Source organism: Paenibacillus sp. FSL K6-2862 (assembly GCF_038005125.1).
Lineage (GTDB): Bacteria > Bacillota > Bacilli > Paenibacillales > Paenibacillaceae > Paenibacillus > Paenibacillus illinoisensis_A.
Window position 1 is genome coordinate 1,063,529 of sequence record NZ_JBBOSN010000001.1, and the last position, 57,671, is coordinate 1,121,199.

Genomic DNA, 57,671 nt, shown 5'->3' on the forward strand with positions numbered 1-57,671 from the left:
AGTATGTTCTATTAAAGATGGATTGCAAAAGAGAGAGAATATATTTTTTATTTTAAAATATGAAAGCGCTTTACAATGTGGATGTGCACAGAAATGTAATTGTTAATTTGCAATACAAGCAACCTATTATGAAGGGAGAATGATCCAATCATGCAACGTGTATACAAGTTATGGAATAAGCTGACCACGATGATGCTCGTATTTGTGCTTTTGGCTGTCAGCATGGGCAGCGGAAATGCACTGGGGGCAGCAAGTTCATCAACAACTTCGAATACAACCCGGGTGTCTGTACATGACCCTTCCATTTATTATGATTCGTCCACAAACAAGTACTACATTTACGGATCTCATCTGGCTCAAGCCAGCAGCACGGATCTCCGAAACTGGTCTTACGAGGGAACGCAGGGGTATGCCAACAGTACCTTGTATGCACCCTCTACCTTCGAAGGGTATTATTACATCAAAAATAAAAACAGTAACCTGTACCTGGATGTCGCCGATGGCTCATCTGCCGATGGGACAGGCATTCGGCAGTGGTCCTATAATGGTTCCGACGCGCAAAAGTTCAGAATTATGCATTACGGCAACGGGGATTACTATCTCCTTACCGCCAACTCGGCCTATAAAAGTGCGATCGACGTAAATAGCGGCTCGGCTGCCGATGGAGCTCTCATTGAGCAGTGGGCCTATTGGGGCGGTACAATGCAGTTGTTCCGGATCCAGCAAAATGCAGATGGTTCCGTTGCTTTCTTGACCAAGGCATCCGGATATACTAGTGCACTGGATGTGGCGAGCGGCAGCACAACGGCTGGTGCCAACATTCAGCAGTGGAATTACTGGGGTGGAGAGATGCAGAAATGGGAGCTGGTCAAGGCAGGCGGCACCGGAAATGCATCCCGCAGCTCGGGAGCTGCCTTGACATCCGCCTTGGCTGTTTCCTATGCATGGGCTGGATATAATGACCAAGACAGCTCTGGTGGTCATGCGGTATGGGCGCCTGCATCGCCAATCTACAATGCTTCATACACATGGGCGGACGGTTCTAAGGGAGCCTATATGCTGTATTACTCCACGTCTTCTACCTATATTCGCTCAGCTATCGGATTCGGCGTATCCAAATCCGTGAAGGGGCCGTACGAATACATCGATACGATTATCTACTCTGGATTCACAAATGGGAGCAATCCAATTACGACCACGTCCTCACTTGGAACCAAAACCGTAAACACATGGTATCAGCATACCAACATTCCTGAGCTAATCGACAAAGGCAGTCTGTCCGGCACGCGGAGCGGTTGGTTCTTGAGCAATGGAGGCTTTAACAATACCCTGTTCCCGAATGCCATCGACCCTACCTTAACTTACGACAATTCCGGAAAGTTGTGGATGAGCTACGGGTCCTGGTCAGGAGGAATTTATATTCTGCAAATTAATCCGGATACCGGACAGCCCATCTATCCGGGATCGGATAACGGCAATACCGACCGTTATTTTGGCAAGCGCATAGCCGGAAGTTACGGCAAAACAGGAGAAGCTCCCTATATTGTGTATGACAAGGATGCAGGATATTACTACCTGTATGTAACCTACGGCGGACTGGCGAATGAAGGTGGTTACCATATCCGCTTGTACCGTTCTACGACAATCGACGGAACTTATACCGACGCTGCGGGCAATCAGGCCGTATATGCCTCTGCTTCAGTCGACCAGTCGACTCGTGGCATCAAGCTGTTTGGTAACTATGCATTCTCCGGCATACCGCTCGGTTACAAATCAGGCGGGCATAACTCCGCTTTTCTAGATACGGATGGTGCAAGATATTTGATCTACCACACCCGGTTTAATAATGGAACCGAGTATCATGAGGTTCGTGCGCATCAGCAATTCCTGAACGCTGACAAATGGCCGGTGACGGCTGTATACGAATTTTTGGGAAGCAGCATCTCGTCCACAGGTTATAGCGCAAGCGACATGGCGGGAACGTATCAGTTCGTCAACATGGGGCTGGATGCTTCCATCAGCGGTGTGGGCATGCTGCCTACCCAAAGCGTGACGCTGAATTCCAATGGTACGATAACCGGTGCAGTAACCGGTACGTGGTCCAATACTGCCGGTACGTATTACTGCACGATGGTTATTAATGGGGTGACCTACAAGGGCATATTCTTCAAACAGAAAAATGAGTCGGCCAGTCATAATGAAGTCATGACCTTCTCGTTGATCGGGTCCAACAATCAATCGATCTGGGGATCCAAATAGGATCACCAGCCCATTAGTCGATATAACCTCGGACACATTTAAGATTCATTAAAGGTTTGTCCTCTACGATGGTTCCTATAAGCCTCAGGTGCTTAACAGAAACCTAGAAGGAGGATTTACCATTTGAATAATCTACTACAAAAAGTTGCAGTAACGGCACTGTCCGTGACGATGGTGACGTCGTCATTCGGCCTGATTGCTAGCCCTAACGCAGCGTATGCCGCAGAGGATACAGCGGCGAAAACAAACAGCACAGGCGTTACACAAGCATACGAATCATTATTCCAGACGGATAATGTCATTGATATCAACGTTACGATTGATGATGCGGATTGGGAGAGCATGCTTGAAAGTCCGCTGGATAAGGACTATAAGAAGGTCAGTGTGGAAGTGGATGGCACCAAGCTGGATAATGTCGGTTTTTCCACCAAAGGCAATCTGACATTGAAGGCCGTGGCATCCATGGAAGATTCGGACCGTTACAGCTTCAGACTGAAGTTTGATAAATATGACAAAACGCAAACCCTGCTTGGCCTCGATAAAATGGTATTGAACAACAACTACGCGGATCCATCGTACATGCGTGAAGTTCTTCACTATGAAGCGCTGCGTAGTATTGGTATGGATGTACCAATGACGAACTACGTCAACCTGTATGTCAACGGCGAATTGGTTGGTTTCTATACAGGTGTTGAAGCGGTGGATGACAGCTACCTGGAGCGCAACTACGGTGAAGATTACGAAGACGGTGTTCTCTATGATACTGACGAGAGAAGTTATCTTCAATATGAAGAGGGCAGCGACTATAGCACACTCACAGAAGATTTGGGTACGGACGAGAATAAAACCAAACTCAAAAGCTTCATCAAAACGCTGAATGACATGCCTGAAGGAGAAAAAGGTGATATCGAGAGCGTGCTCGACGTTGATTCCGCACTTCAATATATCGCGGGGAACATGGTCTTCGGCAACTATGACAGCTATAACGGTGACAAAGGGCATAACTACATGCTCTACAGCGATGCCGATGGCAAGTTCACGGTTGTGCCTTGGGACTTTAACATGTCCTTCAATGGATATTCGGGTGGAGGCGGACGTGGAACAACGACAACCGGATCAACTACGACCAATACCAACGCAACGAACGTATCCGTGGACGAGCCTGTACTCGGCATAAGCATGGAAAATGTACCGATGATTAACAACCTGCTTGCCGTGCCGGAGTATAAGGAAAAATACTTGAACTATGTCAACGAGTTGACGGATTACCTGGAAGGCATCCAAGACCGTATTACAGAACTTGCTGATGTCATCCGTCCTTATGTAGAAGCAGATCCAACCAAATTCTACACAACCGAACAGTTCGAATCCAACATCGCTTACTCTGCAAACGCTGATGCAGCAGGCAGTATGGGTGGAACACCACCGGAAGGGTTCGAAGGCATGACTCCGCCAGAGGGCATGGAGGGAATGAAACCTCCGGAAGGTTTTGAAGGAACACCTCCAGATGGAACGACACCACCTTCGCAGCCGGATGGCACAAGTGGAACAGAACCAACAGATGCAGCCGCGAGCACAGGAAATACACAGACACGTCCCGGTGGTAACTTCGGCGGTGGTGGAGGCATGGGCTCCATGGCAGCAGGATCGCTGACGACGTTTGCCTTGAACCGACTTGCGAACTTGCAAGAGCAGCTCGGACGCGAAGTGACACCGCTGCCTGAGACCATAGAAGATGCAGGCTCGGAAACTTCTTCTGAAACGGGAGCAACAGACCAAACCATTTCCGTTATATTGGATGGCCAAGCCATTTCGTTCCCGGATCAGGATCCGCTGGAGCAGAGCGGCCGGGTGATGGTACCTGTCAATGCCATTCTTGAAGCGATGGGTGCAGAGGTAACTTGGGACAAAACGGCGAAGACGGTAACTGCTGTTCTGAACGACCAGACACTCGTACTCCAGATTGGAAGCAGCACGGCAACGGTTAATGGGGAGACGATAGATATCGATGCACCGGCCATTATCCTAAGCAGCCGTACACTGGTCCCTGTACGCTTCATCTCTGAAGGATTGGGACTGACTGTCGATTGGGATCAAACGGCAGCACAAGTAAGTCTTACATCCCAATAATCTAGAATGGAACAAGAGACTCGATGAGCACATCGGGTCTCTTTTTGTTTTCCTTTTTTCCATATGTTTCGTTCCATACTCCCTAATCATAAGCGACCTTGTGTTCTTCTGTTTAATTGAATATATGAATCCAGACATATCTAATTGTTATGTTCTGGACGTCTAAATTTCCAGACAGAAGGACATTCGCACACGATTACGGAAAACACGGAAATGTTTTGGTTTTTTCAATGAAAAATTGTGATAAATATCACTGAAAACTTATAAATAATGTGAATATGTCTACCGATAACTCTATATGTGATAATCGAAATCGATTCGAAATCGGTTCGATATCACCTCAATTAAATAGGGAAATGGGTGGCTCAACACATGCGAAGCATGAGCATCGGTACCAAAATCAGTTTGATCGTTATCAGCATATTTATCGTGTTTTCCTCAGCCGTAGCGGTAAGCGTAATTCTGGAAATGAGACAGGGAATTACGACATTTGCAACGGAAAAGGCGAAGCGGGATTTGGAGATGGCGGACCGAATCATTACATACAAACACCCTGGCGACTGGGCCATCAAGGATGGCGAGCTGTACAAAGGCGAGACAGCAATGGAGGGCAACTTCGAACTTGTAGATGAAATCGGTGAGGCATCTGGAGATACCGTCACCATTTTTAGCGGGGAAGAGCGCGTGGCAACCAATGTGATGATGGATGGAGAGCGTGCTGTCGGGACAAAAGTATCGGAACAGGTCGCCCAGGCAGTTTTGCAGCAGGGAGAGAAATTCTACGGTGAGGCCGTTGTCGTTGGACAGAATGTACAGACGGCATATCAACCGATCAAGGATGCAACCGGGGAAATCATCGGGATTCTCTATGTAGGGGCATCTCAATCGCTGATTGATGTCATTATTTCTTCATTTCTAAAGACCTTTCTGATCGTATTCTTGCTCGCGATGGGGGTAGCAATTACAGCCATTATTCTGTATGTCCGCCGAGTGAAATTAAGGATCGAACGGGTGTCTATGGCCATCAAGCGTGCAGGCACGGGGGACTTCACTCAACCGGTCGTCGATCACGTCAACGACGAGATTGGCATGCTGGGTGCCGGATACAACGAGATGAGAAGCAGCTTGCAACTAATTATTCAGGGTGGCCTTCAAGCGGGGGAGAAAGCTAAACATTCGACCGGAATTCTCTTGACCATTGCCGAACGGACGGCACGGGAATCGGAACAGATTGCTTCGTCGGTGGAACAGGTCGCGAGAGGGGCAGAGAGCCAGACCATCAGTACCGAAGAGAACCTGCAGGCCATGGAAGAGGTAGCCATTGGAGTGCAGCGGATGGCAGACAAGGCCTCCAGCATCTCGGAATCTGCCCTGTACTCCCGGAGGCAGGCGGAAACCGGAGGGGAAGCAGTGCAGCTGACGGTTCAGCAAATGTCGACGATCGAATCTTCCGTTACAACAACGGATGAAGTCATTCGTACGCTGGAAGTGAAGTCTGCACAGATTAGCCAGATGGTTACGACCATTCATGAGATCGCGAATCAAACCAATCTTCTCGCTCTTAATGCATCCATTGAAGCGGCCAGAGCAGGGGAGCATGGCAGAGGCTTTGCCGTCGTGTCTACCGAGGTCCGCAAATTGGCTGAACAGGCCGGGGACTCTTCTAGCCGCATTGAGGAACTGGTCAAAGCCATGGAGCAGGACATGCTGCTGTCCCTATCAGCCATGTCTCGAGTGAAGCATGAAGTGCAGGAAGGGCTGCGTTTGACCCGTGAAACGGAACAAAACTTCAGCCTGATCCGGGACACAAACTTAAGGATCGCAACAGAAATTGAGGACATGGCAGCGACAAGTGAGGAGATGTCTGCCGGTGTAGAACAGATCGTTGCTTCCGTGCACGAGATTGCACGCCATGCACAGACGGCCGGTGCCAATTCTCAGCAGGCTGCCGGTTCTGTTCATGAACAGCTCAAGTCGGTGGAACAGATTAAGGCGTCTGCCGCTGTGCTGTCCGATGTTTCCTCAGAGCTTCAGACATCGCTCAGCCCGTTTAAGATCTAACATCTGTTACAATGGTGGAAAAAGGAGGAATAAGTATGGCTCCCGATAAAACAAAACTTTTCCCCAACGAGAATATCCGCACCGTTTGTTATATTCAAAATTTGCCGCCTCGCCCCAATGTGGACATCGGTGACTATACCTACTATAGCGACAATAATAATCCGCCTGAACATTTCTATGACCGAATTCTGCATCATTATGATTTTCTTGGGGATCGGCTGGTGATCGGCAAGTTTTGTGCGATTGCAGAAGGTGTGGCCTTCATTATGAATGGTGCAAACCACCGGATGGAGGGCATGACGACCTATCCTTTCAATATTTTCGGTGGAGGATGGGAGAGAGTGACGCCAACTCTGGATCAGCTGCCATTGAAGGGCGATACCGTACTGGGTAATGACGTATGGCTTGGGCAAAATGTAACGATCATGCCTGGCGTCACGATCGGAGACGGTGCCATCGTGGCGTCTAATTCGACGGTAACACGGAACATCCAGCCTTATGTCATTGTTGGTGGCAACCCGGCCAAGCCGATTAAAAAACGCTTTGACGACAAAACGATTGAGCTGCTGCTGGAACTGAAATGGTGGGATCAGGATGAAGAGTGGCTGGATACCCATTTGGAACAATTGGTTTCCACATATGATCTGCAGACATTGAAGAAACTTTTAGATAGCAGATAGGATTGGTTTTCAAAAAAACGAAGCAACAGCTGGTTCCTGACGGAGCCAGCTGTTTTTATTTGGTCAACATATGCCTATCCCCTTTGGCCTAGCTGTAAGAAATAATGTCTCGACATTGAGGAAAGAGATGGAATGTTTCATGTGATATATCTCATAGAATATCGTTAAGTAAGCGCTTCCAAATACCAATATGATTTCACGGAGGGGTTCAGGATGCGAGTCAAGAGTGCTGCAAAACCGCTCATCGCCCTGTTATTGTCGGCTGCTCTATTGGCCGGATGCCAAAGTGTTCAGCCACCGTCGGTAAGTGAACCGCAAGGAACGGTAGATCCACCTGCTGCAACGACCCAAAATGAACCGGCCCCGCAAACCAATAAGGAGACTCCACGCAACGAGACGCTGTATGTCAATGGACTGCAATGGGGACCCCCCACCAATTTCAATCTGCTCAGCGGTAATCCCGCCTTCCCTGTGAATTACGGAAACTCCAGGGAATTTCTGTACGAGACCTTGTTTATGGTGAACCAGCTGGATGGAGCACTTGAGCCGCTGCTCGGCAAGTCATACGAATGGACGGATGACACGACACTGCGGATTGAGCTGAACGCAGATGCGAAGTGGAGTGACGGAACGGCTTTTACCGCAGATGATGTGGTGTACACTTATGAATTGGGCAAGAAATACGACATTAACTGGAGTAGTTTCTGGACCTATATTCAGGAAGTGAAAGCTGATGGGGCACAAGCCGTGGAGATCAAGCTAAACCCTGATAATCCCAACAAACTGACCGTGCTGGATAGCATTGAATTAATCCCGATGCTGCCGAAGCATATCTGGGAAGAGATTGAGAAGAAAAATAATAATGATCTGACAGCGATCCGCAAAGAAATCAACGATAATCCGGTGGGCACCGGAGCTTACAAACTGCACTTCTACAATGATCAGAAAATTACCATTATTCGCGACGACAACTACTGGGGTCAAAAGCTGTTCGGCAAGCTGCCGGCACCGAAGTATATCACCCATGTAATCTACAAGGATAATGCGGCAGGGGATCTGGCTTTCAAGAGTGGGCAAGTGGACGTCTCCCAACAGTTTATCCCGCAGGTGTGGAAAATGTGGGAAGGCGGCGCTCCAGTCAAAACCTATCTGAAAGATGCTCCTTATTATCTCCCTGGTTCCATGCCAAGCATCTTCTTCAATCTCTCCAAAGCCGGACTGGATAACGCAGATGTCCGCCGGGCCATTGCTATGAGCATCAACTATGACAAGATCTCCGAACTGGCAATGAGCGGTTATTCTGCACCGATGCAGCCTTCGCTGACCTTGAACTCGGATGCCGAGTCCAAATATATTGATCAGAATGCAATCAAGTCTCTGCAATGGACCACTGATGTGGAAGGGGCCAATGCGCTGCTTGATTCGATTGGGGCTGCCAAAGGCAAAGATGGCATTCGTGTACTGAATGGTACCCGTCTCGGACCGTTTGAAATTGAGTGTCCATACGGCTGGTCTGACTGGAATGCGGCGCTGGAGATTGTTGCACAGAGCGCCAAAGCAATCGGCATTGAGATTCGAACCAAATTCCCGGAATCCCCGGTATGGACCAATGATCTGCAGACCGGCAAATTTGATATTATCATGAACACACCTGCGGGCGGTGTGAGTCCGAGCCAGCCGTGGAACCGTGCCATGACCATCATGTATTCGAAAGGCGTTGCACCACTCGGCGAGATGGCATTCTGGAACTGGGGACGTTACCAGAATGACCGTGCAGACGCAATCATTGAAGAGATTCCTTCCGTATCCGATGAGGCGAAACTGAAATCCCTATACACCGAACTGAATACGATCTGGCTCAAAGACATCCCGTCCATTCCACTAATGTACAGACCGTGGGTGTTTGATACCGTGAATGAGTCTGTTTGGAAAGGCTTCCCGTCCGAAGGGGACGGCACCAACATTCCGCCGCAAATTTCCATGGATGGCTCAGGCATCAAGGCACTTTACCAAATTCATAATTAGGTGATGCAAGAAGGTTCTCACCTTAGTACAGATATGGCCTTATCCGTAAAATTCGGGGGGTGCTGGATCCAATGAATGCCTACGCCAGATATGTAGCGAAAAAAGTGTTCTGGTATGGCCTGACCCTGATCATCGCCGTCGGATTGAATTTTATTCTGCCAAGACTGATTGAAGGCAACCCGGTGAGCATGATCGCTTCCAAAATGACTGCAGGCATGACTGATTCGGATTCCATCAAGCGGGTGTATGAGACATTTACCGTTGAATTTGGTATTGATCAGCCCTTGTGGACCCAGTTTGGCATTTATCTGAAAAATCTCTTCACAGGCAATCTCGGCACGTCTTTCGGATTATATCCGAAGTCTGTAACGGACATTCTGGCCTCCGCCGTCCCTTGGACGGTGGGGCTTCAGCTCCCAGCTATCCTGCTGGGCTGGTTGATCGGCAATTTGCTCGGTGCCATCGCGGCGTACCGGAAAGGTGTTTTTGATAAAGTGCTTTTTCCTGTAGCGCTGTTTATCAATTCCATTCCTTTTTTCACTCTGGCTATTATTATGCTGTATGTCTTTGCTTTAACACTGAAATGGTTTCCGCTGTCCGGTGGATACGACTTCCAGATGGTGCCTCAGCTAAGCTTCGACTTTATCATGTCGGTCATACGCCACCATACCTTGCCGTTCCTGTCCATTGTGCTCGTGACCATTGGAGGTCAGGCGATTGGCATGCGGGAGATGTCCATCTATGAGCTGAATTCGGACTATGTGCTGTACAGCAAACTGCTTGGAATTCGGGACGGCCGCATTGCCCGCTATGTGTTCCGCAACGCCATGCTGCCGCAGATCACGGGACTGGCGCTCTCCATTGGCACCATGGTTGGCGGATCACTGATCTGTGAAATTGTGTTCAGTTATCCGGGCATAGGCACCTGGCTGTTCACGGCCATACGTCAGCTCGATTATCCGCTCATTACAGGATGTACACTGCTGATTGCCATCGCCGTGCTGCTGGCCAATTTCACGATTGATGTAATCTATGGCTTCATTGATCCGCGCATTAAGGCTGCTCAAATGGAGGAACAATGACATGAAGCATTCGATCTCTATTTTGCTGAAGTCGCCCAAGTTTATGATCGGTGCGGTGACTTTTGTAGGCATGCTGCTGCTTGTTACCATCTATCCGCTCATAAATCGCAGTGATCCGCTGGAGATGATTGCGATGGCGTTTCAGCCTCCGGGGGATGGATTGCTGCTGGGATCAGACAACTTTGGGCGTGATATCTTTCTGGAATTGATGTATGGCATCCAGACATCGATACGGGTGGGGCTGATAGCGGGCGTTTTTGCAACAGTCATTGGTCTGATTATGGGCTTGGTATCCGGATATATCGGAGGCATGCTGGACAATTTCCTGACAGCCGTTACGAATATTTTCATCGTGATTCCCTCGTTTATCATTTTGATTCTGATCTCGGTCAGTATCGATTCCCGCAGTTCGCTCGTAACGGCCATTATTATTGGCATCACGAGCTGGCCGTGGACAGCCAGGGCGGTACGTGCACAGACCACATCCCTGCGGAGCCGGGATCATGTGCATATTGCAAAAATTTCGGGACACAGCACGCCGCGTATTATCATCCATGAGATTCTGCCGTATATCGCTTCTTATGTTGTCATGGCCTTTGTGCTCCAGACCGCCTCGGGTATTCTGTCCGAAGCCTCCATCTCGATGCTGGGGCTCGGTCCGTATAACACGATATCACTCGGCATTCTGATGAACTGGGCACTGGTATTTGAAGCTCCGGTAGCAGGAGCATGGTGGGCATTCATTCCTGCGGCAATGGCCATTGCCGTCATTACGTTCTCGCTCTATCTGATGAATACAGGCATGGACGAAATCTTTAATCCGAAAATAAGGAGCTAAGACCATGGACCAACCTATACTTCAGGTCAGCGGCCTCAAAACCTATTACCGTACCCGGCTCAAAGAGAATGTTTATGCGGTTGACGGGGTGGAGTTTGGACTGAAAGAAGGGCAGACGCTGGGCATTGCGGGGGAGTCCGGCTGCGGTAAGTCAACACTGGCACTCAGCCTGATGGGCTTCTATTTCCCGCCCTTGCATTATGGCAGTGGTTCAATCCGGATCAATGGCACGGACATCATGCAGCTGAACAAGGAGCAGCTGCGCTCCCGCATTCTCGGTAAGGAAATTGCCTATATTCCGCAGGCTGCGATGAATGCACTTAATCCAACGCTGCGCATTATCCGTTTCATCGAGGATATTATGAAGGAACATCGTCCGGAGATGAAGCGTCAGGAAGTGCGGAGGATGGCAGCCGAGCGCTTCCAATCGCTGAATCTGTCCCCGGATGTACTGGATATGTATCCGAATGAACTGTCCGGTGGCATGAAGCAGCGAACAGTCATTGCTATCTCAACCATTTTGAATCCCAAAGTGCTCATTGCGGATGAACCCACATCCGCTCTGGATGTGACTTCACAGAAGGCGGTCATCCGTCTACTGAAGGATTTGCTGAAACGCGAAGTGATCAAGTCCTTGGTGTTTATAACCCATGAACTGCCGCTTCTGTATCACGTCACGGATGAGATTATGGTCATGTATGCCGGCGAAATTGTGGAACGGGGAACGGCGGACCAGATGATCTTCGATCCACTGCATCCATATACCCGTAAGCTGATGGGGTCCATCATTGTGCCAGAAGAAGGGATGAAGGAACATAAGCTTGCAGCGATACCTGGCGCTCCGCCGAATCTCAAGCATGTGCCTGAAGGCTGTAGATTCGCAGAGCGCTGCACGCTGGTTACGGATGAATGTCGTCAGGGGAAGATTGAGAATATCCAAGTGCAAGAACGGATCTATCGCTGCCTGCTGACACCGGCAATCCTGGAGCAGATCAGGAAAGAGGAGCAGCTTGATTCATGACTCCCGGAAGGAGTGAACTCGCATGGCGATGGGCAAGGTACTGATCAGCGGCCGTCATCTGACGAAGGTATACGGTACAGGCAACCGTAAAAAGGCGGCGGTAGACGATGTCAGCTTTGATTTTCACGAAGGCGAGATTATTTCGATTGTTGGCGAGAGCGGCAGTGGCAAGACCACGCTTGCGAAGATGATTATGGGCCTGCTTAAGGAAACGAGTGGGACCATCGAATATAACGGAAAACCGAGGCAGCTGGGGCGATACCGTGAACGCAAAGCCTATTGGAAGGATATTCAGGCCATTTTCCAGGATCCGTTCTCCTCGTTCAATGTCTTTCACCGGGTAGAGAAGCTGCTGGTCGATTGCATCAAGCTGCAAGGTGTGAAGCTCAGCCAGGATGAGGCGTACATCAAAATGAAAGAAGCTTGTTCTTTCGTGAACCTGAAGTTTGAGGAGTTGTACAACAAATATCCATTCGAGCTGTCCGGCGGGCAGATGCAGCGATTAATGATTGCGAGGATCTTCATGCTGCATCCGAAAGTGCTGATCGCCGATGAGCCCACCTCCATGGTGGATGCCTGCTCGCGTTCCACGATCCTTGATATGCTGCTCAAGCTGCGTGATGAGAACCGGATGACGATTGTGTTTATTACCCATGACGTGGGTCTTGCTTATTATGTTAGCGATACGATCTGCATTATGGAACACGGGCGGATGGTGGAGGCTGGAAAAGCGGAGGAGGTCATTCACCGTGCAGAGCATCCTTATACAAGGCAGTTGATTAACGATGTGCCCAAGATTCATTCGCCCTGGGTACTGGATTAACATAAATCAAGCCCTGGACCGTTTATATGCGGAGCAGGGCTTTTTGTTGTCCAATATGAAAGGGTTCGTTAGCGAGTTGGTGATGATGGAGTGTGTTCAGACTCTGCTGAAGGGGCTGTTGAATGGGTGTGATCCTTTGCGTTATCCTGGTTGGTCTTCTTATCAGAATAATAGTTAAGAATGTCATCAACCGTAGAAAATGTCGCATTTGCATTATAATTATTGTTGTTCGTTTGAATAAAAACCTTCTTTCCGGTACTGTTGTTCGCTGTTTTTAATTTAAAGCTTTCTTCATCATTAATCCGGCTGTAAATACAGGAACTTTCCCTGCGGGAAGCTGAACTTCCTTGCCGGTTCTACGGCTTCTGCCCATGCGTGCTTCGCGTGCTTGCACTTCGAACTTTCCGAATCCGACAAGCTGAACTTCTTGACCTTCTTTTAAAGCTTCCAAAATCGAATCGAGTACGACGGTTACGGCCTTTTCTGCGTTCTTTTTGGAGAATCCGCCAGCTTTGGCAACTTCGGTAATCAATTGTTCCTTATCCATCATAATCCCTCGCTTTGTATGATTGTGGCGTTCGGGTCGATCCGATGATCTGAATATCTGAATAGAGCAGGAAGGGAAGGCAAACAAAAAGCTGCCTGTAAAGGCAGCTTGAATATAATTAGATGACTGTAACGTTCTCAGCTTGTGGTCCCCGGTTACCTTGGGTTACTTCGAATTGAACGCGTTGTCCTTCATCCAATGTTTTGAAACCGTCGCTTTGGATTGCGCTGAAATGAACGAAAACGTCATTTCCTTCTTCAATTTCGATAAAACCGAACCCTTTGTCCGCGTTGAACCATTTCACTGTACCTGTTTGCATGTGATTCCTCCAAAAAATAAGTTTTTAAGCGACCATTTTGATGAGTGTTAATGAAAAATTAACGCTGATCAGGTGCATTTAAACCACAGACTTGATGTCCGCTAATGTATCGATTAATATGATAATACCATGTCCGCTAATATAAGTCAAGATTTGGAGGTTTTTTCTAATGGATAAGGTATCTGGTATGCCGGTGCATGGGGAAATGCTTGTTCAGGAATTCATACATATGCTTACCATTCAGGCTAAATTGACTCCCAAAACATTAAGGGAATACGCGAGTGATCTGAAGCATTTTCTTGAATGGTGCAAAGGAAGTAAAGCATTTGGAGAAAAGGATACCAGAATTGAAAACATAAATACATCCACGTTAATGAGCTACCGTGATTATTCTCAGAACGTTTTGCAGCTGAAGCCAGCTACGATTAACCGCAGACTGATTACACTGAAGCGCTTATTCAAATGGGCTGCAGAAGAGTCCAAAATTAGCAGTGATCCTTCCAAACCTTTGAAATTCATTCCCGAAGACAAGGTGAGCCCTCGCCGAATGACACCCATAGAAGAAGAAGCGTTTCTCTCCGCGGTAGAACAGGGGAATTCCCTGCGGGATCAGACCATCTTGATCTTGATGTTTCATACGGGGCTGCGGACGATGGAGGTATGCAATCTGGAGCCAGTCGATATCGAACTGGGCAAGCGAAGCGGGCAGCTTACGGTGCGGGCCGATAAACGAAACGGACAACGAAGAATTCCGTTAAATACGGTGTGTGTTGCGATGTTGAGAAAGTATATGGAAGGTCTGAGTCCAGGTAGCCCTTACCTGTTCCCTTCGGAGAAGACTAACGATCGTTTGACCGAGAGGGCGCTTCGCCATTTGATTAAAAAAGTAATGACCGTAGCCGGATTGGAAGGACTAAGTTCACATGATCTGCGTCATCGGTTTGGCTATGCCATGGCTGAGCGTGTTCCACTGCATCGTTTGGCTGAAATGATGGGGCATACGAATCCAGACCGAACGATGATCTATGTAAAAGGGTTAAATGCCAATCCCGTAGAGCAGGAGAAGGAATCTCGCCATTTGGATTAGATCAAAAGATATATTAAGAGGTCGATGCAAACGTAATTAAGATTGCATTGATCCTGGACTTCATACGAATGATAGCCCTGATCCGCTGATATGCGGGTCAGGGCTTATTGATGATCTGTGCACCACTTTCAAGCCATCTGCGCGTTCCATCATCATCTAATCGTTTCTCCATTGTTATGATTGCATATGTTCCATCATGCTTTTCCCAAAACTGTATGGCTTTCGAATGATCAGGATCCAGAAGCAGGGCAGGCATGAAATCTCCATTCTCAAGCAAGGATCTTCGGGCTTCACTGTAATAGACATGAATGAAAGAGGAGTGCTCTTTGCGGGGAATCTGGTGTTTAACATGTTCCAAATCATAATACAGCTTCCACTTGCTTAGGTTTTCCTTATCATCATCCTGACCCATAACTTTATGGATTGCCTCTAACCCCCCGCACCACGAACGTGTTAATTTATTCCTTAAGTCCTGGGAATAATCTTCCCACATTAATGTTTCCCTAGGGGGATGAAGCTGATCAGATCGAATGGTTTCGGTAATGGCTCCGCTACAAAGCAATACGGCGCCAATCCCAGTGGTTAACAATCCGGCTTGTAATCTGTTCATTTGAGATCATGTTCCTTTCTCGAATTTTTCGGAACAATTTAACTATAATTTACCATAAATTCAAAAAGGATATGATATAAATATAATTCTTTTCCTTTCGAAAAGTAAGCGGTTACACAAATGAGATAATATTGTATAGTATGATGGCAACCTTGGATCGAAACGACATATACATGAGGCATCTTGCATTATTTCAAAGAGCTGGGGGAGGAATTCGGACGTGTACCGGGTATTGCTGGTGGATGATGAAGAAGACGTACGCGAAGGATTAGTCATAGAGGTGGATTGGGAGGCCCTGGACCTGCGAATCGTCGGTTTGGCAGAGAATGGCCGTGAAGCGCTGGAGATGGCCGAGAGGGTTGAGCCCGATATCGTGGTAACCGATATCAGCATGCCGTTTATGGATGGACTGGAACTTGCGCGAAGGCTGCGGGAACGCAACCCACTCGTGAAGGTTGTCATTTTGACTGGGTATGATGAATTCGATTATGCCAGGCAGGCGGTCTCACTGAGTGTGGATGAATATTTGTTGAAGCCGTTCTCAGCCGGGCATCTGACCGAACTGCTTACACGTCTGCGAGCCCAGATGGCATCTGAGGTGGCAGAACGCGAAGACGTTCAGCAGCTGCGGGATCATTATTATACAAGCTTGCCGCTGGTGCAGGCCGATCTGATGGCTACGCTGCTGCATCGGCAGAAATCGCCGGCGTACATTCATGACAAAGCCAAACAGTGCGGTCTGGACCTAAACGGTGAGCGGTATGGGGTATCCGTTCTGACGCTGCACATGGAGGGTGACGGGAAGAAGAATGGCCATCAAGTGGGAGCGAATACTCAGGCATCGGTTAGGGCAGACAACGTATCGGAGAAAAAGGATGCCCACGGTTCCGGGGGATCACTGCGTCACTCCGAGGATGCGGAACTGAAGCAGTTCGCTGCACTTAACATTGCCGAAGAGGTATGGAAGGAACACGGGGCAGGACATGCTTTTATGCACCAGGAAGCCATTGTTCTGCTTTTTATTGATCGCTGGGGTCAGGGCGAAGGGGAGAAACGTCAGCAGCAGGCCCTTGAGAGTGTCATCCGCAGCATTAATCACTATTTGCGAATCCCGGCCACGGTGGGATCTGGATCCATGGTCGAAACCCTCTCGGATGTGAAACATGCTTACGAGGATGCATTATTGGCGCTCGACTATAGACTGGTCCCGGGGACGGATTCGCTTATCTATATTGCAGACGTGGAGCGGCAGACTGCAGGCAAGCTGCGTTTTGACGAGCTGAAGCAGCAGACGCTGACCCGTACGCTCAAGGCAGGAACCAGAACGGAGCTTGAAGATGCACTGGAAATCATTTTCCGGGAAATTACGGTGGAGCATGGTCGGGGGGACATCCAGCTGTACCTGATTGAAGTGTTGACGACGGTATGGAAGGCAGCACAGGCATCTGGTGAGGACATGGAGGATATCTTCGGTTCCGGTTTCCAATTGTATGCGGATATGTTCCGATTGCCGGGACTGTCTGAGGCACAAGACAAAGTGAGGGAAGTCTGCGTGCTCGTACAGCACCGGATTGCCAGCGGGCGCCAGCATGTATACAAGGATATTGTGGAGCAGGCGCTGAGTTTTACGAAGGAACATTATGCCGATCCCGATCTGTCCATACAGAAGGTATGCGGATATCTGCATATCAGTTCAGGTTATTTTTGCAGCATTTTCAAAAAAGAAGTGCAGCTTACCTTCCTGCAATATCTAATGCAGATCCGTATGGAGGCGGCCAAGGAACTGCTTCGCTCCACAGAGCTGAAGTCGTTTGAGATCGCGGAACGGGTAGGCTTCGCCGAACCGAATTATTTCAGTTTTTGCTTCAAGAAACATATCGGCGTCTCGCCCAAAGAATATCGCAAGCAGTTCGCGCTGACAACGCGTGAAGGTGCAGAACGATGAGAACGTTAGCCGGATGGATGGGACAGTTATGGCTCCGGCTGCGTTTCCGTCTTCGATCCTCGAAGGTCAGCAGTATTCGGTCTATTATCACGTGGTCCTTTTCCATCTTCATTGTACTTGTGCTCACCATTATGGCCCTGCTTCTGCATGACAAATTCACACAGGCTGCCGAACGAAGCGCCGAACTGACAACGAGGCAGATCGTCGATCAGGTCAGCTACAACCTGGAGGACTACGTCCGGAGCATGTCGCATCTGTACCGAGCTATCGAGGAGCATATGCTGCGGGACGGAACCTGGGAAGGGGAACAGGTGGACAAACAGCTGGATACACTGCTCAGCAGCAGGGAGGACATTATCTCCATTACACTGCTCGACTCCAAGGGCGAACTGCTCAAGAACAGACCTTCGGCCGAGCTAAAATCAAGCGCCCATGTGACACAGCAAGGGTGGTTTCAATCTGCGCTCAGAGTGCCGGACCACCTTAGCTTTTCACTGCCTCATATTCAGAACATGTACTCAGGCCCCTATAAGTGGGTCGTATCGATGAGCAAAGGCATTACTGTACGGCAAAATGGTCAGGATCGACAGGTCATTCTGCTGGTGGATATTAATTTCAAACAGATGGATGAATTGAGCCGCCGGGTCAGTCTGGGGCAGCGGGGATATGTCTACATCATCGACGAGAGCGCAGGCAATATTGTTTATCATCCGCAGCAGCAGCTGATGTATATGGGACTCAAAAGCGAAAATATCGAACAGGCCCTGGTGGCTACAGGCAGTTATGAAGATGAAGCGGATGGACAGAAAAGACTGAATACCGTGAAGTCTGTAGCCAATATCGGATGGAAAATTGTCGGTGTGGCCTACCTGGATGAAATCATGACAACCCGGCAGGAGGTCAATGGCTATCTTGTCCGGGTACTGCTGGTTGTGTTAATACTCGTTATTCTCGTGTCCATGCTGCTCTCTTCCAGTTTGACACGTCCGATCCGGCGGATGGAGCGGAAGATGAAAGCCGTGGAGAGAGGGGACTTCAACGTGGAGCTGCCCATTCAGGGACCCCTTGAAGTGGAGCGGTTATCCCGGCGGTTTAATCTGATGGTGTACAAGATTCGTACGCTGATGAATGAGATCATCCATGAACAGGAACAGAAACGACGTCTCGAACTGGAAGCTTTGCAGGCCCAGATTAATCCTCATTTTCTCTACAATACATTAAATTCTGTCGTGCGCATGGTGGGCATGAGTCGTAATGAAGAGGTGATCACCATGATCACATCGCTATCACGCCTATTTCGCATAAGTCTCAGCCAAGGGAAAACCATTATTACCGTACGTGAAGAGCTGGAGCATGCGCACCATTACCTGACCATTCAGCAGATGCGGTTCAAGCGCAAATTCCGGTTCAGCCTGGATGCAGATGAGGATACATTGGAATGTCTGACACTAAAGCTGGTTCTTCAGCCGTTAATTGAGAATGCCATCGTGCATGGGATTGAGTATCACACGGATGAAGGCTGCATTGAGATCCGCGTCTATCGGGAGAGCGACCAGCTGGTTTTTCGTATCACGGATAATGGTGTCGGCATGACGGAGGAGCAGGTGGCAGGACTACTTCAGGGCAGTCCCATCGCGAAAAGTGGGGCTGGATCAGGGGTAGCCGTGCGCAATGTACATGACCGGATTCAGCTCTATTATGGGGAAGGGTGCGGTCTTGAATTCGAGAGTGAGCTGGAGGAAGGAACGACGGTCTGGATTCGGATACCGGTTCAATGCGAACGGGAGGATGGCGATTTTTATGATAAAAGGTAAGGAAGATAAAGCAATCATCCGCAGGGTCTTCAGTACAGATTCCATCAAGAAATTCAGTCAGTCCATCCTTCGTGTACGCAGATGTACGGGGATCGCTGCGGCGGGCTGCTGTTTATTTCTGGGTACGGCATGTGGCATCTCCAATGCCGATTCGGTACTGCCGCCACCTCGTGTCGCTCTAATCACCCCTGCAGGGACAGGGGAACTTGCTGAAGCGATAAAGCTCGGGGCAGAAGCAGCAGCCAAGGAACATGGAGCGGAACTGTTAACGGTGGAGGCATTTCCATCCGAGGCGGCAACGTATGCGCCATCCAATCCAGATTCGGCGATCCACCGAGTCAGAGAGCAGCAGGAGTTGTCCCGGCAGGGCGTTTCGGCCTACAGTCAGCGCGAACAGGCACAGATCCGAGCAGTGACTCAGGCATTGCAACAGGGCGCTTCCGCTCTGCTCGTTGATCCACTGAGTGAGAAGGTACTTGGCGACATTATTCAGAAGGCCCAAACGATGAATAAGAGCGGCATGAGTGTTCCTGTGATTGTTCTCAACGATGAGTTTCCTGTCGAAGGGATTACGAGTGTCATATCCATGGATAATGTGGAGGCTGGGCGGCAGGCAGGTGAAGCCATGGCCGAACTTCTGGGAGGCAGAGGCAGCGTAGCCTTGCTGGGGCCCGATCCTGTGAACCCAGGGCTGATCCACCGGGAGCAGGGGGTCATGGAAGCGCTGGTACAGTATTCGGGTATTCGGATTGAACCCAAGTCCGTATGCAGCACTCGCGAAGTTTGCTGGCAGGCAGCAAAGCAGCTGCTGGACGAGCAGCAGGTAGACGGCTTCATTGCCCTGCAGGAGCCCGCGTCTCTGGGAGCGGCGGATGAACTGCATCGCCGCAAGTTGGAGCACCAGGTCAACATTGTAGGCTTTGGGAGTGAGCAGCAGCAGCTGGAGCAGCTCCAGGAAGGGGTATTCCAGCATCTGATTGTGCAAAATGGCTTCAGCGCAGGGTACCTTGGTTTGAATCAGGCCGTAGCACGGCTGAATAATCAGCAGGTGCAAGCCAGAGTGACGCTGGAAACGAAGCTGGTCAGTACGGACAATATGTTCTGGATGGATAACCAGAAGCTGCTGTTTCCGTTTGTTCAATGAAGATAGAGGACATGAACCGAACACAGGAAGATTTCGATAAAACAGATGAAGATATTGTATTCGAAAATCGTGTAAACCCTTTCATAATAAAGACATCGGTGAAGCCGAATGAACTTGGGGGAGGTCATTAGGATATGAAGAAAACGTGGATGACACTGCTGCTTACTGCATTCATGGTTGCGGCTGCGGGCTGCAGCAGCGGTGGAGACAGTGCGGGTGGAAGTACAGGAACGGGTACGGAGGAGCAGGCAGCAGGCGGAACGGAGACGCCGAAGATTGGTGTTGCGATCTACAAATTCGATGATACGTTCATGACGGGCGTACGGAATGCGATGACGGCAGCAGCAGAAGGCAAAGCCACACTTGATATCGTGGATAGCCAGAACGCACAGCCGACCCAGAATGAGAAGGTGGACCTGTTTGTATCCAAAAAATACAGCGCGATGGCTGTAAATCCGGTTGACCGGACGGCGGCAGGCGTCATCATTGACAAGGCCAAGGCGGCAAGCATTCCTGTCGTGTTCCTGAACCGTGAGCCGGTAGCCGAAGACATGAATAAATGGGATAAGGTGTACTACGTTGGTGCCAAGGCGGAAGAGTCGGGTACGATCTCCGGCCAGCTGATTGTGGATTACTGGAAAGCCCATCCCGAAGCGGACAAAAACGGGGACGGCAAACTGCAATACGTCATGCTGAAAGGCGAGCCGGGACACCAGGATGCAGAGCTGCGGACGAAATACTCCGTACAGGCGATCCAGGATGCCGGTATTGAGGTAGAGGCACTGGCGGAAGACACGGCGATGTGGGATCGGGTCAAAGGACAGGAGAAAATGCAGGCATTCCTCGCTTCCCATGGCGACAAGATTGAAGCTGTACTTGCCAACAATGACGATATGGCACTCGGTGCCATCGAAGCATTGAAGGCAGCAGGATACTTCAAGGACGGCAAGGCAATGCCTGTCGTTGGTGTGGATGCAACCGCTCCTGCCATTCAGGCGCTTCAGGACGGCACGATGCTTGGCACCGTATTGAATGATGCGAAGAACCAGGGCGCAGCAACAGTGGCTTTGGCTGCAGTACTCGCCAAGGGTGAGACGCCAACGAAGGAAAATACGGGGTATGACATTACGGACGGCAAATATGTCTGGATTGCCTACAAGAAAATTACGAAAGACAACATTGCCGACGCCCAATAACAGCAGCAGAGAGGGACGTCCGTCTTATCGGTGGCGTCCTTTTTTCTGGGCATATGGAAGGGAGGAACCTATATGGCATCACCTTATCTGCTGGAGATGGATGGAATTTCGAAGGGATTTCCGGGTGTGCAGGCACTTAGTCAGGTCACCCTGAAGGTGAAGCCTGGATCGGTCCACGCTCTGATGGGAGAGAATGGAGCAGGTAAATCCACACTGATGAAATGTTTGTTTGGCATGTACCGACCGGATGAAGGGACGATTCGAATCGATGGAAAAGAGGTCGACATTCCGAATTCGAAAGCAGCACTGCAGCATGGCATATCCATGATCCATCAGGAGCTGAATCCGGTGCCTCATCGACCCGTGATGGAGAATATATGGCTGGGGCGTTTTCCGATGAGAGGGTTGCTGGTCGACGAGAAGAAGATGTATGCCGATACTTTGGCCTTGTTTAAAGACCTGAATCTGGATATCGACCCGAAGGCACAGGCAGGAACGCTATCCGTATCCAAAATACAATCCATGGAAATCGCCAAAGCGGTATCTTTTCAATCGAAAGTCATTGTTATGGATGAGCCGACCTCATCTCTGACAGGCAAGGAAGTAGAGCAGCTGTTCGCCATCATTAACGAGCTTCGCAGCCGCGGCGTGTCGATTATCTACATCTCTCACAAAATGGAGGAAATCCTTACGATTTCGGACGAAGTCACCATTATGCGTGACGGGTTTGTTGTTGGTACCTGGGATGCTGCTGATCTGACTACCGATCTGATCATTACCCGCATGGTTGGACGGGATCTGGACGAACGTTTTCCAGAACGGACCAACGTTCCTGGCGAAGTGATTTTGAAGGCAGAAGGGTTAACATCTAGCCAGGCCCACTCTTTCAAGGATATTACATTTGAGCTCCGAAAAGGGGAAGTACTCGGTATTGGCGGGCTCGTGGGGGCACAGCGGACGGAGCTGATTGAATCCTTGTTCGGACTGCGCGGTCTCGCTTCAGGCACAATCTCGATTCATGGACGCAAGGTGAAGATCAACTCACCCGCCGCGGCGAAACGTCATCATATGGCGCTGCTGACTGAGGAGCGTAGGGTTACGGGCATATTTCCGGTGTTGTCCGTGTATGAAAATACGATCATTGCGAGTCTGGGAAGGTACCGGAACCGGGTTGGGCTGCTGGATGAAAAGAAGGGACGCGAAGAGGCAAGGGAGCAAACCCAGAAATTCAGAACTAAAACGCCTTCCGTTAACACGCTGATTCGAAACCTGTCTGGGGGGAATCAGCAGAAAGTGCTTCTGGCGCGGTGGTTATTGACCAGTCCGGAAATTCTGCTGCTTGATGAACCGACGCGGGGCATTGACGTGGGTGCCAAGTTTGAAATATACACCATTATTACGGAACTGGCTCGTCAGGGCAAAAGCATTATCATGATCAGCTCGGAGATGCCTGAACTGCTCGGGATGTCCGACCGGATCATGGTGATGAGTGAAGGAAGGCTGACCGGCATTGTAGACGGAGCCGACGCCACAGAGCAGGAAATTATGAGGCTGGCCGCTCAGCAGCGGATGGCTTAGACAGGAGGAAACAGATGAACACGCAAGTCATCAATCAGGTAAAACAGTATGTAACGCAGCGAGCCATCTTTATCGTACTTATTCTGCTTGTCATCGGCATTGCCATCGCAGACCCGAACTTCCTTGCTTTCTCTACCCTACGGGATATATTGCAGCAGTCCTCCACAAGGGCCATCATTGCACTCGGGGCGGCCTTCATCCTTGTCACCGGTGGGGTCGATCTGTCTGCCGGCCGGGTTGTAGGTCTGACGGCAGTGGTATCCGCGTCCATGCTGCAAATTGACGAATATGCCAATCGGTTCTTCCCGGATCTGCCTCATTTATTGGTGGGGCTGCCCATTATAATTGGGATTGTGGCTGGTCTGATTGTCGGGTTGGTAAATGGAATTATAGTCGCCAAGCTGCATGTACCTCCATTTATCGCTACATTGGGAACGATGGTGGCTGTCTATGGATTGAACTCGATTTATTTTGATACAGAGCCCAACCAGTCACAGCCGATTGGAGGACTTAGACCGGACTTTACGGTGATCGGATCAGGCTATATAGATCTGGGTGGTGGCTACTCGATCCCCTATATTGTACTGATTGCGATTGCAGTAGCCTTAATCTGTTGGGTCGTTTTTAACAAAACCCGCCTCGGCAAAAATATGTACGCCATTGGCGGCAATATCCAGGCCGCACATGTGTCAGGAATTCACGTCGCACGTAATTTGATTGCTCTGTATGCCATTGCGGGAGCGTTGTATGGACTGGGTGGTGTGCTGGAGGCAGCGCGCACAGGCGGAGCGACGAATAACTACGGCAATATGTATGAGCTGGATGCCATAGCAGCGTGTGTCGTTGGCGGCGTCTCAACAGCCGGAGGCATCGGTACAGTGCCAGGTGTTATGGCCGGGGTGCTCATCTTCGGGGTTATCAACTACGGCCTTACCTTTATCGGTGTAAGTCCCTATTGGCAGCTAATTATTAAAGGATTAATTATTGTTGCCGCTGTTGCATTTGATATCCGCAAATATATGGCGAAGAAATAGATTAGTCGAGAGGAAGAACAAAGTCAGCGCTCTGGGACGTCAGAGCGCTGGCTTCTTTTTTCTTTATGAATTGACGATCCAATCCAACACAGTAACCAAAGGGCCTATGAAACAGATGATTAGCATAACACCGGCCACGATTGAAGCGGTTTTTGTACCGTAGTGTACTTTGTGTTTTCTTGCAATAATGATGGCAGGGATCCAAAAGATTGCAGTTATTACTGTTGGAATGATCAGTCCTTCGTCACCCTTGCTATAGATTGGCCAATTCATCTTATGAAACAGATAATACCCGAACCTAAAATCATCAGGCCCCCATGCATAATTAAATGCAAATCCCAAAGCCACAATGAGCAGAGAAAAGGTGCCCGGACCGAATGGTCGTTTCTGTTCTACCACGAAAATCACCTTCAAATCCCAATTTTATTGAAAATAAATCCATTATTGTATTATAACATACCAGAAAAAGGATGGATGATATGCAGGATCGCTATTCAAGATACTAAATAAATGGTATATAATCCATGAGCCCTATCCATTCCAATTTGGAGAGCTTCCAATAATCGACAACATTAGCTAATCATAATCGATATAATGCATGTAAATGAAATGTTAGATGTGAGTAGATTGTCAAAGGGGGCGAGGCTGTTTGCTAACGTACACGATGAAAAGGGTTATTTTCCCGCTGGGTTGCCTGCTTGTAATCCTGTCCTCTTATTTTCTGGGCCGCACTTCCAGCCTCACATGGATGATCCTTGCCGGAGCCTTATTTGTTGCCAGCATTTATGGAGAAAGACGATATCCTGTATTACAGAAAATCCAATGGATTTTCCTTGGCGTATTCCATTATTTCAGTGAATTGAACTGGTGTAACCTGTTATACCACTTGCTCATCATGACAATGATCCAGGACAAACAGCGAGTAGCTCAAACACTGCCGATTTCTTTTCTAATTGTGCTGGAATATACACTGATTCGCCTATCCTATGTACCAATAGAGTTATACACCTTGCTGGTGTCCCTATTTGATATCCTCTCAGCAGTTGTTTTTATTTTCTTGTACCATACATTAATTAACAGCGAAGCTGAAAAGCGCAGATTGCGCGAAAAAAATCAATTCCTCACCCTGCACGACCCGCTTACAGGGCTGCTCAACTATGAAGGATATATGAATGCACTGCAAGAGACGGCAGAGAAGCAGCGCTCCTTTTTGCTCATTCTTCTGAACATCCAGAACTTCAACGGATTTAACAAGGAAGTGGAAAACAATTGGAGTACCATCATAGCTGGGACAGGACGGAGCATCTCCAAGCATTTTGCGGATGCATATGGGATATCCCGTTATGCGGGAGATCGATTTTCAATCATTTTGCCCGAGGTTGCGGGTATCGAGGAACGAATAAGTATGATGCAAACCACAGATCTGAAAGGATTACAGGTTACGTATAGCATTTCGATCTATCCGGAGACAGAAGAGACCCTCCAGCAGTTAATAACGATTGCAGAGGAGCGGCTATTTCAGGCACAGCGCAGCAAGTGGATTAAGAATGAAGAAGAGATCTACCGTTCGGAAAGGCTCAGGGCTGTTGGAGAACTGGCAGCCGGCATGGCGCATGAAATCCGTAATCCGCTCACGGCCATTCGAGGCTTTCTACAGCTTTCTCGGGGCCAGGCCTTCAATATTGCCCCATGGTATGAAGTGATTATGGGCGAAGTGATCCGGGTCACGGACCTGACTGCAGAGTTTCTGCAATTTTCCAAGCCGCAGGCTCATCTAATGAAACCGGAGAAGCTGGACCAGTGCCTTGAACGTGTTTTGTCATTAACCGAGTCAGATGCAGCATCGCGCGGTCACCGGATTTCGCTTGAGCTGACGGGACATGCTGTTATGGTGCACATGGATCGGGACAAGATTGTACAGGTGTTAATCAACCTGATACGCAACGCATTCGAAGCGATGAATGATCCCGGAGAAGTACATATTGTTCTTGTTCATGAAGGAGACAAAGCATATACATCCATCACGGATACAGGAAGCGGCATACCGGAGAAGGCCCTTGCCGATATATTTAATCCATTTTATACAACGAAGGAAGAAGGGACAGGGCTTGGTCTGTCGCTCTGCCAGAAGATTGCCCATGATCACCATGGAGAGATTACAGTGCGAAGTGAAGTGGGAGTCGGCTCTATGTTTACACTGGAGCTCCCTGTAGTAGCCGTGGAGTAATTGGTTAACAAGCTACCTCCAAGAACAAACGAAAACGCCGCACAGGTCCCAGTACACGGAACCTTCGTGCGGCGTTTTGATGTTGTCGCTCAGTTGATGGATCAGTTTAGCTGACCTTGATGGAGCTGATAATAAAACCCTTTTTGCTGCATGAGATCCTCGTGGTTACCCCGTTCGGCAATCTGTCCTGAATCGATAACCAGGATCTGATCCGCCTCCCGGATCGTGCTCAATCTGTGGGCGATGACGAAGCTGGTCCGATCTTTCATCAACGTGCGCATCGCCTCCTGAATCTGCATTTCCGTACGGGTATCAATACTGCTCGTTGCCTCATCCAAAATCAGAATGGCCGGATCGGCGAGGATGGCCCGAGCGATCGTCAGCAATTGCCGCTGTCCTTGGCTCAGATTGCTTCCGCCCGCAATAATGGGGGTGTCGTAACCTTGGGACAGTTTGCGAATGAATGAATGGGCATTGGCCAGCTCAGCTGCCTGCCTGATCTGCTCATCGGTCGCATCCGGCTTGCCGTAGGCAATATTATCACGAATGGTTCCCGAGAACAGGTAGGCATCCTGCAGCACAATGCCGAGTCCGCGCCTGAGGTGATCCTTCTCCAGCTCCGAGATGTTCGTGCCATCAATGGTAATGCTTCCGCCTGTAATTTCATAGAAGCGGGGGAGCAAGTTAATAATGGTTGTTTTGCCGGCACCCGTTGGTCCCACGAGGGCAATCATCTCGCCAGGCTGCGCGGTGAAGCTGACATTTTTCAAAATCGCTCTGTCGGAATTGTATCCAAAGGATACATTATCAAAAACAACTTTGCCTTGAATGTGGTCCAGCTGCTTCTCCTGTTTCTCATCGTATTCACTTGGAGTATCCATAATCTGGAATACACGCTCGGCACCGGCAATGGCTGCCTGAATCAGGTTGTACTGGTTCGCAAGATCGTTAAGCGGTCGCTCAATCTGCCGGGAATAGGCTAGAAAGCTTACAATCAGTCCGATGGACGTTAATTCGTGGTAAGCCATCCATCCACCTACTGCCGCGAGAATGGCAAATCCAATGTTGTTCATGACGTTCATCGTAGGTCCAACCAGCCCGGATACGGTTTGGGCCTGCGTACTGGCTGTACGCAGCTTTTCATTCAGGTTTTCAAAATGCTGGTGCGCCTGTTCTTGACGGTTATAGGCGGCAACCACCTTTTGTCCGGCGATCGTTTCCTGCGCATAACCATTCAGCTCACCGAGAAGCTTCTGCTGGGCAGAAAAATGTTTGCGTGTTCTGGAAGCGATCAGCTTGGTCGCAATGGTGATTAACGGCACGGTCACCAGACTGAGAAGTGTCAGCCGGATATCCAGAGCAAGCATGATCGACAGCGAACCGACAAGAAGGATCGCACTGGACATCAGCTGAGTCACACTCTGATTCAGGGTAGTGGATACGTTATCGATATCATTGGTAGCCCGGCTCATCAGGTCTCCGCTTTGATTTTTGTCAAAAAAGCTTATGGGCAGCTGCTGCAGCCTGGAGAACAAAGCCTGACGCAGATCCTTCACTGTCAATTGGGATACGCCGATCATGACATAAGACTGTCCCCACATCATGAGCGAACTCAGGACATATACCGTCAGTAACAGAAGACAGTCCTTCAATAGGCCGTCTGTCACTTTCGGAACAATATGCTCATTGACGGCACGGCCCAGAAGGTAAGGTCCCGCCAGATTAAGCAGTGTACCCAGAGCGGTAAGGACCAGAGCCATGATAACCCCTTTGCGATGACGTCCCATGTAAGACCATACTCGCAGGATGGCGTGCTTGGCATTCTTGGCTCTTACTTTCGGAACAGGTCCCCGGCCCGGTCCAGGTCTTAAGGTAGGAGGGACGACAGGTGGCTGCGCGGAGGAAGATGCAGGTTTAGCCAAATTGAACATCCTCCTTCCGTTGTTGGGAATCATAAATGGATTGATAGTGTGTGGAATTGGCCATGAGTTCGTCATGTGTACCACTTGCCACGATTCGCCCCTCATCCAGCACGTAAATGCAGTCAGCATCCTTCACCGAAGATATGCGCTGTGCAATCAAAAAGGTTGTACTGTCTTTCATCAGGGAATGCAGTGCTCTCTGAATGCTTGCTTCGGTCCGCAGATCGACTGCGCTCGTACTGTCATCCAAAATAAGAACATCCGGCCGCATGAGCAGGGCACGCGCAATGGAAATACGCTGTTTCTGCCCGCCGGAGAGATTGACTCCCCGCTGTCCAAGCTCCGTGTCGTATCCATCTTTCAGGTTCATGATAAATTCATCCGCCGCCGCTGCCCGCGCTGCCGCACGGATCTCGGCATCCGTGGCATCCGGTCTGCCGAAGCTAATATTATCCCGAATGCTGCCGCTGAACAGAATGGATTCCTGCAATACAATGGACACTCTGCTGCGAAGCAGCTGAAGATCCCAGTTCCGTACATTAACGCCGCCAACGAGTACTTCGCCGAGTGAGGCATCATATAGGCGGGGGATCAGCTGCACGAGTGATGTCTTGCCTGAACCGGTGGAACCGAGTAAAGCCACTTTTTCCCCTGCTCGCGCAGTAAGATTAACTCCCGTGAGAGCATCTTCGCCGTCATAACGGAACGAAACGTCCCGGAATTCCACCTCACCTGGTCGGCGAGTACCCCTGGATGCCGGATTGGAACCAACCTGAATGGCCAGATTTAGCAATGCATTCTCAATCTGAGCTTCCTGGCCTGACTGAATGTCCGGCTCTGTATGTAGAACCTCGTTGATCCGCGCAGCAGACACCTTGGCCCGGGAGTAACTCATCATCATCATGCCGATGGAAGTGAGGGAGGAGAGCACCACCGTTACATAGTTGATAAAAGCAATCAGATCCCCGGCTGCAATATCGCCTCCTACAACCTGAAACCCGCCAAACCATAATACGGCTACGATGGTCGCATTCAGCATCAGGCTGAGTACAGGTGCATTCAGCGTAACAATACGCCAGGCTTTCACCGCTGTTCCCGTATAATCCTCATTGGATTGATTGAAACGCTTTTTCTCCGTGTCCGCCCGTGCAAAAGCCTTGACGACACGAATCCCAGCGAGATTTTCCTGCAGAACGGCGTTGACTTGATCCAGCTTGTTCTGCACGCTGGCAAATAGCGGGTAGGAAGCGGATATGAGAATATACAGAATGACAAAGAGAACGGGTACGGTCATCATGAGAATCAGCGCCAGCTTGATACTGATCGTAAATGCCATGATAATACTGCCGATGATCAGCATCGGCGACCGGATGAACATTCGCAGTAGCATCTGCACAAAGGTCTGCATTTGCGTAATATCGCTCGTTAAACGTGTAATGAGCGACCCTTCCTGGAATGTGTCCAGATTACGGAAGGAAAAGGTTTGAATATGATCGAACAGCTCCTGGCGCAGATCGGTGCCATATCCAACAGACGCTTTGCTGGAAAAGAGCGTACAGCCTGCTCCGCCAACCCAGCCAATGAGGGCAAACAAAAGCATGAACAGCCCCGTGCGTACAATATGGGGGAGGTCACCGGCAAGCACGCCATCATCCACAATGCTGGACATCAGCTTCGGCTGAAGCAGGTCCATGGCTACCTCCAGCACCATGAGGAGTGGAGCGAGTATGGCGGCTGACTTATAAGGCGTCAAAAATCGTTTTAACGTCCACAATAGGGAAATCACCTCATTTAATGAAGTCTAAAATCATCTTGCAAAAATTCCATGCGTCATTCAGGATTCACGAAGGTTGTGAATCATGCGCTGTGCAAGCGCTGACATGAGCTGCGTTTCTTCCGGCGTAAATCCTTCCTGAGCCTGGAGCTCCAGTTCCTGAAATACCTCACTCAAATCCTTGAGCGCGCTGCGGCCCTGGTCGGTCAGATAGACACGCAGACTGCGCTGGTCATTCGGATCGGCTTCACGCCTTACATATCCCGATGTTTCCATGCGTTTCAGCATGACTGTAACGGTTGCAGGAGCACGGCGAAGCTTCTCGGCCAGACTTTTCTGGGTTTGACCATCTTCACGGTCAAGCTGGAACAGCAGTGGAGGTTGTCCCGGGTACAGCTCGGGGTGATTAACCAGCTTCTCATGAACTTTATAGCGATGCAGCTTCACAAGTTCGGATAATTGTCCGAGCAGCCGTTCGCTGCGGGCTGAATGCATAAGCTACCCTCCTATTAATTAGTCGACTAACTAAATCATAAGTTTGATCTTACATATCGTCAAGGCATTTGTAGGGTCAAATTAAATATGTGAGGGCATCGTATCCCCAGCGGCGGAGCGATGAAGGTTTTGCAACATAAGAAAAAGAGCTCCGGAACGGATCCGGAGCTCGAACTGAAGAGAGAGAAATACTTTGCTGCCCTTACAGGTAACCCTACCCTTTTTGATATTACATCTGTTCAGTCCGTGACTGTGACTTGACGGCAGGAGAGATGGAGAGCTTGCGCCACAACCATTCGACCGGTCCCGATTTAAATTTGAGCAGCCATGCATGTGAGAATAACATTAATACAATACAGATGCCGGCCCACAGTAACACAACCACAAGCGAAGAGGGATAACCACCAAGTCCCAGACCCCATCCGTAAAAGATGGCGGAAGCCAGAATGTTTTGCAGAATGTAACAGCTCAATGCCATCTTGCCAATCTCTTCGAACCGCCTGAAGAGACCGGCGAACCTATTTTTCTCCAGCATGTAAGCGATTAGCCCAAGATAGCCGAACGTAAGGATCGGTGCACTGATGTACCGAACAAACAAGTCCATGCTGCCTCCCGGCACCAGCAGGAGCAGGTTCAGAGGAATGCCGGCGGCAAGCCCGAAATTCATCCATTTGCGGCGTCTAAGACGTCCGGATGCTTCGTCTGAGAATAGGTTTGCACGCATGAGCATGGAACCCAGCAGGAACAGAAATATATTCAGCGGAATGATGATGATGGACTCTGTTCGAAAGAAAGCAAAGTTGTCCAGCCGGAATAGAACCTGCTCCCACCATGTTCCTGTGGCGTATAGCTTGGCAATCACGTCCATGTTATTGAAGGTGGCACCACTCTCTGAAAGGGCCAACAGTGCGGTAATTCCGCCCACTCCGATGAGATGTATACCACCCATGAGCCCCATCACGATCAAAATAAAGCGGCGGGAACGGTTGATGATGAAGGACACGATGATGCCAGTAATTGCATAACTCATCAGCACATCGTATTCCAAGACCAACGTGTAGTGCAGCAATCCATCAATGAGCAGCAGCACACATGTCCATATGTAAACCCCTGGCCAGACATATCCTTCACGAAGTGCTTTTTGCCGCTTTAATTCCATGCCTGCCCCGAAGAGAAGAGTAAGCAGTCCGAGGAATTTTCCGTTCACCAGAAAAAGCATCAGTGTTTGCAGTAAACGATCACCCGAGGTCCACCAGGGTTGAAGCGGATCGCCAAACATTTTGTTCAGAGAGCCTAAGTATGCAAAAAGCCAAATATTCGTCCCCAATGTACCAATAATCGCAAATCCTCTAAGAACATCCAATAATACAATTCTTTTCATTCCAGCAACACATCCTCCTTATTAATACGAGTGAATTGAAGTTAATATAACACAGTTGTATTAAAATAGATATAATACAGTTGTACTGAAATAATCGCTGCGGGTTAGCCACCAAGCCGGCCTTTCCATCTCACACTTTTACTATACAAGCTGTGTATACTGTATATATCAATATACACAGTATACAGACCTCCACTTTGCACCGTCAACCCTTTTTTTCCTGAATCAGGAATTTAGCAGGAATTTATTTCCTTAGACATTGAAATGATGCAGTATGAAAGGCTGGCTTAGGGCAGTTACCACACTGTTCGTTTAACAACTGCTTCGAACTGGTGTGCAGGCAAAAAAAAAGAGAGCTGACTCCGATATTGTGCGAACACAAAACTGAATCCACCCTTTCAATTTTCCGGCACCTGTATGCAGAAGAGGTCAAACTTTTACACCACGATTAACACCCACCCAATCCCAACCCGTACAGCAGTTCTTATTTTTTTTGATATGGGAAATATTGACGAAGGCTAATAGATATGTTAACTTCTTATTATCTAATTGTTAATAACATTATGTTAATAACAGAATGGGGTTTTAAATATGACAAATGAAGGTTATTCAGAGGGCCGACCATTGGACCATCTGAATCATGGCAATATGAGCGAGCAGCAGTTTCTGGAGACATATAATGCAGGCGATTATGAGCGTCCTTCGGTGACGGTAGATATGCTTGTCTTCACGATAAGGAGTGAAGCTCAGTCCAATTATCGCAAACTGGCTGAGCCTGCACTTCAGCTGCTGATGATTCGCCGCGGTGGTCATCCCTATATAGGGAAGTGGGCATTACCAGGTGGATTCGTGTCCATGCAGGAATCCCTGGAAGATGCAGCACGCCGCGAGCTGGTTACGGAGACCGGGCTGGATGATATCTATCTGGAGCAGTTGTACACATGGGGTGATGTGCATCGCGATCCTCGTACAAGGGTAATCAGCTGCTCGTATATGGCGCTCGTTGATAGCAGCGAGCTTGAGCTGGAAGCAGGCGACGATGCGAGTGATGCGGACTGGTTCAGGGTAGAACAGCGGCTCCTTGAGGAGAAGCGTCATATTCATGAACGAGGTCGAACGACGGAACGAAGAGTGCAGCTAACGTTGTCGAACGGAACCGAGGAGCTATCGGCTGTCATTGAGGTGAAGGAAGCTGTGGAAGGAAGCGTGCGAAGCAGCAGCATGACCATCTTGGAAGTGGAGGGCATAGCGTTTGACCATGCCAAGATCATGTATTATGCGCTGGAACGGTTACGATCCAAAGTGGAATATACGGATATTGCTTTTAATCTGATGCCCGAGACATTTACGCTGACGGCCCTGCAGAAGGTCTATGAGATTATTAGTGGCAAAAAGCTGCTGGCTGCAGCCTTCCGGCGCAAAATTGCGGATTGGGTGATCGAAACCGGAGAGTTTACGGGCAATGCAGGACATCGTCCTTCCCGCTTATACAGACTGAACCCGGAGCGTATGACAACATAATTGTTTTATTGAAAGGAGGACATAAGGAACTATGGAGAAGTTTACTTTCTTTTGGCGTACCGCATCACCCTTTTCCCAGTGGCATCCGGCTGATTTTACGGTGAACGGAATCAGTTATACGAGTGCTGAACAGTACATGATGCATCAAAAAGCACTGCTGTTTGGCGATCAGGCCATGGCGGACAAGATTTTGAAGGCAAGCTCGGCTTCAGTACAAAAAAAGCTGGGCAGACAGGTAGCCGGGTTCAACCAAGAGATATGGGAAGCAAACTGCAAACGCATTGTTTATGAAGGCAATCAGGCCAAATTTACACAAAATGAAGACCTGCTCGCCGCATTGCTCGCCACCCGTGGCACGACCCTTGTGGAAGCAAGCCCGGATGACCGAATCTGGGGCGTTGGACTGGCAGAAGAAGATCCGCGTATCCGCTATCGCAGAACATGGCGGGGAACCAACTGGCTCGGTGAGATTCTGACCCGGCTAAGAGATGAGATAGGAAGTGATTAGAATGAATACAAACCATCATATGAAAAATAACCAGCTAAAAAGCACGAATCAGCGAACGGGCCGGGCTCGTATTGCCCAGGAAACACTGGCCATCCTGGAAGAGGGGCAGTACATCAACGGATATGACCGCAGGGTATCGATTGAGGAAGATTTGAAAGAAGCGATTCAGGGTTCCGTTTTATACCGTCCGGATGAGCTTCCGGCACTTCGGGAGCAGGTGCGCCAATTACAGGCAGCGCCTAAGTCTGCAGCTGCTAAAATTGAAGTCACTGGTGAGACAACGCTTGCGGCAGCTTCACGTCTCGTGGTAGATGAGGGGAGAACGGATGTCGTTTGCCTTAACTTTGCCTCAGCGAAAAATCCGGGTGGAGGTTTCCTGGGTGGAAGTCAGGCACAGGAAGAGAGTCTCGCCCGGGCTTCCGGGTTATATCCTTGTATTTCTCAAATGAATGAAATGTATGATCATAATCGTAAGCTGCGCACCTGTCTGTATTCAGACTATATGATCTATTCGCCGGGTGTACCGGTCATACGTGATGATGAGGACCGGCTGCTAGCCCAATATTACACGACTTCTTTTATTACGGCTCCTGCCGTAAATGCTGGCGTTGTGAAGGAACGGGAGCAGGCAGATGACCAGCAGATCGAATCGGTCATGAAGGAGCGAATTCGGTATATTTTGGACGTGGCAGCGACGAATGGTCATCGTACCCTTGTTCTGGGAGCTTATGGTTGCGGGGTGTTCCGGAATGACCCGGTGGATGTGGCGAGGTATTTCCATGAAGTCCTGGTACAGGAGAATTTCAGGCAGTCCTTTGATCAAATAGTCTTTGCTGTGTTGGACAGATCAGCTGGACAGAGAATAATCAAGGCGTTTCAAGAACAATTGCTTTGAACAGCAAGTAATTCATTTTAATATGTGAAGAAGGAGGATTCAGATGCAATTTCGTGAGATCCAACAAGATTTGTTTGCAATGGATGAAGGCTATACGCTCGCTCATTGTATTTCCGCTGATGCCCGCATGGGGGCGGGAATTGCAGTACAGTTTCGGGAAAGATTCGGACTTCAGGTTCTACAGGAGCAGGCGAAGCAGGAAGCGCTTGAGATTGGACGGTGTTACCCGGTAGGGCGTACGTTGAATCTGGTAACCAAAGCGAAGTTTTCGAATAAACCGACCTATTCATCGTTTACCCACGCGGTGCAATCGATGCGAGACGTCTGTGTAGAACAAGAAATCAGTAAGCTGGCCATGCCGCAGATTGGTTGCGGACTCGACAGACTGAAGTGGGACAAAGTAAGCAGCATTATTCAGGATACGTTTGCTGACACGGATGTTGAGATTGTCGTTTGCACCTTATGAGGATGAGGAATGCCAGGCTTTCATTAATATATAGAGAAAAAACCTCTGCTTCGGACGGAGGAGAACAGGACCGCAAGTCTGCCGTTCCCTCTCCAGTTCGTAAGCGAGGTTTTTTTGTGATTTCTCCAGTGTGATGCTGGTTTATTTTTGGATAAACATCTCTTTGGCCTCATCCAGTGCCATTTTATTGCCAATTGCGGAATAGTCCAGCCAAGGCTGCGCGCCGATGGTGTACACGTGACCGGCTTTAACGGCTTTTAGCCCTTGCCAGATCGGGTTGTTTTGCAGTTCTTTGAACATGTTCTCCGCTTCCTCATCCGAGTTCACCACTACGAAGATGGCATCTGCATCGAAATCAGGCAGTACTTCACGGGAGATCACCTGGTAAGGCTTTGTGGAATCGATATCTGATATGCCTTTGGCCGGGGTCAGTCCAAGATCATCATACAAGATCGGCCCCATAGGACGGCGCGTGCTGAATACACGCAATTCTTTGGCAGTAACACGGATGGCCATCACGCTACCATCACCGATCTCGCCGTGAATTAATGATTTTACTTCTTCGGTCTCTGCTGCATAATCCTGAATATATTGCTCTGCTTCCTTTTCACGATTGACCAGCTTGCCAATGTCCTTGAGATGATCACGCCATGTACCGTCATCCAGATTAAATACATGCACAGGAGCGATTTTCTCAAACTTGGCAATGTCCTCACCGGAATATTCTTCATCGAGATAGATCACATCGGGTTTCAGGGCAAGCAGAGCTTCCATGTCGGGATCTTTCACCGGACCTAGCGGCGTCGTGTTTTGCAGGCGATCTGCAACATGAGACAGGAACGCTTTGGCTTCGCCGCCAATTACGGAACCCACGGGTGTGATGCCAAGCGCCAGCAAGTCATTCGTCAGGTGGATGGACATCGACGCGATGCGTTGTTCTCCGGAAGCCGCACTGTTATTCTGCTGCTCGGAAGTACTACCCGTGGAAGTACTGCCAGTAGCGGAAGAAGAGCCAGAATTGCTGGCAGTTCCGCAAGCGGCAAGCACAAATATCAGGCAAATGCTCAGAGCAAGCAATAGGTTTTTCTTTAACATGAAGATTCACATTCTCCTTGGACATCACTTGGATGTTAATAATTAGATGAATAAAGTAGATCAACGGCTTTGATCATTTGGTTCGCACCAGCAGATATAAAAAATAAGGCGCACCAATGGCAGCCACCACAATACCTGCGGGGATGGCATTCGGTTGGAAAATGGTTCGTCCAATCGTATCGGCGGTAACCAGGATGACCATGCCAATGAGACCGGCCGCCGGAATCAGGTGGCGATGCATCGGACCGACAAGTCTGCGGGCGAGATGTGGCGCGGCCAGCCCGATAAAGCCAATGCCTCCCGCCATGGATACACTTACGGCTGACAGCGCTACAGTACATAGAAGAAGCCATATGCGCTGGGACCTGACAGGTGTGCCGATACCCGTGGCAGCTGCATCTCCGAGACCGAAAGCGTCCAGCGTTTTGGAACGGCTCCAGATGTAGGGAACACAAACTGCAATCCATGGAAGCAGAGCCTGCACGTGAATCCAGTCCCGACCCCACACACTGCCGGCGAGCCAGCGGGCAGCGAAGGAATACGTATCTTCATCCAGCCGAAGAGACAGATATAACGTTAGCGCATGAAACCCTGCGGCGACAGCGATACCGACCAGGATCAGCTTGATGGGAGATACCCCGTTATGCCGGTCATAGGCGAGAAGCATAATGATCAGTGCCGAGATGACTCCGCCTGCAAAAGTAAACAAGGGGATCAGCAGGGCAATCGAGCCATCCATGGAATAGGACAGACTTACGAAAACCATCAGCCCAAATGCTGCTCCTGCATGAAGGCCAAGAATACCGGGATCGGCAAGCGGGTTGCGCGTAATGCCTTGAAGGGCCGCACCCGAGATACCAAGTCCTGCTCCAGCCAGTACTGTAATGAGAATGCGAGGCAAACGGTAATCGAACAACACAATCTGATCATCCGGGCTGCCATAACCAAGCAGCGTTTGCAGTACAGCGAGCGGAGAGAGACGGATCGTACCCGTATTCAGGCTAATCACGATAACTGCGCATGCAATACAGAGCAGCGTAACGCTGACTGCGATGGATCGTTTTCCCCGTGAAGGCACAGTGGATCTCATGTTACAATGCCCTCCTTTCCTTGCGGGCCAGATAGAGGAAGAACGGTACACCGACAAAAGCAACCATGATGCCTACCGCCAGCTCCTCCGGTGGATTTACGATGCGTGACCCCAGATCGGCCAATACCAGAAGGATGGCCCCGAGCAGGGAGGACATGGGAATGATCAGACGATAATTGACACCAACGAGTTTACGGGAAATATGCGGAATGACTAACCCGACGAATCCAATCGAGCCAACGGCGGATACGGACACGCCTGCCAGTATAACCACAGCCGTGAGTGCAAGGAATCGGGTCATGCGAATATTAATCCCCAGGCCCAGCGCAACTTCCTCTCCGAGCGACATGAGGGATACTCTCCGGGCAAGAGGCATGGTCAGCAGCAATGTGATCAGAAGAACAGGAACAATGAGTCTCAGATGCCGCCATTCAATACCGCCAAAGCCACCGGCATACCAGAAGGCGAGATCCTGACTTAGGTCAAAATAAATCGCGACACCTGTACTGAGCGAGCTCAGCATGGCGGCAACGACAGCACCTGCAACCGTCAGCCGCATGGATGTCAGTCCTCCCGGCGCGGCCGACCCCAGCAGGAAAATAAATAGGGTGCTCAGCACGGCACCAATGAATGAAAGACCCATAAGCCAGGCATAAGGCAGTCCCGGCCAGATGGCAAAGCTCAACGCCACCATGAAGGTGGCACCTGCGTTAATGCCGAGTACTCCCGTATCCGCCAGCGGATTGCGCGTAATTCCCTGCATCAGCGCTCCTGCAACCGCAAAGGCTGCGCCTACGACAGCGGCAGCAACTACACGGGGGAGACGGAGCTCATGAATAATCTGGTGCGGTGTCAGAGCCGGATTGTACTGAAATATGGCCGCCCATACCGTTTCGAGTGTTAGTGATTTGGCACCAAGCGATATGGCGACAAACAGACTAATTAGCAGAATGGCGATGGCTGACAAAAACATCAGGCTTATTGTCACCGGGGATTTAGTTGAATTGGACGGACGATGTGGCAGTCCCGGATGTTGAATGGGGGTCACTCCTTTTGTTGCCAGCAAGATCAGCTCTGCTGTTATTGATTATCATTATCAATTAGAGTTCATTATAAAATCTTAATTCAGGCCCGTACATGGCATAAATTAAGATTCGGGTGATGGACATTTTTTAGATTACAAAAAGGATGCCTTGTTCGTCAATAACATGACGGCCTCATCCAGCTGGATGTTGATGGAATAGGGTGCATATACAACCCACGAATTCCAATCAATAACATGAACATGCCCATTCCGGACGGCCGGATACTGATTCCAACGTGGATCAGCCTGGATTTGATGCAGCAGGGAGGCGCGTTCTTTCACCGAGGTCACGGCCAGCAGCAGAACATCAGCCTCCAGTCCATCCCATTCTCCTGGAGTGATGGACATCCAGTTGAAACCTACACCTGGAGGTTTACCAGCGAGCTCGGATTGAATACGTTCAGGTGGAGTCAGCTGCAGGCTGCGATAAAACACATGACCGAAGTTACGGGTGCTGTACATACGCGGCCCCTTCGCAGTTAATGTGCATACCGCAACCGTTACCTGTCCAATCGTCTCCCTGATCTTTTTGCGTGCACGCTCAACCTTGCGTTCATGCCGTTCCAGCCAGTCATTCGCTGCCTGGGTGCGATCCACGATGGATGCAATCGTATGAAGATGACCGAACATGTCAGTCTGATTCCAGGGGATGGTGATGATTGGAGCGATATCCCCGATATGTTCCATAGCTTTTGCGGCTGCATTGTCCTTGGTCAGAATCAGGTCGGGGTTCACATCCAGAAATGCCTGACGTCCTTGCTCCCAGGGTTCATACGCATGAAATGGCAGACGGAGTGATTTCGGGATATGGGGTAGATGTCCCTGAATCTGAGCCGCACAAGGCGTTATGCCGAGGGTCATTAGATGATCGGTGTAGGGGTATGAAAGCGAAACAATATTGCGGTGAACCTGCTTCGCATAGGACGTTGGCGCGTAGCCGGCATGGTTTCGAAAACGCCGGCTGAAATAAAATTCGTCCCGGTAACCGACATTCCGGGCCACATCGCGAATGCGCATGTCCGAGGTCAACAGCAGTTCCTTGGCACGGTTCATGCGCAGATGGGTTACGTATTCAATTGGATTTTTGTACATCCGGCTCTTGAAAAGCTGCGAATAATACGATGGATGCATGCCTGCCAGTTCGGCCAGTTTCTCCAGTTTGATCTCATGCATATAGTTGTCGCGCATATATTGCATCGTTACCTGGAGCCACTGATTCGGGTCGTCCTCTGCGCTATCGTTATTTATCTGCTCTTCCTGAGGCCAGAGCATGTGCAGCAACTCGGTCATGAGCATTTTCTTTTTATGTGAGGTTGGTCCGTCATCCGCAGTCAACTGAGCTGCAATGCGCTGTATGCCGTAATAAGGGCCCTGAATCCAGCCCTGTACCGGGAAGCTTGATTCACGCTCATAAATAATTCGTGTTTCGCTCTTCTCCGCTGCCCGGAACAGATCATAATTGATGATATACAGCTCGGTCTCATGCCCTGCGTCACTGAATAATTCCAAAGCAGTGCCTGGATTGCAGAGGAAGGCAGATTTGCGGGTAACGAGGTGCTCAGTACCATTCATTTTCAGTTTCCCCGTAAATTTATGCATGTATATAAAGGTATGGTGGTTAATATCGGGTTTACTCCAAGTCCACTCCTTGCTCGTGAACCTGATCAGGTCTGTTTGATGAATTTCGAGCAGGGTATCTTCCAGGAAAAGCCCCAGATCACTCGGTGAAATAGCTTCCTTGCCCGTGGCCATAATACTGAGGTTCATGTTGTTGGACACAGGGGGATGAGCGTTTGGATGATGAACTATATCTGATTTGCTTATCATGGAGGGACCTCCCTTCGTTCTATATATTCAATGAATCGATTCTTTCTATAACGAGCGTAGACGCATATCTGAGGTAAACCATTGTCTGTACGTCAGCAGACTCAGTATGATGCTGGTTATGGCTGCCGAGCTGGTGAAGGCAAACACAATCAGAATCTGGTAACGGACAGCTTCGACGGGGTCGGCGCCTGCGATAATCATGCCGGTCATCATGCCGGGAAGCTGAACGAGGCCTACCGTTTTCATGCCGTCAATGGTCGGAATCATGCTGGATTTGACAGAGCGTTTCAATACATCCTGAAATGCACGTCTGGGCGCAGCACCCAGAGAGAGCAGTGTCTCGATCTCCCCTTTGGAAGCTTCAACCTCACGTTTCATCTGATTCAGGAACAGCCCCGAGACAACCATCGCATTGCCAATCGTCATTCCGCTGAGTGGAATAATGTATTGCGGGGTCGGCTCGACAATGTGAAGACCCAGCAGGAGTCCCATCATCAATAATTCGGTCACCGTAATGGCTGCTGCGATATATAGGGTGACTCGGCGTAGTCCCTTGCCTCGTTTACCCGCGTTGAAGGATGCCACGGTTATCATAAAACCGACAATCGCAATGATGAGTGCAGGGTGGTCCGAGTTGAAGATAAATTGAAGTACATATCCGACCAGCAGCAGTTGAATCGCCGAACGAACGGTACCTACAGCAATATCTCTCTCCAAACCAAGCTTCTGCCAAACTGAAATAAGCATGGTCAGCATAATAAATATGATAGTGAAACTCAGTGCGAGGATGGACATGTGTTCTCCTTATCTGCCTCGGGGGCAGGACGCAGAATGTATTGACGGGCCAGTTCGGAATGTGGATGGGCAAAGAAAAGGGAGGTGGGCTGGCGTTCCAGCAGGGTCTGTTCGCCCATGAACCATGTCGTTGTGCTGAACGAGCGTGCCTGTTCCTGATCATGGGTGACCCATACGAGTGAAATGCCCTCTTGCTTGCTCCATTCGGTCAATTGCTGTTCGACAAGCTTGGCATTGGTCCGGTCCAGAGAAGCCGTGACTTCATCCAGAAGCAGCACCTTGGGACGAAGCATGATGGAACGGATCAGCGCTATGCGCTGTTTTTCTCCGCCAGAAAGATCACTGGCCCTTTTATGTATATCCAGTTCTTCCAGCCCCACTCCGGCCAGCAGACGGCTAGCCAGATGTGAATCATAGGATGTCCGGTGGAGGTAGTGAACGGTTTTCAAATTATCTTCAACACTGCCTGCGAGCATAACGGGTTGTTGTGCAACATAGGACATGCGCATGCGCCAGGTCCTGGGATCGGAATCGAGGTAGGAGGTGCCTTGCCAGAGGATATCTCCGCCATCGGGCACATCCAATAAGGACAGGATGCGGAGCAGCGTGCTTTTGCCCTGTCCGGATGCACCCAGTACGGCAATTCGCTCTCCTTCATCGACAGAGGCATTCACCTTCTCGAACAAGAGACGCTTCTCAGTCGTTCCAATATGCTTGGTGAGTTGTTGAATGGTTACGAGAGTAGACACAGCGGGATCTTCCTTTCATCCGTGATCTGCTGATAATCTTAGCAAAAATGCTTGAGAATTGAAATGAAAGCTGCTCAGTGCAAGCATGGGAAATAGGAGTTGAAACCAACGTCTGACGTGAGAGGTTCTTTTTGGTAATATAGAGGTGAGTCAGAATTGGTTCTACCAATAGGATACAAGGGAGGCTTTCATATGACAGGAGTTACGGGACGACAAGACAAGGTAAAGTGGGGCATTATGGGCACAGGATGGATCGCATCCCAGTTTGCCAGAGATCTGGAGCATGCCGGCAATGCCGTGAAGGCAGCGGTTGGTTCGCGTACACGGGAAAGTGCGGAGAAATTTGCAGCTGAATATGGTTTTGCAAGCGGATACGGATCGTATGAAGAACTGCTGCAGGATCCAGAAGTGGACATTATCTACGTTGCTACACCGCATCCTTTTCATAAAGAAAATGTAATGGCTTGTCTGGAAGCGGGAAAAGCAGTGCTGTGTGAGAAGCCGTTTACGATGAACGGACGTCAGCTGGAGCAGCTGGTGGAGACGGCTCGCAGCCGCAAGCTCTTCCTGATGGAAGGTATGTGGACACGGTTCTTGCCTCCGATTGTTCAGGCGCGGAAGTGGATTGCCGAAGGACGAATCGGTGAAGTGCGGCTTGTCAAAGCGGATTTTGGTTTCCGTATCGGTTGGGAGCCTGAAGGAAGACTGCTGAATCCGGATCTGGGCGGGGGAGCTCTGCTGGATGCTGGCGTGTATCCTGTTTCATTCGCGTCCATGATCTTTGGCGAGCAGCCGCAGCATGTCTGGAGCACGGCGAACATCGGAGAGACCGGTGTGGATGAACAATTCTCCGTACTGCTCTCTTATTCGGAAGGACGCTCGGCATCATTGAACGGGGCAGTCCGTCTGAACCTGAGCAACGAAGCTGTCGTGTACGGTACGGAAGGGTATATCCGTTTGCCGCTTTTCCTCGCTGGTAAAGAAGCATATCTGCATATGAATGGTCAGGACGAGCCCGAGAAGTTTATGGATGATCGGACAAGCATCGGCTATGCATTTGAAGCAGAAGAGGCTGGACGCTGCATCTTGGAAGGCAAAACGGAAAGTTCAATTATACCGTTGGACGAGTCCCTTGAGATCATGAAACTGATGGATACCATTCGTGGACAGTGGGGCTTGCGATATAAATTTGAGTAATGGTAAACCATCATAACCGGATGGTTCTATGTAGGTAAGTATGCAGAGAAATCATACGGGATACGAAATGAATGGATGGGAGTGGGACTAGGATGAAAATTCTGATTTCAGGGTTTGAGCCTTTTGGCGGGGATGCCGTGAATCCCACGGGAGAACTGATGGAAGCTCTCGCACAGGAAGTGGTGGAAGGCGCCAAACTGAAAACCGTGCTGCTGCCGGTACATTTCGATGAATGTGCGGATCTGCTGATTGCCGAGATGGAAGCATATGGTCCGGATGTCGTGATTGCCTGTGGTCTTGCCAAAGGCCGGACGGCTGTGACACCTGAGCGTATCGCTGTGAATGTAAAAGACATTCCGCCTGGCTCCTATGCCGATAACCAGGGACAACGTCCTGTGGACGAGCCCATAACCGAAGGCAGTCCGGACGGCCTGTTCTCGACATTGCCCATCCGCGCGATGGTGAATAATATGACTGCGGCAGGTATTCCAGCAGCGGTATCCAATACTGCCGGAACGTATATTTGCAATAATACGATGTATCGTGTGCTGGATTACATTCGATTGCAGCAGCTGCCGATCCGGGCGGGATTTGTGCATTTCCCGGCTTCAACTGAGATGTCATTGCTGCAGCCGTCGGTGCCTTCGCTGCCGAAAAGTGCAATGCTTGATGCCTTGCGGGTAATGATACACACCGTAGTGGCGGAAGCGTAAATCATGGTCTTCTTGTATGTGAGGTAGTAGCTAAGTTAAGGGAGACTTACCCTGTGAGTAACGTTCGTTGCAATAGGGATTGAATGGAGTAACTAAAACGTTTTCTGAAATATGTCTTATTCTAACTTGTAATGTGCTAGATTCGATTGTAAGTAACGAAAATTAGATAGAAGGGGCTGTCCCATGAAGTCATATTGATGACTATGGGACAGCCCCTTTTTTGATACATAATTAGTGGCACCGTACAGGCAACCAGTGTCGCTGCTTAGATGAATAGAGCTGATGATTTGAGCTAATGAGTAGATCTGATGAGTAAAGCTAACGAACTCAGTATCTCTTATTAAAAAAGGTACCAGAGGTTCGTTGGGTGTGACGCATCGTAAATGACTTATTTCACCGTTTCACTTGTTCTGTCCCCAGTTTCTGCCCGAATAATGTGTCTACTGTTCATCAGCCTGTCCATTACGTCTGAATTCTCCGAATAGGTTGCGACAGGTTCGTTAGAGACAAAAAGAACTAAAACCGAAGGTAGGCAGGCTCCGTATTCATCCTAACGAACAGCTTGCTGTTTGCTGGCCAGATCAGATCCGCAGAAGATTCAGGTCGAATTCGGGAACGAGGCCCTCTTTCATCGCTCGTCCAAGCAGGGCTGTAATTGCTCCATAGCCGTCATCGCCCAGATGGGCACTGAACTCGTTCACGTATAGATCAATATGCTGTGCTGCAACATCCGGGTCCATTTCCTGTGCATGCGCCATGACGTATTCTTTGGATTCATCCGGGTGTGCCCAAGCGTATTCCACGGATGCACGTGCCCATCCAGCGAGTGCATGAGCGTCCAGATTACGGCGTGCAATGATTGCTCCGAGCGGGATCGGCAGGCCGGTATCGCTTTCCCACCAGCTGCCCAGATCAGTCATCAGCTTCAGATCGTAGTTTTGGTACGTGAAGCGCGCTTCATGGATGACCAGACCTGCATCGATTTTGCCATCCCGTACCGCTGGCATGATCTGATCGAACGGCATCACAACAATTTCGCCCACGCCTCCTGGAACATTCTGCGCTGCCCATAGACGGAACAGCAGATAAGCGGTTGAGCGTTCACTCGGCACGGCAACTCGCCGTCCGGACAGATATGCAGGATCAGTAGTGCCGTTAGCCGTAAGAACGAGTGGTCCGCATCCTCTTCCCAGTGCTCCGCCGGAAGGCAGCAGAGCATACTCGTTCAGCACGTAAGGTAGGGCTGCATAAGAAATTTTCAAGACATCCGGGCCGCCGGGGTTAGCAGCCAGACCATTCGTAATATCGATATCCGCATAGCGGACATCCAGTTCCGGAGCACCCGGAATAAGTCCGTGCACCCAGGCGTGAAAGATAAATGTATCGTTAGGACAAGGGGAAAATGCAATTTTCATGATGTAAGTACCTCCCGTAAAATGGAACTTGCCGCCTGGAGCGCATCCAGGGCATCCTTGATGCGCCAGGCATCGCGGTCGCGTGGACCGACCGCGTTGGATATGGCCCGCAGTTCGAGCGCAGGTACGCCGAACTGCTTGGCCGCCGTTGCCACGCCGAAGCCTTCCATGCCTTCGGCGGTGGCATCCGGCACGCGGCGCAGCAGCTCCGCGGCCGTCTCGGCCGTTCCGGTCGCCGTGGACACGGTGACCGCTGTGCCTCCGCTGACAGCGTGCCCGGCCCGCTGCAGCTCATGGCGCAGGCGAGCGGCAAGCTCTGCGTCCGCCGCCACACGGGACGAGCCGAATCCGAGCTCGTCCACGCTCAGGAAGCCGTCTGGCGTCTGCGAGCCCAGATCGGCAGCAACCATGGCGTCGGCCACCACGAGTGAGCCGACGTCCGCCCGGCCGGGGAACCCGCCGCCAATGCCGGCACTGATCACCAGCGTGTACGCTGGGGTCAGGCCTGCTCCGGCAAGGGGCCCCGGGGATGCGGCAGATGCCTGCGCCGCATCCGATCCGGCTGGCGCGGTTGAGCCCTGCGCCAGCACCTTCCCGCCAGCCGCTGCGGCGAATGCCAGCTTGGCTGCCGTACTTGCTGCAACTGCTGCCGGGCCTACCCCGCCAGCAATCACGTCAAACATTTCCGCGGATTGATCACCAAGACCGCGAAGTACGGCATCTTTCTCCGCATCCACGGCGGTTACGATTAATACGCGCGGAACTGCTTGGTTCAGTGCCGAGCCGTCTGACTCTGTATGATTTAAAGCCTGATTTTGCTGATTCATCGGAGTTCTCCCTTATAAGGTGTTAGATTCAACGCTATATTTGGTCATCTCCATCATAACGGAATGGGAAAGAGAGGAACAACCTTTCCATGTATTTGTCTGAACATGATCCGCTTACATGTGCTGCCTCGCTAACGGGGCTTGGATCTTATATATGTCACTTCATATATATAAAGGTATCGCGTATTAAGAGTGAAGTCAAAGATAACGTTGACAAACTATTTCAACTGTATTAATAATAATAGTACAGTTAATACACCTGGTGTTAGAAAGCATACACTTTATATACAGTCATTCAATTCGCTTATGGGGTATTACATTATTTTTGGGGAGAGGAGGTGCGGGATGTTCGAATTAGATGTACGCAGCCGTAAGGCGATCTACGAACAGCTAGTGGACAAAATCAAGGAAATGATCGTATACGGTGTTCTCCAACCTGATGAACAGCTTCCTTCGGTGCGCACACTGTCAGCGCAGCTGACCGTCAATCCGAATACGATTCAGAAGGCATATCGGGAGCTTGAACGCGAAGGGTATATCTACTCTTTGCAGGGAAAAGGGAGCTTCGTATCATCGTCTGTGGAACATCCGAATGCAGCCATGAGAGATGAGATTAGAGCGGCACTGGTGAAGCTGATTGCAGAAGCGACGTACTCCGGTTTAACCAAGGCGGATATGACGCTTTTGTTCCAGGAAGCGATGGCCCGTATCGAAAAGGGGGAGCCGAATGATTGAGCTGAATCAGGTGATTAAAGCGTTTGAACATGAAAAAGCGGTGGATGGCGTTACGATGCACATACATAAAGGATCCATCTACGGTTTGCTTGGCTCCAACGGGGCAGGTAAGACATCGCTGCTCAAAATCATGGCCGGCATTTATCGCCAGGACAGTGGGACAGTTCGCATTGACGGGGCCGAGATTTATGAAAATATGGATCTCAAAGGCCGCACGATTTTCATGGCGGATGCGCCGTACTTTTTCCCGCAGTCCTCCATTGCCCAGATGGCGGATTTCTATCGTTCCGTGTATCCGCGCTGGAATGAGGAGCGATTCGCACAACTGGCCACGGTGTTCAAGCTGGATGTAAAACGCAAGCTGCATCGCATGTCCAAAGGAATGCGCAGGCAGGCAGCTGTATGGCTTGGGCTGAGCTGCATGCCGGAAGTGCTGCTCATGGACGAGCCGATTGACGGTCTTGATCCGGTGATGCGGCAGCAGATCAAAAATTTGCTGTTCCAGGAAGCCGCTGAGCGTCAGGTGACCATTATTATTTCGTCCCATAACTTGCGCGAAATCGAAGATCTGTGTGACCACGTCGCCATTATGCACAAGGGCCGCATTATTGTAGAGAAGGATCTCGATGATCTGAAGGCCGATACCCATAAGATTCAGGTGGCTTTCCGTCATCCTGACGATGCCAAGGCGATGGATGAGCTGAACATTTTACATGAAGAGATGCGGGGAAGTGTCTCGCTGTACATTGTCAAAGGCAGTCGCGAGGAAGTGACGGAACGGTTCCGGGCCTTGAATCCTTATCTGCTGGATGTGCTGCCGCTGACGCTGGAAGAAATATTTATTTATGAAATGGAGGATGCAGGGTATGATATTCAACCGATTATTCTGTAACCGGGGCATCCTGTTCCAAAATTTCAGGCAGCACGGTTGGCTCGGAATACTGTACCTGATCACGCTGCTGTTTTCGCTGCCACTATATATTGCGACGGCACATAGGGATATCCCGCAGCAGATTACTAGCTTGTTTCAGGCAAATGGGGAAACTCATATTTTATTTGCGATCACATTCCCGGTGGCGATGGGCATTTTTCTATTCCGTTATATGCAATCCGGAGCGCCGTCGGACTTGTTCCACGGTTTGCCGCTGAAGCGCAAACATCTGTTAACGGTCAATCTGCTCTCCGGCTTCGGAATGATCCTGATCCCGATCTGGATTACCACGGCGATTACAGGTTGGGTGTGGGCTGCGCAGGATCGTATGGCCTTCATCTTTGACGGCAGTGAGATCTGGATGTGGGGCCTTAGCATGAGCATTTATTCACTGTTTATGTTTATGCTGACTGTAGCTGTGGGCATGTGTATCGGCCAATCTGTACTGCAGGGTCTAACGGTATATGCAATCTTGTTATTGCCTGTCGTGTTTTGGTTTATCTTTACGCTGCACCTGCAGCATTATCTGCTTGGATATCCATATGGTGATATGAACAGCTATGCGGAGAAGATATCTCTTGTCCTTCGTATGGGGTCCATTAATTTGATACCTGTAATACGACTGGAACTCATCATTTACTCGGCCTTGGCCATCTTGTTCATCCCACTAGCTTATGTTTTATATGCCAAGCGTAAAGTGGAATCCGCTACTCAGGCGATTACGTTTACCCTTGTAAAACCTATATTTCGCTTTGGTTTGATGTTTACGCTGGTTTTGATTGGTGGAGCCTATTTCACGGTTATTGCACCCCCAGGATCAACCGGGTGGACCATCTTCGGATATATTCTCGGCGGCATAGTCGGTTATATTGTGGCCGAGATGATCATTCGCAAAACGTGGCTGATCTGGAACGTAAGATTACTGCCCAAGCTTGCCTTGTATGGTCTCCTGTCCGCGTTGATTCTGTACGTGCCTGTCGCTGACTGGAACGGTTACGCTGCCAGAGTGCCGGAAGTGAATGATGTCAAAAGCATTAAGCTTGGAGGAGATCGTTACACTTACGTTAACGGAGTGAATCAGAAGATGGATGATCATCCATTTTACTCGGATAGTCCTGAATTTCTGGGGGCGGTACTTGCTCTTCATCAGAAAATCATCGATTCTGACTTGCCGTTGCTAGACCCTGTAAATCCGGATGATGATTATGACGAGTATGTGTATATCAGCTATAAACTCAATAACGGCAAGGTCATGAAGCGTAAATATCAAATTCCTGAAACTGAATTCCGACAGGAACTAATGGCCTTGAAACAGTTAGAGGATTATAAAAAGGTGGCTTATGATACGTACAAACTGGATGAGGATATCCTCAGTATTGGAATCCGTTCCACCATCAGTTCGTATCGCAAAATATACATTGGTAGTCCTGACCAGGTCCGGGAGTTCAAGGAACTGTTGAAGCAGGATATTCTCGACCAAACCTATGAGGAACAACGTTCCCCTTGGCAGTCGTTTGCAAATGCGGAGATAAATCAGGAATCCCACTCCAAAGATCCGTATCAACCGAGAGATATGTGGAGTTACGAAATCAAACCAAGCTATGACCGTGTGATCGGGTGGCTGAAAGAGAACAAATTATATGATCAACTGCTTGTTACGGCAGACGAAATTGCTTCGGCGCAGTTCGTGAAGCAGGAGATCGACAGTCCGGGTAATCCTCAGTGGGTATATGCTCAGCCGGAATATATTGATGGAAGTCTGGGCAGCAGCAAGCAGGTCGCAACTAAAAACAAAAAAATGATTAGCGATCTGCTAGAACGTCAGCGATCAGGAGAGCGGACGGAGAAAGCCACCGTTTATCAGATCAAGCTGAATGCCATACGTGGGGAAAACATCTATATGATGCTGAAGGAAGAAGATTTGACCGAAGAGATGAAAGCCATTTTGTCCGAAAAATAGATCGAATGGTGAGCGGGAAGGGTTCTCCCGCTGCCGAATGTGTAGCCCATGAGGCTTGCTTGACGAAATGATTGTATTGGAATATATTTGAAAAGGTTGAGATTCGCTCCAGAATAAGATATAACCGCGAATCATATAGGGAACGGTTAATAAGGGAAGCACCCGTAGAATCAGGCAATAGTCTGATTTTGCGGGTGCTTTTTTTGTGTTTGTTTCGGCCGATTCACCTTGGATCAACTGGAGAACGAAGAAGATGTACTACATTTTGAGTAAATGAGGAGGAAGGTTCAATGAACAAGGTGGAAGAACACTACACGATGGATGGTACTGCGAGTTCCGGCAGCGTGAGTGGCAGAAGGGGTAGAGGATTTATCGCTCGATTTTGCATCGCGCTGCTTCTGGTAGCCAGCATGGGTTCCATGCACCTTTTTACGTCAGCTGCCGAGGCGGCAGGCCCGGATCTTGGCGTAACCGCCCAGAAGTCGTGGGATGCCTTGCTTAAGAAGGCAGACGCCCAGACGAAAGCTTCTCTTCAGCAAACGTATCAAAAAGTGGGCACATGGACAGCGCAGGAGCAGAGCTGGGAGCAGAAAACCAAAACCCTTCATGCAGCGAATACGGCTGAGTTAGCCAGGCTTCGTCAGGAAATACGAAAAACGGATGAAGCGAAACTGGCTGCACTGGCTGATACGCTGAAGCGTACCCAAACCCGATATGAGCCGATGCTTACATTGTACACGGCGGTCAATAAGCAGCTTGCTGCAGCTAGAGCCGCCAAGAACAAGGATTGGACTGCCGCACTCCGTGCGCAGGCAGACACGCTGAAACCGGCTGTACAGCTGGCCAAGGCAGACATTCGTATCAAGAAACAGCAGCTGGCCGATGCCCGCAAACGCAAAAGTACAGAGGATAAGCGTCTACGTACCATGCTTGCGGCTGCTGATCCGTTCAAGAAACAGATCCAAACCGCCAAGAAACAGGCAAGCCTGTCCAAAGAGCGATATACGAACGCATTGAAATTATTCAAACAGAATATCAAAGACGGCCAGCCTTCACGTGTATTGAGTTCATTGAATCAGCTCTCATCTGCCGCCGAGAAGTGGGCCGGCTCCAAACAAAATATCCATACATTGGAGCAAAAAGTTGCGGATACCTACCTGAAAGTGAAAAAAGAACTGGCCAAGAAGTCATAATAAATGGAAACCCTGCCAGTACCCCTGGCGTACACCACTTTAGATGCAGACAGACGAATGATCAGAGGTGACCCTGTTGCAGTTAAAGTTAAACACCAAAGGTACGGCGAGGCCGTGGTACAGACGCAGGTTGTATTGGATTCCGGGCGTGATCGTAATGGTAACTATATTAACTCTTTATATCGGCGCACAGATTACACCCAAAATTCCAATTTTCTTTTTAAAAACACTAATCAAGCTTGCTCCATCTGACTCAGATGTCGTTATGGCTGAAGGGGTAAGCCATCTGAAGGATGTCGCCTATATCGAAGGGGGACGCAGCAGCAGTACGATGGATATCTACTATCCGTCAACAGCAACTGAATTGCTGCCTGTTGTCTTGTGGGTGCATGGGGGCGGTTGGGTCTTGGGTGACAAGAAAGACATAGCCGACTATGCGATGCAGTTGGCTGATCGGGGGTTCGTGGTGGTCAGTATGAACTATGCACTTGCACCAGAGGCCACATATCCGACGCCTGTGTTCCAAGCCAATCAGGCCCTAACTTATATCCAGGATCATGCCACCGAATTTAAGGGAGATCCCCATAATATTTTTCTCGCAGGCAATTCCGCGGGTGCTCAGATTGCCAGTCAGACCGCAGCAATAGTAACGAATCAGGCCCTTGCGCAGCTCATGAACATACAACCCTCGATTGACCCAGAAGAGCTGCGAGGTGTCCTTCTATACTGTGGACCATATAATATGAGTACCGTTGGCGAAAGCGGGTTTCCTCTTATCCGGACATTCCTCTGGTCTTATACGGGATTTAAAGCTTTTGAAGAATTTCCCCGTCTGGATGAGATGTCGACCGTACTGCAGGTTACGCCGAACTATCCGCCTTCATTTATTACTTCAGGCAATCATGACCCGTTAACCGGGCAATCGGTTGAACTCGCACAGACCCTGAAACGACTGGATGTTGAAACGGAAACGCTGTTTTTTACAGCCTCTACGGAGAAGCTGGGACATGATTATCAATTTCAACTTCAGACCGATGGCGGGAAAAGGGCGCTGGAGGAGGCAGTCCGATTTTTGCAGGAGCATCGTCGATGAAGCAGCCGGACTATGGTACACTCAGGTGTAAACGATGTGCAGGAGGCTATGAATGGCTGATAAAGAAGATTTGACCCGATTCGGCGTGGCATTCCCTACTCCGCTGATTGAACAGTTTGATGAATATATCGAAGAGCGGGGGTACAAAAATCGGTCCGAGGCATTTCGTGATCTGGTCCGCAAAACATTGCTGGAGCCTTCCCGTCTGCGATCCGAGCAGGATGTGGCAGGAACGATTGTCATGGTCTATGATCACCATATTAGCGATCTGCCGGTCCGTTTGATGGAACTGCAGCATCAGGCACATCATGACATTATCTCCAACATGCACGTACATCTGAACCATGACCAATGCTTGGAGGTTATCGCCGTAAGAGGGAACCTCGGACGCTTGCGTCACTTGCATCAACAGATTCAGGTGCAAAAGGGAGTGCTCTATGCCGAGCTCTCTGTTACATATGTGGATGAGCTGAATGAACTCGCAAGCCGCCATAGCAATGATCACAGCCATCACCATCATGAATGAGACCAGGGACTAAGCTAATGGAAAGCGCTTTTCAATAAGAATTAAAAAAACAGCCGATAGAAGTGATCGGCTGTTTTTGTTTAATTAACTAGCAGTATAAGTTGAAGTTTGGGGTTTCAATGAACGGGCCTACTACAATGTTGTTGAATTGGATAAGGGCTCGCTTTGGCCGTTCGCTTTTCGTTTATAATTTTTCTCCACAGGGATTTGGAAGCTCCAGTTTCCGGTGATCAGATTCTGCTGAGCCTGGTCATCGGACAGGACTAACTGGTTTACATTGACACTCAACAGGAACTGGTCTGGAGGTGGTGAAGCTTCAATAAAATAATATCGGATGGTCCCGTTTTTGGCTAACGTTACACCTGAATCCGTGGCGATGCCGGGAACTGCTTTTATCGTTGAAACATCCAGAGTGAAATTAGGTTTGACCGATTGTTTCACCCACTGCGACTCTGATATCTGATTAGTATGTTTCATGGAGTACTGGATGCTAAGGCTCTGACCGTCGAAAAAGTAATTATGAATGAGAAGTGTATAGCCTTTGTCTGTTTTACCGGTTATTAAAGCCATTTCGTTATTTCCGCTTATTGACATCATCGCTGAATCGTCAGCTTCAGAGAAGATGGAAGGCAACTTTAACACGAGGGCGGAGGTGAATGAATTGTTAACGCTGAATAGTACCACCGCACATACGAGTAATACCATCATCGGTAGCGCAGCAGTCCTGAAGTGTAAAATACGTCGCTGCTGCGTAAATAATTTTTGTTTCGGAGTCTGACCTTGTTTAGGGTGCACAGTCGGGATCCGCTCGATTTCATGTTCATCATGAACTTCTTCTAATACTGCTGCATGTGTCCGATTGGGGCCGTAAACCGAGAACCTCATCTCAAATAGGGTGGCCTTCCTGCTGCTGCGCGCGGTAATGCATCCTCCGTGTACCTCGATAATACTTTTCGTGATAGCCAGACCAAGACCGGTGCCCCCGGTCTGCTTTGACCTGGAGTTCTCTACTCGATAAAAACGGTCGAAAATATAAGGCAAATCCCTTTCCGGAATGGGGGGACCATAATTTTGAATCCGAACAATCAGCACATCTTCATCCTGTGCGATATCAATATCGATATATTTGCCTGTCTGCCCGTACTGGATGGCATTAGCGATTATATTCTCATACGCCCGTACCAACAATGCTCCGTCCGCTAAGGTCTTGAATTCACCTTCTTGTATATTAAGTCTGATTTCCATACCTGCTTTCTCCGTGATCGGCACGAATTCCTCGGCAAGCTGACCGATTAACCCGGCGATATCAAGCTCACCGATTTCAAGAGGCATGCCGTTGTTAATACGCGTATATTCGAACAGTTCGTCGATTAATCGCCGAAGTGACAAAGATTTCTCATAGGCAATGTTAACAAAGTAACGCATCTCCACTTCATCCTGATACCGATCCTTCTCAATCACTTCGAGGAAGCCGAGAATGGAGGTAAGTGGAGTACGCAGATCATGGGAGACACCGGTAATCAAATCGTTTTTAGTCTTTTCAGCCTTGCGTTCCTCCGCTATAGAATGCTTCAATTGCATACTCATCTGGTTAATGCTGCGCGCGACCTCGCCCAATTTATTACCGGCAATTTCCGGAATTTGATGGTCAAACTGGCCGCTGGCAATTTCCTCCAAACCACATGTGATTTCCGCCAAGTAATGATCCCAATCTGTGCTCAATTGATTCATACTCTCTGCGATCACGCTTAGCTCATCCTTGCTTTTGACCGTTACCACATGTCCGAAACGACCTGCCGATATTTCCTGCAACCCTGCATTGATCGCGCGCAAATCTCGAACCAAACGTAGGCTGGCAAGGAAAAAAGTGATGGGAAACAGAATTATACCCGTTATGATCATCACGCGAATGGAACCGGCTTGCTCAATGATCCAATTGATCGGGACAGCCGCGTATTCAATCTTTTGCAGTGCACCCGCCATGACATACCCCAAAAAAATAGCTGCGCCTGTTAAAGCCAGACTTGCAACCATAATCAGCATTAATCTCCAACGAATCGTATATAGCCACTGTGGCTGCATATTACTCACCCCTTGCTTTTTCATCACTTTCTATTTTGTATCCAATTCCCCATACGGTTTTGATGATTCGCGGTTCGCGCGGGTTAGATTCTATCTTCTCGCGGAGCTTTCGGATATGTACCATAACGCTATTTTTTGACTCCATAAAGGGCTCGTTCCAGACCTCTTCGTAGATACGATCCATACGAAGCACCGTCCCTCTATTAACGGCTAACATATGAAGGAGTGCGAACTGGCGGGGAGTTAACTTAATTTCCTGCTGATCGACCTTTACCGTATGGGACGCAATATTAATGGTCACATTTTCGATGTGTATTTCGTTCGCGTTAGCCGCAATGGCGTTGAACTGGTTCATCCGTCGAAGCTGCGACTTGATACGTGCGATCAGCTCGAGTGGGTTGAATGGTTTGGTTACGTAGTCGTCAGCGCCGATGCTGAGACCTGATATTTTATCGATATCTTGGCCTTTAGCCGATAGCATGATGATAGGTATAGGATTCGTTTCTCGTATTTTCATACATGCTTGCAACCCGTCCATCTCAGGCATCATTAGATCAAGTACAATCAAATCGATTGGTTGCGAATCCAGGATCTTCAGTGCCTCTACACCATTTGACGCTTGCAGGAGCTTGTAGCCTTCGTTATTAAAATAGATACTCATTAATTGGATGATTTCCGCTTCGTCATCCACCATTAAAATCGTACTTTCCGCCATAGATCCTCCTTGATTCTGTATCCACCTTACTTTGGAAGGCAGCACGATAATTATAAGTGATATTTTTTATGCATGGAGTAACGCCAGTATTAATTAAGGAAATGATAAGAAGTACGGTAGTTAGATGATAAGCTTTCACCTCTATACTTAGTTCAACACAAGCGAATAATCGTTTGAACAAAAATGGAGTGGAGGTTTTATTTTTGAAGCAAAATTTTTTACAGAAGGCCATGCTTGTTAGTCTTAGTGTTATGTTAATCGGTATTTCAGCAGGCCTTAGCACAGGTAAACAAGCTTCTGCAAATTCAGACAATGAGGCAGATACGAAACGTACTTTAAAAGTGTTGTACTGGAACGAAGACGATTTCAACATGACGTATGGAAACTTGTTTAGTCAGAAGTACCCGAATACAAACATCGAAGTAGTTGCACCTGCAGGTATGGAAGCGATTAAGGATTACAATGGGGCTATCCAAAAGTATTCACCGGATCTTGTTATGCTGCCCCCATACCATTACAAACAACTGTCTACAGATAAAAAACTGGTCGATTTAGAACCGTTAATTAAGCGAGATAGGTATGACACGACAACGTTATATCCTGGCTTGCTTGATGAATTGAAGAAACAAGGCGGTGGCAAACTTTACGGGTTAAGCCCAAAAGCAGATTCGTATGCTCTTCTGTATAATGCTGATTTATTTAAAAAGTACAAAGTTAAAGTACCAAGTGATGGAATGACGTGGAAAGAGATATTGAATCTTGCTCAAAAATTCCCTGCTAAAGGAGATAAGAACTCCCGAATTTGGGGCTTAAGCTCCTTTGGATCCAGCAATTTGGTCATGGATATCGCCAGAACAGAAGGGTTAACGTATTTGGATCCGAATACTCTAAAGGCTAGCGCGAATACCGCTGCGTGGAAAAATGCTTATCATCTGGCGAGCGAAGCAACGAAGTCCGGAGTACTTGACGAAAGGATCAGTCTGTCGGGCAAAAGTTACTTGGAAAGCAGCTCGTTCATTATGGGACGATCAGCTATGATCGTAGCACCGATTAGTCAATTGCAGTCCTTACAAGCAGCAAAAAGTGGTGTGAAGAATTATAAACCTTTTACGCTAGGTATTGCTGCCGGCCCAGCGGCTTCTAAGGATCGAGAGTCAACAGGGAATGTTTCCATTAATGAGATATTTGCGATTCCAGCAGGAGCAGATCATGTCGATGCCGCTTGGGATTTCATTAAATACTTTAATGGAGAAGACTATGCTGGCGAATACTATAAATCCAAGAGCTCTAATAATAGTATCGGTGCTCCTCTATCTCGCATGACTAAGGAGTACTCAGGTTACAAGTTGGATGCGTTCTATAAATTAAGACCTAATCTGGATTCATCGATAACAAGCTATGCTCTCATGAACAAGTCACCCAATTTCGAATTAAAGTTTCGTTCGATTCTATTAAAAGAACTGACACAGGTAGTAAACGGGAAGAAATCACTAGCCAAAGCAACTGCTGCCATTCAATCAGGTACTCAAGCTGCTGCTGATAAACTGAAATAGGCTCAGACGGCAACGAAGTAAAATAATTAGGCCTGCCCTTCTTATGAAGGGCGGGTCTTTTTTTTGCGCGCAAGGGCAAAATCCAACCTGATCTCGCAATCATGCTGCTGCTTTAGAATGGAGTGGAGAACCCAAAATACTTATCTTTCATTGGCCAGATCGTCTCACGCTCAAAAAAGAGCAACTCTAAAGCAGCAGCACTGGCTGTCTTTGGAGTTGCTGTTCAGGCATATGCTCAATGGGAGCGTAACTGGTTCAAAACGTTCCCGGGAATCATTTTCTCTTCTATTATAGTCCATTCTTTGGTATAGGCTCCCTTAGCAAGCACCCTGACATAGCTTTCCGATTTCTGTTCTTTGCTTGAGGAGAAAGTGATCTTTTTCTTTTCTCCCTTTCCTGTATATCCTGTCAGATTATATCTGTAGCGAATCCATTCATTTTTACCTTCTTTTTTGGCTGGTTCATTAATTACTGCGTAAACATATTGTTCCTCATAGATTGGGTTGAACTGGTCAAACTCCCGTTTGAATGTTAAATACAGGGCGGAGCAAACAATTAGTGCGGTCAGAATAAAAATAATGCTTTTTTTCATGCTACATTACCTCCCCTTGTAGTTGTTATAACATAGCGTTCTGAACGATTTTTTTGTAATACCCAAGTGTGAAGAAAGCGAACAGAAAGTAGATGAAGGCATAAGCTCCCATCGAAA

General features: G+C 49.1%; 50 protein-coding genes (1 of these 50 cut by a window edge). 30 read left to right on the plus strand and 20 right to left on the minus strand.

Going from position 1 to position 57,671, the window contains the following annotated elements; genetic code table 11:
- Window positions 1–150: 150 nt before the first annotated feature.
- From MHB82_RS04795 to MHB82_RS04835, 9 genes are all read left to right on the plus strand, one after another.
- On the plus strand, window positions 151–2,259 hold the full coding sequence (locus MHB82_RS04795; protein WP_341173990.1) for an RICIN domain-containing protein: 2,109 nt from the start codon (window positions 151–153) through the stop codon (window positions 2,257–2,259).
- A gap of 123 nt (window positions 2,260–2,382) precedes the next feature.
- A complete protein-coding gene (locus MHB82_RS04800; protein WP_341173991.1) occupies window positions 2,383–4,389 on the plus strand; it encodes a CotH kinase family protein in 2,007 nt (668 codons plus the stop codon).
- A 372-nt stretch (window positions 4,390–4,761) separates the two neighbouring features.
- Window positions 4,762–6,450 carry a methyl-accepting chemotaxis protein gene (locus tag MHB82_RS04805; RefSeq protein WP_341173992.1) on the plus strand — a complete coding sequence of 563 codons (1,689 nt, stop codon included), beginning with the start codon at window positions 4,762–4,764 and terminating at the stop codon, window positions 6,448–6,450.
- Window positions 6,451–6,485: 35 nt separating this feature from the next.
- Window positions 6,486–7,130, plus strand: a complete 645-nt coding sequence (locus MHB82_RS04810) for a Vat family streptogramin A O-acetyltransferase (protein ID WP_341173993.1) — start codon at window positions 6,486–6,488, stop codon at window positions 7,128–7,130.
- Between the two features lie 213 nt (window positions 7,131–7,343).
- Window positions 7,344–9,155, plus strand: a complete 1,812-nt coding sequence (locus MHB82_RS04815; protein ID WP_341173994.1) for an ABC transporter substrate-binding protein — start codon at window positions 7,344–7,346, stop codon at window positions 9,153–9,155.
- Window positions 9,156–9,226: 71 nt separating this feature from the next.
- Complete coding sequence (locus MHB82_RS04820; protein WP_341176581.1) at window positions 9,227–10,237, plus strand: ABC transporter permease; 1,011 nt, start codon at window positions 9,227–9,229, stop codon at window positions 10,235–10,237.
- Window position 10,238: 1 nt separating this feature from the next.
- A complete protein-coding gene (locus tag MHB82_RS04825; protein ID WP_095288760.1) occupies window positions 10,239–11,075 on the plus strand; it encodes an ABC transporter permease in 837 nt (278 codons plus the stop codon).
- Window positions 11,076–11,079: 4 nt separating this feature from the next.
- Entirely contained in the window at window positions 11,080–12,096 is a 1,017-nt protein-coding gene (locus MHB82_RS04830; RefSeq protein ID WP_341173995.1) for an ABC transporter ATP-binding protein, read from the plus strand.
- 22 nt (window positions 12,097–12,118) lie between these two features.
- The gene (locus MHB82_RS04835; protein ID WP_110755935.1) at window positions 12,119–12,919 is read left to right on the plus strand and encodes an ABC transporter ATP-binding protein; all 801 of its coding nucleotides are present in this window, start codon (window positions 12,119–12,121) and stop codon (window positions 12,917–12,919) included.
- Window positions 12,920–13,193: 274 nt separating this feature from the next.
- Here the strand turns inward: MHB82_RS04835 and MHB82_RS04840 are convergent, their stop codons facing one another.
- The gene (locus MHB82_RS04840) at window positions 13,194–13,553 is read right to left on the minus strand and encodes an HU family DNA-binding protein (RefSeq protein WP_426641835.1); all 360 of its coding nucleotides are present in this window, start codon (window positions 13,551–13,553) and stop codon (window positions 13,194–13,196) included.
- 31 nt (window positions 13,554–13,584) lie between these two features.
- Complete coding sequence (locus MHB82_RS04845) at window positions 13,585–13,785, minus strand: cold-shock protein (RefSeq protein WP_095288763.1); 201 nt, start codon at window positions 13,783–13,785, stop codon at window positions 13,585–13,587.
- A gap of 169 nt (window positions 13,786–13,954) precedes the next feature.
- Between MHB82_RS04845 and MHB82_RS04850 the strand changes: the two genes are divergently transcribed.
- Window positions 13,955–14,872: a tyrosine-type recombinase/integrase gene (locus tag MHB82_RS04850; protein ID WP_341173996.1), complete on the plus strand. Its 918-nt coding sequence runs from the start codon at window positions 13,955–13,957 to the stop codon at window positions 14,870–14,872.
- A 97-nt stretch (window positions 14,873–14,969) separates the two neighbouring features.
- On the opposite strand, the gene MHB82_RS04855 is transcribed toward MHB82_RS04850, so the two are convergent.
- Window positions 14,970–15,482 carry a hypothetical protein gene (locus tag MHB82_RS04855; protein ID WP_341173997.1) on the minus strand — a complete coding sequence of 171 codons (513 nt, stop codon included), beginning with the start codon at window positions 15,480–15,482 and terminating at the stop codon, window positions 14,970–14,972.
- 220 nt (window positions 15,483–15,702) lie between these two features.
- Here MHB82_RS04855 and MHB82_RS04860 point away from each other — a divergent pair, with 220 nt between their 5' ends.
- The 6 genes from MHB82_RS04860 (at window position 15,703) to mglC (ending at window position 24,193) form a co-directional block, all read left to right on the plus strand.
- Window positions 15,703–17,427 (plus strand): response regulator, encoded by a 1,725-nt coding sequence (locus MHB82_RS04860; protein ID WP_341173998.1) that lies wholly within the window; start codon window positions 15,703–15,705, stop codon window positions 17,425–17,427.
- A complete protein-coding gene (locus MHB82_RS04865; RefSeq protein ID WP_437126824.1) occupies window positions 17,424–19,241 on the plus strand; it encodes a cache domain-containing sensor histidine kinase in 1,818 nt (605 codons plus the stop codon). The genes MHB82_RS04860 and MHB82_RS04865 overlap by 4 nt, the downstream gene beginning before the upstream one ends.
- A complete protein-coding gene (locus tag MHB82_RS04870; protein ID WP_341173999.1) occupies window positions 19,228–20,385 on the plus strand; it encodes a substrate-binding domain-containing protein in 1,158 nt (385 codons plus the stop codon). Before MHB82_RS04865 ends, MHB82_RS04870 begins: the two co-directional genes overlap by 14 nt.
- 134 nt (window positions 20,386–20,519) lie before the next feature.
- Complete coding sequence (locus MHB82_RS04875) at window positions 20,520–21,581, plus strand: galactose ABC transporter substrate-binding protein (protein ID WP_110755948.1); 1,062 nt, start codon at window positions 20,520–20,522, stop codon at window positions 21,579–21,581.
- A 72-nt stretch (window positions 21,582–21,653) separates the two neighbouring features.
- Window positions 21,654–23,159: an ATP-binding cassette domain-containing protein gene (locus tag MHB82_RS04880; RefSeq protein WP_183522482.1), complete on the plus strand. Its 1,506-nt coding sequence runs from the start codon at window positions 21,654–21,656 to the stop codon at window positions 23,157–23,159.
- 14 nt (window positions 23,160–23,173) lie between these two features.
- Window positions 23,174–24,193, plus strand: a complete 1,020-nt coding sequence (gene mglC / locus MHB82_RS04885) for a galactose/methyl galactoside ABC transporter permease MglC (RefSeq protein ID WP_341174000.1) — start codon at window positions 23,174–23,176, stop codon at window positions 24,191–24,193.
- 63 nt (window positions 24,194–24,256) lie between these two features.
- Here mglC and MHB82_RS04890 read toward each other — a convergent pair whose 3' ends face one another.
- Entirely contained in the window at window positions 24,257–24,592 is a 336-nt protein-coding gene (locus tag MHB82_RS04890) for a hypothetical protein (RefSeq protein WP_110755954.1), read from the minus strand.
- Between the two features lie 265 nt (window positions 24,593–24,857).
- Between MHB82_RS04890 and MHB82_RS04895 the strand changes: the two genes are divergently transcribed.
- Window positions 24,858–26,420, plus strand: coding sequence for a sensor histidine kinase (locus MHB82_RS04895; RefSeq protein WP_341174001.1), 1,563 nt, complete (start codon window positions 24,858–24,860; stop codon window positions 26,418–26,420).
- A gap of 101 nt (window positions 26,421–26,521) precedes the next feature.
- Here the strand turns inward: MHB82_RS04895 and MHB82_RS04900 are convergent, their stop codons facing one another.
- From MHB82_RS04900 to MHB82_RS04915, 4 genes are all read right to left on the minus strand, one after another.
- Complete coding sequence (locus MHB82_RS04900) at window positions 26,522–28,351, minus strand: ABC transporter ATP-binding protein (protein ID WP_341174002.1); 1,830 nt, start codon at window positions 28,349–28,351, stop codon at window positions 26,522–26,524.
- Window positions 28,335–30,116: an ABC transporter ATP-binding protein gene (locus MHB82_RS04905; RefSeq protein WP_341174003.1), complete on the minus strand. Its 1,782-nt coding sequence runs from the start codon at window positions 30,114–30,116 to the stop codon at window positions 28,335–28,337. Before MHB82_RS04905 ends, MHB82_RS04900 begins: the two co-directional genes overlap by 17 nt.
- 60 nt (window positions 30,117–30,176) lie before the next feature.
- Window positions 30,177–30,611: a MarR family winged helix-turn-helix transcriptional regulator gene (locus tag MHB82_RS04910; RefSeq protein WP_095361164.1), complete on the minus strand. Its 435-nt coding sequence runs from the start codon at window positions 30,609–30,611 to the stop codon at window positions 30,177–30,179.
- Between the two features lie 229 nt (window positions 30,612–30,840).
- Window positions 30,841–31,992, minus strand: coding sequence for a DUF418 domain-containing protein (locus MHB82_RS04915; RefSeq protein WP_341174004.1), 1,152 nt, complete (start codon window positions 31,990–31,992; stop codon window positions 30,841–30,843).
- Between the two features lie 591 nt (window positions 31,993–32,583).
- Here MHB82_RS04915 and MHB82_RS04920 point away from each other — a divergent pair.
- The 4 genes from MHB82_RS04920 to MHB82_RS04935 are packed head-to-tail and all read left to right on the plus strand — an operon-like array spanning window position 32,584 to window position 35,382.
- Window positions 32,584–33,513, plus strand: coding sequence for an NUDIX hydrolase (locus MHB82_RS04920; protein WP_095361166.1), 930 nt, complete (start codon window positions 32,584–32,586; stop codon window positions 33,511–33,513).
- Window positions 33,514–33,544: 31 nt separating this feature from the next.
- Window positions 33,545–34,021, plus strand: coding sequence for an NADAR family protein (locus tag MHB82_RS04925; protein WP_341174005.1), 477 nt, complete (start codon window positions 33,545–33,547; stop codon window positions 34,019–34,021).
- A gap of 1 nt (window position 34,022) precedes the next feature.
- The gene (locus MHB82_RS04930) at window positions 34,023–34,916 is read left to right on the plus strand and encodes a TIGR02452 family protein (protein WP_445671216.1); all 894 of its coding nucleotides are present in this window, start codon (window positions 34,023–34,025) and stop codon (window positions 34,914–34,916) included.
- Window positions 34,917–34,959: 43 nt separating this feature from the next.
- Complete coding sequence (locus MHB82_RS04935; RefSeq protein WP_110755968.1) at window positions 34,960–35,382, plus strand: macro domain-containing protein; 423 nt, start codon at window positions 34,960–34,962, stop codon at window positions 35,380–35,382.
- A 141-nt stretch (window positions 35,383–35,523) separates the two neighbouring features.
- Here MHB82_RS04935 and MHB82_RS04940 read toward each other — a convergent pair whose 3' ends face one another.
- From MHB82_RS04940 to MHB82_RS04965, 6 genes are all read right to left on the minus strand, one after another.
- Window positions 35,524–36,477 carry an iron-hydroxamate ABC transporter substrate-binding protein gene (locus MHB82_RS04940; protein WP_341174006.1) on the minus strand — a complete coding sequence of 318 codons (954 nt, stop codon included), beginning with the start codon at window positions 36,475–36,477 and terminating at the stop codon, window positions 35,524–35,526.
- Window positions 36,478–36,550: 73 nt separating this feature from the next.
- Window positions 36,551–37,567, minus strand: a complete 1,017-nt coding sequence (locus MHB82_RS04945; RefSeq protein ID WP_341174007.1) for a FecCD family ABC transporter permease — start codon at window positions 37,565–37,567, stop codon at window positions 36,551–36,553.
- 1 nt (window position 37,568) lies between these two features.
- Entirely contained in the window at window positions 37,569–38,540 is a 972-nt protein-coding gene (locus MHB82_RS04950; RefSeq protein ID WP_095361209.1) for a FecCD family ABC transporter permease, read from the minus strand.
- A 204-nt stretch (window positions 38,541–38,744) separates the two neighbouring features.
- The gene (locus tag MHB82_RS04955; protein WP_341174008.1) at window positions 38,745–40,478 is read right to left on the minus strand and encodes a helix-turn-helix domain-containing protein; all 1,734 of its coding nucleotides are present in this window, start codon (window positions 40,476–40,478) and stop codon (window positions 38,745–38,747) included.
- Window positions 40,479–40,523: 45 nt separating this feature from the next.
- Window positions 40,524–41,273: an ABC transporter permease gene (locus MHB82_RS04960; RefSeq protein ID WP_341174009.1), complete on the minus strand. Its 750-nt coding sequence runs from the start codon at window positions 41,271–41,273 to the stop codon at window positions 40,524–40,526.
- Complete coding sequence (locus tag MHB82_RS04965; protein ID WP_341174010.1) at window positions 41,255–42,022, minus strand: ABC transporter ATP-binding protein; 768 nt, start codon at window positions 42,020–42,022, stop codon at window positions 41,255–41,257. Before MHB82_RS04965 ends, MHB82_RS04960 begins: the two co-directional genes overlap by 19 nt.
- A 192-nt stretch (window positions 42,023–42,214) precedes the next feature.
- Here MHB82_RS04965 and MHB82_RS04970 point away from each other — a divergent pair, with 192 nt between their 5' ends.
- Window positions 42,215–43,219: a Gfo/Idh/MocA family protein gene (locus tag MHB82_RS04970; RefSeq protein WP_341174011.1), complete on the plus strand. Its 1,005-nt coding sequence runs from the start codon at window positions 42,215–42,217 to the stop codon at window positions 43,217–43,219.
- 92 nt (window positions 43,220–43,311) lie between these two features.
- Complete coding sequence (locus tag MHB82_RS04975; RefSeq protein WP_341174012.1) at window positions 43,312–43,932, plus strand: pyroglutamyl-peptidase I; 621 nt, start codon at window positions 43,312–43,314, stop codon at window positions 43,930–43,932.
- 581 nt (window positions 43,933–44,513) lie between these two features.
- Here MHB82_RS04975 and MHB82_RS04980 read toward each other — a convergent pair.
- Complete coding sequence (locus MHB82_RS04980; RefSeq protein ID WP_110755982.1) at window positions 44,514–45,347, minus strand: 1,4-dihydroxy-6-naphthoate synthase; 834 nt, start codon at window positions 45,345–45,347, stop codon at window positions 44,514–44,516.
- A complete protein-coding gene (locus MHB82_RS04985) occupies window positions 45,344–46,174 on the minus strand; it encodes a futalosine hydrolase (protein ID WP_341174013.1) in 831 nt (276 codons plus the stop codon). Before MHB82_RS04985 ends, MHB82_RS04980 begins: the two co-directional genes overlap by 4 nt.
- Before the next feature lie 345 nt (window positions 46,175–46,519).
- Between MHB82_RS04985 and MHB82_RS04990 the strand changes: the two genes are divergently transcribed.
- From MHB82_RS04990 to nikR, 6 genes are all read left to right on the plus strand, one after another.
- Window positions 46,520–46,909 carry a GntR family transcriptional regulator gene (locus MHB82_RS04990; RefSeq protein ID WP_095288792.1) on the plus strand — a complete coding sequence of 130 codons (390 nt, stop codon included), beginning with the start codon at window positions 46,520–46,522 and terminating at the stop codon, window positions 46,907–46,909.
- On the plus strand, window positions 46,902–47,801 hold the full coding sequence (locus MHB82_RS04995; RefSeq protein WP_095361179.1) for an ABC transporter ATP-binding protein: 900 nt from the start codon (window positions 46,902–46,904) through the stop codon (window positions 47,799–47,801). The genes MHB82_RS04990 and MHB82_RS04995 overlap by 8 nt, the downstream gene beginning before the upstream one ends.
- Window positions 47,776–49,800 (plus strand): hypothetical protein, encoded by a 2,025-nt coding sequence (locus MHB82_RS05000; protein ID WP_341174014.1) that lies wholly within the window; start codon window positions 47,776–47,778, stop codon window positions 49,798–49,800. The genes MHB82_RS04995 and MHB82_RS05000 overlap by 26 nt, the downstream gene beginning before the upstream one ends.
- A gap of 290 nt (window positions 49,801–50,090) precedes the next feature.
- Entirely contained in the window at window positions 50,091–50,993 is a 903-nt protein-coding gene (locus MHB82_RS05005; RefSeq protein ID WP_341174015.1) for a hypothetical protein, read from the plus strand.
- 76 nt (window positions 50,994–51,069) lie between these two features.
- Entirely contained in the window at window positions 51,070–52,086 is a 1,017-nt protein-coding gene (locus MHB82_RS05010) for an alpha/beta hydrolase (protein ID WP_341174016.1), read from the plus strand.
- 52 nt (window positions 52,087–52,138) lie between these two features.
- Window positions 52,139–52,612 (plus strand): nickel-responsive transcriptional regulator NikR, encoded by a 474-nt coding sequence (nikR, locus tag MHB82_RS05015; protein ID WP_341174017.1) that lies wholly within the window; start codon window positions 52,139–52,141, stop codon window positions 52,610–52,612.
- A gap of 132 nt (window positions 52,613–52,744) precedes the next feature.
- Here the strand turns inward: nikR and MHB82_RS05020 are convergent, their stop codons facing one another.
- Window positions 52,745–54,694 carry an ATP-binding protein gene (locus MHB82_RS05020; protein WP_341174018.1) on the minus strand — a complete coding sequence of 650 codons (1,950 nt, stop codon included), beginning with the start codon at window positions 54,692–54,694 and terminating at the stop codon, window positions 52,745–52,747.
- Between the two features lies 1 nt (window position 54,695).
- Entirely contained in the window at window positions 54,696–55,409 is a 714-nt protein-coding gene (locus tag MHB82_RS05025) for a response regulator transcription factor (protein WP_095361185.1), read from the minus strand.
- A 203-nt stretch (window positions 55,410–55,612) separates the two neighbouring features.
- On the opposite strand from MHB82_RS05025, the gene MHB82_RS05030 reads away from it, so the two are divergent.
- Window positions 55,613–56,962: an ABC transporter substrate-binding protein gene (locus MHB82_RS05030; protein ID WP_095361186.1), complete on the plus strand. Its 1,350-nt coding sequence runs from the start codon at window positions 55,613–55,615 to the stop codon at window positions 56,960–56,962.
- A 235-nt stretch (window positions 56,963–57,197) separates the two neighbouring features.
- Here the strand turns inward: MHB82_RS05030 and MHB82_RS05035 are convergent, their stop codons facing one another.
- Window positions 57,198–57,554: a YxeA family protein gene (locus tag MHB82_RS05035; protein WP_341174019.1), complete on the minus strand. Its 357-nt coding sequence runs from the start codon at window positions 57,552–57,554 to the stop codon at window positions 57,198–57,200.
- A 25-nt stretch (window positions 57,555–57,579) separates the two neighbouring features.
- Window positions 57,580–57,671: the 3' portion of an ABC transporter permease gene (locus MHB82_RS05040; protein ID WP_341174020.1), read on the minus strand. The gene runs 1,840 nt beyond the window's last position; 92 of the gene's 1,932 nt are visible here — the last part of the coding sequence; its start codon lies off the right edge, out of view — the gene reads right to left on this strand; the stop codon is at window positions 57,580–57,582.

Bases quoted from the DNA above. Each gene is read 5' to 3' on its own strand.
- MHB82_RS04980 (WP_110755982.1), bottom strand. From the start codon at position 45,347: ATGAAAATTGCATTTTCCCCTTGTCCTAACGATACATTTATCTTTCAC.
- MHB82_RS04825 (WP_095288760.1), top strand. From the start codon at position 10,239: ATGAAGCATTCGATCTCTATTTTGCTGAAGTCGCCCAAGTTTATGATC.
- MHB82_RS04870 (WP_341173999.1), top strand. From the start codon at position 19,228: ATGATAAAAGGTAAGGAAGATAAAGCAATCATCCGCAGGGTCTTCAGT.
- MHB82_RS04810 (WP_341173993.1), top strand. From the start codon at position 6,486: ATGGCTCCCGATAAAACAAAACTTTTCCCCAACGAGAATATCCGCACC.
- MHB82_RS05035 (WP_341174019.1), bottom strand. From the start codon at position 57,554: ATGAAAAAAAGCATTATTTTTATTCTGACCGCACTAATTGTTTGCTCC.
- MHB82_RS04845 (WP_095288763.1), bottom strand. From the start codon at position 13,785: ATGCAAACAGGTACAGTGAAATGGTTCAACGCGGACAAAGGGTTCGGT.
- MHB82_RS04960 (WP_341174009.1), bottom strand. From the start codon at position 41,273: ATGTCCATCCTCGCACTGAGTTTCACTATCATATTTATTATGCTGACC.
- MHB82_RS05025 (WP_095361185.1), bottom strand. From the start codon at position 55,409: ATGGCGGAAAGTACGATTTTAATGGTGGATGACGAAGCGGAAATCATC.
- MHB82_RS04950 (WP_095361209.1), bottom strand. From the start codon at position 38,540: ATGTTTTTGTCAGCCATCGCCATTCTGCTAATTAGTCTGTTTGTCGCC.
- MHB82_RS04910 (WP_095361164.1), bottom strand. From the start codon at position 30,611: ATGCATTCAGCCCGCAGCGAACGGCTGCTCGGACAATTATCCGAACTT.
- MHB82_RS04820 (WP_341176581.1), top strand. From the start codon at position 9,227: ATGAATGCCTACGCCAGATATGTAGCGAAAAAAGTGTTCTGGTATGGC.
- MHB82_RS04990 (WP_095288792.1), top strand. From the start codon at position 46,520: ATGTTCGAATTAGATGTACGCAGCCGTAAGGCGATCTACGAACAGCTA.
- MHB82_RS04805 (WP_341173992.1), top strand. From the start codon at position 4,762: ATGCGAAGCATGAGCATCGGTACCAAAATCAGTTTGATCGTTATCAGC.
- MHB82_RS04930 (WP_445671216.1), top strand. From the start codon at position 34,023: ATGAATACAAACCATCATATGAAAAATAACCAGCTAAAAAGCACGAAT.
- MHB82_RS04815 (WP_341173994.1), top strand. From the start codon at position 7,344: ATGCGAGTCAAGAGTGCTGCAAAACCGCTCATCGCCCTGTTATTGTCG.
- mglC (WP_341174000.1), top strand. From the start codon at position 23,174: ATGAACACGCAAGTCATCAATCAGGTAAAACAGTATGTAACGCAGCGA.
- MHB82_RS04850 (WP_341173996.1), top strand. From the start codon at position 13,955: ATGGATAAGGTATCTGGTATGCCGGTGCATGGGGAAATGCTTGTTCAG.
- MHB82_RS04970 (WP_341174011.1), top strand. From the start codon at position 42,215: ATGACAGGAGTTACGGGACGACAAGACAAGGTAAAGTGGGGCATTATG.
- MHB82_RS04865 (WP_437126824.1), top strand. From the start codon at position 17,424: ATGAGAACGTTAGCCGGATGGATGGGACAGTTATGGCTCCGGCTGCGT.
- MHB82_RS04975 (WP_341174012.1), top strand. From the start codon at position 43,312: ATGAAAATTCTGATTTCAGGGTTTGAGCCTTTTGGCGGGGATGCCGTG.
- MHB82_RS04835 (WP_110755935.1), top strand. From the start codon at position 12,119: ATGGCGATGGGCAAGGTACTGATCAGCGGCCGTCATCTGACGAAGGTA.
- MHB82_RS04935 (WP_110755968.1), top strand. From the start codon at position 34,960: ATGCAATTTCGTGAGATCCAACAAGATTTGTTTGCAATGGATGAAGGC.
- MHB82_RS04855 (WP_341173997.1), bottom strand. From the start codon at position 15,482: ATGAACAGATTACAAGCCGGATTGTTAACCACTGGGATTGGCGCCGTA.
- MHB82_RS04880 (WP_183522482.1), top strand. From the start codon at position 21,654: ATGGCATCACCTTATCTGCTGGAGATGGATGGAATTTCGAAGGGATTT.
- MHB82_RS04830 (WP_341173995.1), top strand. From the start codon at position 11,080: ATGGACCAACCTATACTTCAGGTCAGCGGCCTCAAAACCTATTACCGT.
- MHB82_RS04955 (WP_341174008.1), bottom strand. From the start codon at position 40,478: ATGATAAGCAAATCAGATATAGTTCATCATCCAAACGCTCATCCCCCT.
- MHB82_RS04985 (WP_341174013.1), bottom strand. From the start codon at position 46,174: ATGAATCAGCAAAATCAGGCTTTAAATCATACAGAGTCAGACGGCTCG.
- nikR (WP_341174017.1), top strand. From the start codon at position 52,139: ATGGCTGATAAAGAAGATTTGACCCGATTCGGCGTGGCATTCCCTACT.
- MHB82_RS04895 (WP_341174001.1), top strand. From the start codon at position 24,858: ATGAAAAGGGTTATTTTCCCGCTGGGTTGCCTGCTTGTAATCCTGTCC.
- MHB82_RS04940 (WP_341174006.1), bottom strand. From the start codon at position 36,477: ATGTTAAAGAAAAACCTATTGCTTGCTCTGAGCATTTGCCTGATATTT.
- MHB82_RS04900 (WP_341174002.1), bottom strand. From the start codon at position 28,351: ATGTTCAATTTGGCTAAACCTGCATCTTCCTCCGCGCAGCCACCTGTC.
- MHB82_RS04915 (WP_341174004.1), bottom strand. From the start codon at position 31,992: ATGAAAAGAATTGTATTATTGGATGTTCTTAGAGGATTTGCGATTATT.
- MHB82_RS04925 (WP_341174005.1), top strand. From the start codon at position 33,545: ATGGAGAAGTTTACTTTCTTTTGGCGTACCGCATCACCCTTTTCCCAG.
- MHB82_RS04920 (WP_095361166.1), top strand. From the start codon at position 32,584: ATGACAAATGAAGGTTATTCAGAGGGCCGACCATTGGACCATCTGAAT.
- MHB82_RS04995 (WP_095361179.1), top strand. From the start codon at position 46,902: ATGATTGAGCTGAATCAGGTGATTAAAGCGTTTGAACATGAAAAAGCG.
- MHB82_RS04875 (WP_110755948.1), top strand. From the start codon at position 20,520: ATGAAGAAAACGTGGATGACACTGCTGCTTACTGCATTCATGGTTGCG.
- MHB82_RS04945 (WP_341174007.1), bottom strand. From the start codon at position 37,567: ATGAGATCCACTGTGCCTTCACGGGGAAAACGATCCATCGCAGTCAGC.
- MHB82_RS05000 (WP_341174014.1), top strand. From the start codon at position 47,776: ATGATATTCAACCGATTATTCTGTAACCGGGGCATCCTGTTCCAAAAT.
- MHB82_RS05020 (WP_341174018.1), bottom strand. From the start codon at position 54,694: ATGCAGCCACAGTGGCTATATACGATTCGTTGGAGATTAATGCTGATT.
- MHB82_RS04795 (WP_341173990.1), top strand. From the start codon at position 151: ATGCAACGTGTATACAAGTTATGGAATAAGCTGACCACGATGATGCTC.
- MHB82_RS05005 (WP_341174015.1), top strand. From the start codon at position 50,091: ATGAACAAGGTGGAAGAACACTACACGATGGATGGTACTGCGAGTTCC.